This window comes from Geodermatophilus sp. SYSU D00766 (genome assembly GCF_054049915.1).
Genome location: NZ_JBJGYI010000016.1, coordinates 57672 through 98249 on the forward strand (window position 1 = coordinate 57672; position 40578 = coordinate 98249).

The following is a 40578-nucleotide window of genomic DNA, read 5'->3' on the forward strand; positions in this document are numbered from 1 at the left end:
GCGGTCGTGGCCGCTCACCCCGGCGTGTCCGCGCGCGTCAGCGACCGCGAGTGCGCTCCCGGCGCGGCGGTGCCGTCCGCGGCACCCGCCACTCCAGCGTCCAGGTCTCCCCCACCGGCAGCTCCCGCCAGCGCCGTCCGGCCTCGGCCAGCACGGCCGCGGCGCCGGCCAGCCGGTCGGCCGGGAGCCCCGTGCGCTCGGCCTCGCCGGGCAGCACCTCGGCGCCGCGGGACGCGCGGGCGACCAGGTCGGCCAGCCCCTCGGCCCGCTGGATCGCCGCCGCCCGCTCCCGCTTCAGGGCCGCCGACCGCTGCGCCGCGTGCGGGGGCTGCCGGCCGCTGACGTGCCGCATGCTGGTCCAGACGACGCCGTCGGCCACGCAGCCCCAGATCCCGTCGGGCACCCGGAGCTCCGCCTCCACCAGGGCGTGCACCAGGTCGTGCGGCAGCGCGGGACCGCCGCCGGCCCCGCGCATGGCGAACACCACGCCGTCGTCGCGCTCGACCGTCGTCTCCACCGGACGCCGGTCGGCCAGCCGGGGGAAGGTCAACCGCACCTCCCCAGACTGGCCGCCGGGTCAACCGGGTTCACCAGGTCGCGAGCTGCGGCTCCCGCCGGGTCGGCCGGACGGCGCCGTCGTACCGGTTGCGGCCGGGGTCGCCGGCCAGGCAGCCCACGACGACGAACAGCACGATCGGGCCGGCGATGGGCACCAGGCCCCAGAGCAGGAACCAGCCCGACCGGCCGGTGTCGTGCAGCCGGGTGACCGCGGCGCTGATCGAGGGCGCGAACAGCAGCAGCGACACCAGCAGCGTGATCGGGCCGCCGGAGAAGCTGGCCTCGGCGCTGTAGGAGTAGTAGCCGTCGTAGCCGTAGGACCCGCTGTACCAGGCGGTCCCGAGGGCGACGTCGGCCCAGATCGCCGCGACGCTCGCCGCCCACAGCGGCAGCGCGTAGTGCAGCCAGTAGGTGCGCCGGTCGATCCGCCCGCGGCGGACGTACCAGCTGCCGGCGTCCGGCGTCCGGGTGCCGCCGTGGCCGGGGTACGAGTACTCGCTCATGTCCGTTGCTCCCTGTCCGGCCCCGGTCGAGGGGCGCTGGATGTCGTCGGGAGCGACTCTGTCGGCGGGCACTTGCCCTGCCCTTGCGGGCGACTGCAGTCCGACCTGCGACGTCAGGCCGGCACGGACTCCCGGCAGCCGGAGGCCAGGGCGCGCGAGGCCGTCTCGAGGACGCGGACCACCTCACGGCCGAACCCGACGTCGCACGGGTGGGTGCCGCCGGTGAGGGCCGCGGCGCCCAGCTCGTCGACCGCCGCCGACAGCGACTCCACCGCGCTCTCGGTGTCGGGCAGCAGCACCAGCCGGCCGGCGTCGCCGTGCACCGAGAACTCGATGCCGGTCGCCAGCGGGGCCACGGTGTGCGACAGGGTGACCGTCGAGGCCACGCCCGGGGTGGCGTGCTGCAGGACCAGGTGCACGGTGTCCCCGGCGCCCGCCCCGGCCTGCACCGACACCACCGGCCCCAGCGCCGGCACCAGCAGCGACAGCGCGTGCGGCCCGATGTCCCACAGGGCGCCGTGCTGCCGGCGCCAGGCGGAGTCGAACGGGCTCCCGGCCAGCGCGGACAGCCACGACGCCGCGCCGCCGGCCAGCCGGGTGCGGGCGGCCTGCGCCAGCCACGTCGTCGTCGCGGCCTGGAAGCGGAAGGTGAAGAACACCACCGAGGCGACCCCGGCCGCCTGCACCGCCGTCACCACCCGGTCGGCGTCGGCGGTCGACAGGCCGATCGGCTTCTCCAGCAGCAGGTGCCGCCCGGCGGCCGCGGCCTGCTCGGCGAGGGACACCTGCACGTCCGGCGGCACGGCGACGGCGACCGCGTCGACCCGCGCCAGCAGCGCGGCGAGGTCGTCGGTGCCGGGGACGTCGAACTGCGCGCCGACCTCGGCGGCCTTCGCCGCGTCGCGCCCCCAGACGCCGACGAGCTCGGCGGTGGGGTGGGCGGCGATCGCCGCGGCGTGCACGGTGCGGGCCCAGTGACCGGTGCCCAGGACCCCGAAGCGCACGGTCAGACGGCGCCGAACTGGCGGTCGCCGGCGTCGCCGAGGCCGGGGACGATGTAGGCCTTGTCGTTGAGCCCCTCGTCGACGCTGGCGGTGAACACCCGCAGCGGCAGCCCGCTGTCCTCCAGCCGCTGCAGCCCGGCCGGGGCGGCCAGCGCGCACAGCACCGTGATCTCCGTGGCGCCGCGGTCGGTGAGCAGCGTGCAGCAGGCGACCAGCGACCCGCCGGTGGCCAGCATCGGGTCGAGGACGAACACGTGCCGGCCGACCAGCGACTCCGGCAGCGAGGCCATGTAGGCCTCGGGCCGGAAGGTCACCTCGTTGCGCGCCAGGCCGACGAAGCCCATCTGCGACTCCGGCAGCATCCCGTGCGCGGTGTCGGCCATGCCCAGGCCCGCCCGCAGCACCGGCACGATCAGCGGCGGCGCGGCCAGCCGGTAGCCCGTCGTCGTGGTGACCGGGGTGGTGATCTCCTCCTCGGCCAGCTGCAGGTCGCGGGTGGCCTCGTAGACCAGCATCTGCGTCAGCTCGCGCAGCGCCGCACGGAACGCGGCGTTGTCGGTCCGCTCGTCGCGCATCCGCGACAGTCGGGCGCGGGCGAGCGGGTGGTCGACGACGGTCAGCTGCACGGGCGCCACCGTATCGGTCGGCTCCGGGGCCCCGGCCGGGAAGCGGGCACCCCCTCGGAGCGACCGCGCTCCCGGACCGGGTGGCGGGACAGGGAGAATGGCGGCATGACCCACGTGCTCGACCCCGGGACGCTGGCGGCCGGGACCCGGCCCGGCCCGGGGCCCGCGGCGCCGTTCGACGACGTGACCCGCTCGGACGCCGCCCTCCGCGCCTTCCTGCACGGCCTGCCCGGTGTCGACCAGGTGGGGGCCGAGCAGCGCGCCGCCACCCTGGGCACCCGCTCGATCAAGACCACCGCCAAGGCGTGGGCGATCGACACCGCGATCGCGATGGTCGACCTGACCACGCTCGAGGGCGCCGACACCCCCGGCAAGGTGCGCTCGCTGGCCGCCAAGGCCCGCCGTCCCGACCCCGACGACCCCTCCTGCCCGGCGGTCGCCGCCGTCTGCGTCTACGGCGACCTCGCCGGCGTCGCGCGGGAGGCGCTGGCGGGCACCGGCATCCACGTCGCCGCCGTCGCCACCGCCTTCCCCAGCGGCCGGGCCAGCCGGGCGGTCAAGCTCGCCGACGTCCGCGACGCCGTGGGCAACGGCGCCGACGAGATCGACATGGTCATCGACCGGGGCGCGTTCCTGTCCGGCCGCTACCTCGAGGTGTTCGAGGAGATCGTCGCGGTGAAGGAGGCGTGCGGGGACGCCCACCTCAAGGTCATCCTCGAGACCGGCGAGCTGGTCACCTACGACAACGCCCGCCGTGCCTCGTGGCTGGCGATGCTCGCCGGGGCGGACTTCATCAAGACCTCCACGGGCAAGATCTCCCCGGCGGCCACGCTGCCGGTCTGCCTGGTGATGCTGGAGGCGGTCCGCGACTTCCGCGCCGCCACCGGCACGCAGGTCGGCGTCAAGCCCGCCGGCGGGATCCGCACCACCAAGGACGCCGTCAAGCACCTGGTGCTGGTCAACGAGACCGTCGGTGCCGACTGGCTGTCCCCCGACTGGTTCCGCCTCGGCGCCTCCAGCCTCCTCAACGACCTGCTCCAGCAGCGGCAGAAGCTGCGCACCGGCCACTACTCCGGCCCCGACCACGTATCGGTGGACTGATGACCAGCCTGTTCGAGTACGCCCCCGCCCCCGAGTCGCGGTCGATCGTCGACGTCGCGCCGTCCTACGGCCTGTTCATCGACGGCGAGTTCGTCGACGGCTCCGGCGAGCCGATGAAGACGGTCAACCCGGCCACCGAGGAGGTGCTCAGCGAGATCGCGGTGGGCACCGAGGCCGACGTCGACCGCGCCGTGCGGGCCGCCCGCCGCGCGTACACCCGGGTGTGGGGGCCGATGCGCCCGGCCGACCGCGGCAAGTACCTGTTCCGGATCGCCCGCATCCTGCAGGAGCGGGCCCGCGAGTTCGCGGTGCTGGAGTCGCTGGACAACGGCAAGCCGATCCGGGAGTCCCGCGACGTCGACGTCCCGCTGGCCGCGGCCCACTTCTTCTACCACGCGGGCTGGGCCGACAAGCTCGCCCACGCGGGGCTGGGCCCCGACCCGCGCCCGCACGGCGTGGCCGGCCAGGTCATCCCGTGGAACTTCCCGCTGCTGATGCTGGCGTGGAAGGTCGCCCCCGCCCTGGCCACCGGCAACACCGTCGTCCTCAAGCCGGCCGAGACCACCCCGCTGAGCGCGCTGCTGTTCGCCGAGGTGTGCCGCCAGGCCGACCTGCCGCCCGGGGTGGTCAACATCGTCACCGGCGCCGGCGAGACCGGCCGGGCCGTCGTCGAGCACGACGACGTCGACAAGGTCGCGTTCACCGGCTCCACCGAGGTGGGCCGCTCGATCGCCCGCGCCGTGGCCGGCACCCGCAAGACGCTGACCCTCGAGCTCGGCGGCAAGGCGGCCAACATCGTCTTCGACGACGCCCCCATCGACCAGGCCGTCGAGGGCATCGTGCGGGGCATCTTCTTCAACCAGGGGCACGTCTGCTGCGCCGGCTCCCGGCTGCTGGTGCAGGAGTCGGTCCACGACGAGGTCATCGCCTCGCTGCAGCGGCGGATCGGCACGCTGCGGGTGGGCGACCCGCTGGACAAGAACACCGACATCGGCGCGATCAACTCCGCCGAGCAGCTCGCGCGCATCCGGGAGCTGTCGGAGATCGGCGAGGCCGAGGGCGCGCACCGCTGGCAGCCGGCGTGCGACCTGCCCGACCGCGGCTTCTGGTTCCCGCCGACGGTGTTCACCGAGGTCTCCCCCGCCCACCGGATCGCCCGCGACGAGGTGTTCGGCCCCGTCCTGTCGGTGCTCACCTTCCGCACCCCGGACGAGGCGGTCGCCAAGGCCAACAACACCACCTACGGCCTCTCGGCCGGCATCTGGACCGAGAAGGGCTCGCGGATCCTCGCGATCGCCGACCGGCTGCGGGCCGGCGTGGTGTGGGCCAACACGTTCAACCAGTTCGACCCGACGTCGCCCTTCGGCGGCTACAAGCAGTCCGGCTACGGCCGCGAGGGCGGCCGCCACGGGCTGGCCGCGTACCTGAAGGAGAGCTCCCGGTGAGCGACCGTCTGGCGGTCCGCAAGACCTACAAGCTGTACGTGAACGGGGCCTTCCCCCGCTCGGAGTCCGGCCGCACCTACGAGGTCACCGACTCCCGGGGCGCGTTCCTCGCCAACGCCGCGTGGGCCTCCCGCAAGGACGCCCGCGACGCCGTCGTCGCCGCGCGGGCCGCGTTCGGCAGGTGGTCACGGGCCACCGCCTACAACCGCGGCCAGGTGCTCTACCGGGTGGCCGAGGTGATGGAGGGCCGGCACGCGCAGTTCTGCGAGGAGGTCGCCGCCGGGGAGGGGCTGTCCTCCGGGCGGGCGCGGGCCGTCGTCGACGCCGCCATCGACCGCTGGGTCTGGTACGCCGGGTGGACCGACAAGCTCGCCGCGGTCCTCGGCAGCGCCAACCCGGTCGCCGGGCCGTTCTTCGACTTCTCGCTGCCCGAGCCCACCGGCGTCGTCGCGGTGCTGGCCCCGCAGCGGTCCTCGTTGCTGGGCCTGGTCAGCGTGCTCGCGCCGGTCCTCGCCGGCGGCAACACCGCCGTCGTCGTGACCTCCCACCGGCGGCCGCTGCCGGCGGTGACGCTGGGCGAGGTGCTGGCCACCAGCGACCTCCCCGGCGGCGTGGTCAACCTGCTCACCGGCGACGCGGGCGAGATCGGCCCCTGGCTGGCCGAGCACGACGACGTCGACGCCGTCGACCTGACCGGCGCGCCGGCCGGCCGGGCGCTGGAGCTCGAGCGGCTGGCCGCGGGCAGCATCAAGCGGGTGCTGCGACCGCCGGCCGAGGAGCCGGACTGGACCGCCGACCCGGGCACGTCCCGGATGACGCGGTTCCTCGAGACCAAGACGGTGTGGCACCCGATCGGGCTCTGAGGCTCCCCGGCCCGAGAGTCAGGACGCCGCGTCGTCGGTCAGCCGGTGCGTCGCCTCGAGCTGACGGGCGGCCGCACCGCGCAGCCAGCGCAGCACGGTGGCCAGCTCGTCGTCCGTGAACTCGGCGTTGAGCTCCTCCAGCCGGTGGACGAGGTCGGCGAAGACCGCGTACTGACGCTGCAGGTGGCCCGGGTCGATCTCCACGAGGGCGCGCCGGCCGTCCGTCGGGTGCGGCACCCGGCGGGCGGCCCCCTTGCGCTCGAGCCGGTCGAGCAGCGCGGTGACCGAGGCCGGCGCGAGGCCGGTCTCCCGGGCTCGACGCCGCCGCGCCCCCGGACGGCGACGTCTGGTGGTTCACCAACCCGCCGAGCCGCGACGAGCCCACGCGGGACGACGTCGCCGCGGACGACCCGGAGGCGTGGCGGCAGCGCCTGCGCGACCTCTTCGCCGGCTGGCCCACCTACGACCTGCCGCGGGTGCCCACCTGGCACCGCGACGGGATGGTGCTCGTCGGGGACGCCGTGCACGCGGCCTCGCCGGCGTCCGGGCAGGGCGCGTCGATGGCCTTCGAGGACGCCGTCACGCTGGCCCGCTGCCTGCGCGACCTCCCCCGGGCCGAGGACGCGTGCGCCGCCTACGCGTAGCTGCGCCGTCGCCGGGTCGAGGCCGTGGTGCGCCGCGGCCGGCGCACGGGGAGCGCCAAGGCGCCCGGGCCGGTCGGCCGCTTCGTGCGCGACCGGGTCGCGATGCCGCTGTTCGCGCGCCACCTCGCCCGCCGCAGCACGCCGCCCGACGCCTGGCTCACCGGCCACCACGTCGATCGGGCCGAGCCCGTCGCTGCCTGAACCGGAGCCTGAACCCACGGGCGCGGGCGCGGCCGGCGCCGGGCAGGATGGGCTCCGTGGCCAGGCCCAGCATCGTCCCCATCGCGCTCATCCTCGACGACCGCACCGGCTACACCCTGTGGGCGCCTCCGTGGGAGGAGGACGGCGAGGAGTGGCAGGCCTTCCTCGGCACCTCCGAGGGGGACACCGCCACGGTGCACCTGTTCCCCACCCCGGCCGCGCTGGCCGCGTTCTGCCGCACGGCCACCGACCACGACCTCGCCGACCACCCGGTCTGGCCGGTGGTGGCGGGGCTGGGCGCGGCCGACCTGACGCCCGACGACGACCACCGCTACGACCTCGACGGCGTCTACGACATCGCCGCCGAGAACCCCGACCGGTGGGCTGTGGAGGAGCTGGCCGCCACGGTCGACATCGTCTCCCGGCTGGCCGAGTGCCTCGACACCGGCGGCGCCGACGAGGACACCCCGGCGGTGGGCTCCCGGGTCCTCGACGAGCGCACCGAGCCCGACACCCACACCGACGACGCGGACACCGACGACGCCGACCTCGACGACGACGAGACCGAGTTCCCCGCGCTGGCCGAGCTGGTCGCGCGACCGGAGATCGGCTCGCTGGGGCTGGGCGTGGAGGCGTTCGTCGGCCGCTCGGGCGAGGACGCGTGGGGCGGCGTCGGCGGGGCGCTCGACGACCTGTGGGAGGACGTCCTCGAGGAGCTGTCGGGCCACCTGGACTGGACCGGCGCCGGCACCACCACGCTCGACGCCTACCCCTCCGCCGCCGACGACGACGACCTGGACGACGAGGACCTCGACGACGAGGACGACACCGCGGAGGACACCGGGGACGTCGGGCCGGCGGGGGCCACCACGGTCGGCGCGGCCGGCTCGCGGAGGACCGTGGCGCCGGGCTCCGACGGCCCGGGCGACCGGCCCGCGGCCGGGTCGACGGCGGCCGCGCCGGCGGAGGCGGCGACCGCGGGGGTGAGCACCATCCGCGGCGGGAGCCGGATCACCGCGACGCCGGCGGCGGTGGCCGCGGCGGCGGAGTTCTGGGAGGCCGTCGGGATCCTGCCGGTGGAGCTGGTGGTCCCCGACGGCGCCGGGGTGACGCTGCGCTGCTACGTGGAGGACGTCGCCCGCTTCCTCGGCCGCGACGGCGAGATCTGGCTGTTCGACACCCCCGCCGACCTCGCCCGGTTCGTCGCCGGCGACGAGGAGCACGATCTCACCGAGATCGCGTCGTGGCCCGAGGTCGCCGACACCGACACGCTGCCCCTGCCCGCCGAGCAGGACCGCTACGACCTGACCGAGCTCGCCGAGGTCCTCGCCGAGGTGTCCGGCGGCGCGGCCGGACTGGTCGACCACGGCGTCCTCGCCCAGCCGGTGGAGGGGGTCCGCGACGTCGCCGAGTACGCCGGCCTGTCCCGCGTCGAGGAGCTGCTCGCGCCGTCCGCGCCGCTGGGCCGTGCCGTCGCGATCGGCGAGCGGGAGCCGGGCACGCCGCTGCGCGCGGAGGACGCCGGACCGCTGCGCACCGCGTGGGACGAGGTCGTCACCCAGGTCAGCAGCGCTCTCGTCTTCCGGGACTGACGGCCGGGTCCGGAGCCCGCGGGCGGCGGCACCTCGTCCTGCGCGCAGTCGTGCTCTGCCCCGCTCCTGGGGGCAGAGCACGAGCCTCCGCGGGACCACCCGGGGGCCCCTGCCTTCGTGCTCTGCCCCCGCACCGGGGGCAGAGCACGAGCGTCCGCCGGACCACCTCCACCGCGGGCTCGTGCTCTGCACACACCCGTGTGCAGGGCACGACCGTGCACCGGACAGCACAGCGGCCGGCCCCGGGAACCGGGACCGGCCGCTGGTGAGGTGCTGGAACGGCCTCCTGGCAGGGTCCCGACCCGAGCGGAGCGAGGGGTGGGGGGCCAGGAGGCCCTTGCTCAGTCGCGCGCGGCGGCCGGACGGTCGGCGCGGACACCGCGCTCGCCGGGGCCGCGGAAGCGGTCGCGGTCACCGGCGGGACGGCGCGGGCGGTCACCCTCGCGACGGCCACCCTCGCGCCGGCTCCCCTCGCCGTAGGACCGGCGCGGGCGGTCGCCGTCGCGGCGCGGACGCCGGCCACCGGGGCCGCCGTGCGGGCGCCGCGGCTCGCGGGCCGGCCGCTCCTTCGGCTCCACCGGCACGCCGCTGGCGACGAGCTCGGCGATCGGGGCGTCGCCCGGCCGGACACGGCTGACCTGCGGGTCGACCTTCGCCTGGCGGAAGCGCCGCTTGGCCTGGCCCACCTGGTCGGGCAGCAGCAGGGAGACCACCACACCGGCGGCACCGGCGCGGGCGGTGCGGCCCGAGCGGTGCAGGTAGGTCTTGTGGTCGGCCGGCGGGTCGTAGTGCAGCACCAGCGAGACGTCGTCGACGTGGATGCCGCGGGCGGCGACGTCGGTGGCCACCAGGACCGGGCTGCGGGCGTCGGTGAACTCCTCCAGCGCCCGGCGGCGGGCCGACTGCGGCAGGCCGCCGTGGATGGCCTCGGCCTTGACGCCGGCGGCCCGCAGGTTCTCGGTGAGCCGGTCGACGCCGAGCTGGGTGCGCGCGAAGACGATCGTGCGGCCCGGTCGCGCGGCCAGCTCCTGGGTCACCGGCACCTTGTCGCGGAAGGCGACGCTGTAGGCCAGGTGCTCGGCGGGCGGGGCGTCGTCGCCGGGGCGCTTGACCTCGTGCCGGGCCGGGTCGGTCAGGTAGCGGCGGACCAGCGCGTCGACCTCGCCGTCGAGCGTCGCGGAGAACAGCAGCCGCTGGGCGTCGGGTCGGGTCTGGTCGAGCAGCTCCTGCACGACCGGCAGGAAGCCGAGGTCGGACATGAAGTCGGCCTCGTCGATGACGCTGACCTCGACGTCGGCGAGGGTGGCCTCGCCCTGCGCGATGAGGTCCTGCAGCCGGCCGGGGGTGGCGACGACGACGTCGACGCCGCGGCGCAGCTGGGAGATCTGGCGGCCCATCGAGGCGCCGCCGTAGACGGTGGCGAACTGGACGCCGATGGCCTGGCCGAGCGGCGCCAGCGCGTCGGAGACCTGCTGGGCGAGCTCGCGGGTGGGCACCAGGACCAGCGCCCGCGGTGCGCGCGGGCCGCGGCGGGCGGTGAGGCCCAGGCGGGCGAGCAGCGGCAGGCCGAAGGCGAGGGTCTTGCCCGAGCCGGTGGCGGCCTTGCCGAGCACGTCGCGGCCGGCGAGGGCGTCGGGCAGGACGGTGGCCTGGATGGCGAACGGCGCGTGGATGCCGCGCCGCTCCAGCGCCGTCACCAGCGGCTGGGGCAGGCCGAGCCTGGCGAAGCCGGGGGTGGTCGGCTCGGGGGTGGTCTGGGGGTGGTTCGGGGAGTCGTTCTGGGTGTCGACGGCGTCGACGAGGTCGAACGAGGACATGCGGGTGTGGGACTCCGATACTGCTCGGGCGCGTCCCGTGGCGTGCGCGGGCGCCACCCCGGCAACGGGGCCTGGCGTCCTCACTGGCGATCGCGGGCGTCGTCGACGCGGCGGATCTGCACGGATGCGCTCATGCCCGGACGGACCGTCCGGGAGGATGTCCGGCGACTGCCGGCACACCCACGGTAACAGCGCCGGTCCCCCGCCCGTTCCGCGAGCAGGCGGTGGCGGTGCTCACCCGCGCAGCGCGGCGAACCCCGGACGGACGACGTCGTCGAGCAGCCGGGCGCGCTCGGCCTCGTCGAGGAAGGCCGCGGCCAGCGCCCGCTCGGTGACCGTCTGCACGTCGTCCCAGCCCCAGCCGTGCGCGGCGGCGACGTCGGCCAGCTCGCTGGTGACCGACACCCCGCTCATCAGCCGGTTGTCGGTGTTGACCGTGACGGCGAAGCCGAGCCGGTGCAGCCGGCCGACGGGGTGTGCGGCGATCGACGGGTAGGCGCCGGTCTGCACGTTCGACGACGGCGCGACCTCCAGCGGCACCTGCTCGTCGAGCACCCGCCGCGCCAGCGGACCCAGCGGCCCCTCCATCGGCACCTCGTCGGCGATGCGGACGCCGTGGCCGAGCCGTTCGGCGGAGGCGCCGTCGAGCGCGGCGCGGATGCTGTCGATCCCGGCCGCCTCCCCGGCGTGGATCGTCCGGTGGGCACCGGCGCGGTCCAGCAGCGCGATCGCCGCGGGGATCCGGTCGGGCGGGAAGCCGATCTCGGGGCCGGCCAGGTCGAAGCCGACGACGCCGGCATCGCGGTACCGGACCACCAGGCCCGCGACCTCCTCCCACCGGTCGGCCTGCCGCATGGCGCACAGCAGCGTGCCGACCGAGATCGGGGTGCCCGCCGCGGCGGCCTCGGCGCTGCCCGCCGCGAAGCCGTCGAGGATGGCCTCGACCGCCTCCTCGATCGGGGTGCCGCCCGCGGTGAGCAGCTCCGGCGCCATGCGGACCTCGGCGTGCACGACGCCGTCGGCGGCGAGGTCGAGGGCGCACTCGCGGGCCACCCGGCGCACCGCCTCGGGCCGCTGCATCACGCCCACGGTGTGCGTGAACGTCTCCAGGTAGCGCACCAGCGAGCCGGAGTCGGCGGCCTGCCGGAACCAGGTGCCCAGCGCCTCGGCGTCGCCGGCGGGCAGGTCGCGGTAGCCGCTCTCCTCGGCGAGCTCGAGCACCGTCCGGGGCCGCAGCCCGCCGTCGAGGTGGTCGTGGAGGAGGACCTTCGGGGCGCGGCGGACGGCGTCGGCGTCGAGCGGTGCGGGCACCGGGAGACGCTATCTCGTGCCGCGGTCCTGCCAGCGGAAGGTCAGGACGCACAGCACCAGCCCGGCCACGCACCAGGCGCCGAGGACCAGCGCCACGCGGCCGAGCTCCCAGGACCCCGACGGCTCGGAGGCGGCGAGGGCGTCGGGCAGGAACACCGAGCGCAGCCCCTGGGCCAGCCACTTCACCGGGAAGAGCGACGCGACGTCCTGCAGCCAGCCGGGGACCTGCTCGAAGGGCAGGAACACCCCGGACACGAACTCCAGGACCAGCGCGATCGGGGTGACCGTGGCCGACGCCGACCGGCCGTTGCGGGCGAGCGAGGACACCGCGATGCCGAGCAGCGTGCAGGCGGCCGCGCCGAGCACCGTCACCCACGCGAAGGTGACCCAGTCCGCGCCCGAGGGCAGGTCGATGCCGTACACGGCCACGCCCACCAGCAGCAGCAGGGCGACCGTCGCCGCGGTCACCGCGAGGACCTGGACGACCTTGCCCACGAAGTAGGCGCTCTTGGGCATCGGCGTGCCGGCGAGGCTCTTCAGCGTCCCGTCGGAGCGCTCGGCGGCGATGTGGATCGCCATGTTCTGCAGGCTCGAGCCCACCACCCCGGCGGTGATGACCCCGGCCATGAAGTACTGCGGGAAGTCCACGCCCGAGCCGAGGTCGTAGTCGAGCACCGCGCCCAGGGCGAGCAGCAGGACGACGGGGAAGACGAGGGTGAAGACCACCGACTCCCGCTGCCGGAAGAACTCCTTGAGCTCGACACCGGCGCGGGTGCGGTACACCCGGCCCGGCGAGGGCAGCGCGCTCCGTGGCGGTGCCGCCGTCACTCGCCCCTCCCGATCATCCTCAAGTACACGTCCTCCAGGGTCGGCCGGCCGACCGCGAGGTCGGGCACCTCGCCGGGGAAGCGGGCGGCGAGGTCCTGCACGAAGGCGGTCGGCGTGGTGGTCTCGGCGGTGCGCCGGACGCCGTCCTCGGTCCAGCTGACCACCGCCGGCGCGGTGCCGCGGCCGCCCAGGGCCGCGGGGACGGCGACCTCCGCCAGCCGGCCCTGGGCGAGCACCCCGACCCGGTCGGCGAGGGTCTCGGCCTCGTCGAGGTAGTGCGTGGTGAGCAGCATCGTGGTGCCCAGGTCGCGCAGCGAGCGCACCATCGCCCAGAACTGCCGCCGCGCCTCCGGGTCGAAGCCGGTGGTCGGCTCGTCGAGGAACAGCAGCCGCGGCCGGCCGACGATGCCCAGCGCGACGTCGAAGCGGCGCCGCTGGCCGCCGGAGAGGGTGCGGCCGCGGGCGTCGGCCTGCGCGGTGAGCCCGACGAGCTCGAGCACCTCGGCGGGGTCGCGCGGGTCGGCGTAGTAGGACGCGCGGGCCTGCAGCTGCTCGCGCACCGACAGCTGGCTGTCCCCGCCGCCGGACTGCAGCACGATGCCGAGGTCGGCCCGCCACCGTCGCCCGCCGCGCGCCGGGTCGACGCCGAGCACCCGCACCTCGCCGGCGTCGCGCGCGCGGTAGCCCTCGAGGATCTCGACGGTGGTGGTCTTGCCGGCGCCGTTGGGGCCCAGCAGCGCGAAGATCTCCCCGCGCCGGATGTCGAGGTCCAGGCCGTCGACGGCGGCCCGGTCGCCGTAGCGCTTCACCAGCCCGCGGACGGAGATCGCGGCGTCCGGGTCGAGCGGGTCACCGGGGTGCGGCCGGTCGTCGGCCACGACGTGCGCGGACGTGCTCGTCACGGGGGTCCAGTCTCCTCCTCCGTGGCGAGACGGCGCTGGCCGCCCCTGTGTGCACTTCCGCGGAAGTGCACACAGGGGCCGCTACGCCGAGATGCGGTCCAGCAGCAGCGGCAGCGGCTCGTCGCCGGTGTCGACGCCGACGGCGCCCTCGAGCGCCTCCAGCGCCCGCGGGATGCGGGCGGGGTCGTCGGTGTGCAGCTCCAGCAGGGGCTGCCCCTCGGTGACCTGCTCCCCCACGGCCGCCGTCCACGTGACGCCGGCCGCGGCCGACACCGCGTCCTCCTTGCGCGCCCGGCCGGCACCCAGCCGCCAGGCGGCGACGCCGAGGGCGTAGGCGTCGAGCCGGGTGAGCGTGCCGGTGGCCGGGGCGGTCACCACGTGCTTCTCGGCCGGCTGCGGCAGCGGGGCGTCGGGGTCGCCGCCCTGCGCGGTGATCATCCGCCGCCACACGTCCATCGCGCGGCCGTCGCGCAGCGCGTCGGCGGGGTCGACGTCGGGACGCCCGGCACCGGTGAGCATCTCCCGGGCCAGCGCGAGGGTCAGCTCGACGACGTCGACCGGGCCGCCGCCGGCGAGCACCTCCACCGACTCGGCCACCTCGACGGCGTTGCCGGCGGCGCGGCCCAGCGGCCGGTCCATCGCCGTCACCAGGGCCACCGTGGTGACCCCCGCCGCCTCCCCCAGCCCGACCATCGTGCGGGCCAGCTCGCGGGAGGACTCCGGGTCCTTCATGAACGCGCCCGACCCGGTCTTGACGTCGAGCACCAGCGCGTCGGCGCCCTCGGCGATCTTCTTGCTCATGATCGAGCTGGCGATCAGCGGGATCGACTCGACCGTCGCGGTGACGTCGCGCAGCGCGTAGAGCTTCTTGTCGGCCGGCGCGAGGTCGTGCCCGGCCGCGCAGATGACCGCGCCCACCTCCGCCAGCTGGCGCAGGTAGGCCTCCTCGTGCACGTCGGCACGCCAGCCGGGGATCGACTCGAGCTTGTCCAGCGTGCCGCCGGTGTGCCCCAGCCCGCGGCCGGACAGCTGCGGCACCGCCACGCCGCACGCGGCGACCAGCGGCGCCAGCGGGAGGGTGGTCTTGTCACCGACCCCGCCGGTCGAGTGCTTGTCGGCGGTGGGCCGGCCCAGCGACGACAGGTCCTTGCGCTCGCCGGAGTCGATCATCGCCTGTGTCCAGACGGCGAGCTCGTCGCCGTCCATGCCGCGGAAGAACACCGCCATGAGCAGCGCGCTCATCTGCTCGTCGGGGACGGTGCCGTCGGTGTAGGCGCCGATCACCCAGCGGATCTGCTCGGGCGTGAGCCGGTCGCCGTCGCGCTTGGCCCGCAGCACGTCGATCGCGTCGAAGGCGGCCATCAGCCCTGCCCCCGCCCGGCGGCGGCGACCAGGTCCTCGGGGCCGAACGCGTCGGGCAGCACCTCGCGCATGGGCACGATGCCCAGCGACACGGTCTCGATGAGCATGTCGGCTCCCCCGTGCTCCCAGAGCAGCTGCCGGCAGCGCCCGCAGGGCATCAGCGGCTGCCCGTCCCCGCCGACGCAGGCCACCGCGACCAGCCGGCCGCCGCCGGTGCGGGCGAGGTCGCTGACCATCCCGCACTCGGCGCACAGGCCCAGCCCGTAGCTGGCGTTCTCGACGTTGCAGCCGGTGACCACCCGGCCGTCGTCGACCAGCCCGGCCACGCCCACGGGGAACCGCGAGTAGGGCGCGTAGGCGTGCGTCATGGCCTCCCGGGCCGCGCCGCGCAGCGCGTCCCAGTCGACGTCCGCCATCTAGTTCTCTCCTCTTCGGTAGACCAGTCCGTCGGCCTTGGGCATCCGCAGCCGTTGGGACGCCAGCGACAGGACCAGCAGCGTGGTCAGGTGCGGCGTGAACGAGACGATGCCCGGCGGCAGGGCGTCGACGGTGAGGAAGCCGACCAGCGCGGCCGCGGCGACGACGCCGGCGATGCCGGCCACCAGCAGCCGGCCGCGCATCGCCTGCACCACGGCGAGGACCGCGAGCAGGATCGCGACCAGCAGGAACAGCGCCACGACGGCGGCACGGCTGCGCAGCTGCAGCGCGTCGGTGAAGCCGAACAGCCCGGCGCCCGCGGCCAGCCCGCCCGGCCGCCAGTTGCCGAAGATCAGCGCCGCGAGGCCGATGAACCCGCGGCCGTTGACCTGGCCCTCCCGGTAGATGCCGGCGATGAAGACGAGGAACACCCCGCCCAGGCCGGCCAGCGCGCCGGAGATGAGCACCGCGACGTACTTGAGCCGGTAGACCGGGACGCCGAGGGAGTCGGCGGCGGCCGGGTTCTCGCCGCAGGAGCGCAGCCGCAGCCCGAAGGCGGTGCGCCACAGCAGCAGGTAGCTCGCCGGGACCAGCAGCACCGCGATGAGCGTGAGCAGGCCGATGCCGTTGGTGAACCCGCGCAGAATGCCGGCGACGTCGCTGACGAGGAACCAGCCCTGCCGCTCCAGCGACCCGAGCAGGTCCGGGCCGGAGGAGAGCACCGGGACCGAGAACGTCGGCGGTGTGCCGTCGACCGGGGGCGACTGGGTGACCCCACCGCCGGCCGGGTTGTCGCTGTAGAGCAGCTCGGAGAGGAACCGCACCAGCCCCGCGGCGAGGATGTTGATCGCCACGCCGGAGACGACGTGGTCGACGCCGAAGGTCACCGTGGCCACCGCGTGCAGCAGCCCGCCGAGGGCGCCGAAGAGCAGCCCGCCGACGACGGCGGCGCCCCAGCCCCACTGGTAGCCGGCGAACCCGGCACCCCAGGTGCCGAGGGTCATCATCCCGTCGAGGCCGATGTTGACCACGCCGGCGCGCTCGGAGAACAGGCCGCCGAGCGCCGCCAGCCCGATCGGCACGGCCAGCAGCAGCGCCGCGGCCATCGTCGAGGAGCTGGTCAGCTGCTGCTCGCCGCTGATGACGCGCACGATCGAGACCAGCAGCACGACGCCGAGCAGCAGCCACAGCACGCGGCGGGACCGCCCGCCGCCGGTGAACAGGTCGGTCAGCGGGCCGCGGCTGGGCCGGGTCCCGGAGGGGGTCGTGACGGTGCTCATGCCGGGGTCCCCGCGGAAGCGTGGAGCGCCGGCGGAGCGCTCTCGTGGGGTGCGTTCATGCCCCGGTCTCCTGCCGCTCGTCGGAACGCTGCCCGGCTCCGGCCGTCCGGCTGACGCCGGCACCGGTGCCCTCCCCGCCGTCGGCGGCGCCGCCGGTGGAGGCCGCACCCGAGGCGGCCTGGCCCGGGCCCGTGCTGCCGTCGCCGGCGACGATCGCGGGGACGGCCGACCCGCGCTCGGCGGAGCGGAGGGCCACCCGCCGGGCGATCTCGTTGGCGATCACCACGGCGAGCACGATCGTGCCCTGGATGATCGTGACCACCGACGCCGGGAAGTCCTGGATCTGCAGCGGGACCAGGGACCGGTCGAGGAAGGCGAACAGCAGGGCGCCGAGCGCGATCCCGACCGGCTTGTTGCGGCCGAGCAGCGCCACGGCGATGCCGAGGAAGCCCAGCCCGGAGGTGAAGTCGGTGGTGTAGGCGTGGGTGGAGCCGAGCAGGTCGGGCATGCCGATGAGCCCGGCGACCGCACCCGACAGCAGCATGGTCTTCACGACCATGGCCCGGGAGTCGACGCCGCTGGCGCTGGCCGCCGACGGCGACAGGCCGGCCGCCCGCAGGTCGAAGCCGAAGCGGGTGCGGTTGAGCAGCACCGCGATCAGCACGCCGACGACGACGGCCACCAGCAGGAAGCCGTAGAGCTGCCGCGGCGGGGTGGCCAGTCCCAGGGCGCCGAAGACGCCGTTGAGGCTGGGCATCCACCCCGACTCGGGGATCTCCGCGGTGGAGATGATCGAGGCGCCCTCGGGGCTGCCCCGCAGCGGGCCGGTGAGCAGGTAGGACGCGATGCCCAGCGCGATGACGTTGAGCATGATCGAGCTGATGACCTCGCTGACGCCGCGGGTCACCTTGAGCACCGCGACGATCCCGGCCCACAGCGCGGCCACGGCCATCGCCACGAGCACGATGAGCAGCACGTGCAGCGGCCCCGGCAGCGCGACCGCGGCCCCTACGCCGGCGGCGAGCACGGTGGCCAGCCGGTACTGGCCCTCGACGCCGATGTTGAACAGCCCCATGCGGAAGGCGATGGAGACGGCGAGGCCGGCGAGGAACAGCGGCACCGCGCGGTTGAGGATCACCACGATCGCGGTGGTCTGCTGCGAGGGCGTCTCGCCGAAGTCGAACATCACCTCGAACACCCGGATCGGGTTGACCTGCAGCGCGGCCATGACGGCCGAGGAGATGACGACCGCGACGACGATGGCCAGGACGGGGGCGAACAGCGCCAGCCCGATCCTCCGGAGGACGTTCACGCCGCACCCGCCGTCGTCCGGGCCCCGGTCATGTACCCGCCGAGCTCCTCGGGGGTCACCGACCTCGGGTCCAGGGTGGCGACCAGCCGGCCGCGCAGCATCACGTGCAGCGTGTCCGACAGGCCGATGAGCTCGTCGAGGTCGGCCGAGATCAGCAGGATCCCCATCCCCTCCGCACGCGCCTCCTCGAGCAGGCGCCAGATCGCACCCTGGGCGCCGACGTCGACGCCGCGGGTCGGGTGGGCGGCCAGCAGCAGCCGCGGCCGGGCGCTCATCTCGCGGCCGACGATGAGCTTCTGCTGGTTGCCGCCGGACAGCGCGACGGCCAGCGTGTCGGGGCCGGGCGCGCGGACGTCGTACTCCTGCATGATCCGGGCGGTGTCGCTGCGCGCGCCGCGCCGGTCGATGAACGGGCCCTTCACCGCCGGCGGGCGGGTCTGGTGGCCCAGGATCCGGTTCTCCCACAGCGGCGCGTCGAGCAGCATGCCCTGACGGTGGCGGTCCTCGGGGATGAAGCCGAGGCCGGCCTCGCGGCGGGCCCGGGTGCTCCAGGCGGTGATGTCGTCGCCACCGAGCAGCACGGTGCCGGTGGCCAGGGAGCGCAGGCCCATGACGGCGTCGACGAGCTCGGCCTGGCCGTTGCCCTCGACGCCGGCGATGCCCACGACCTCGCCCTCGCGGACGGTCAGCGTGACGTCGTCGACCGGCGGGCGGCCGGTGGGTGAGGCGACGGTGACGTCGCGCAGCTGCAGCACCGGGGTCTCGCGGACCGTGGAAGTGCGGGTCTCCGGCGAGGGCAGCTCGGTGCCGACCATCATCTCGGCGAGCTGGCGGGCCGTCGTCGTCTTCGGGTCGGCGGTGCCGACGGTGGTGCCGCGGCGGATGACGGTGATCGAGTCGGCCACCTTCCGCACCTCGTCGAGCTTGTGCGAGATGAAGATGACCGTCAGGCCCTCGCGCTTGAGCTCGGCGAGGTTGCCGAACAGCTCGTCGACCTCCTGCGGCACCAGGACCGCGGTCGGCTCGTCGAGGATCAGCGTGGTGGCGCCGCGGTAGAGGACCTTGGCGATCTCCACGCGCTGCCGGTCGCCGACGCCGAGGTCCTCCACCAGGACGTCGGGGTCGAGGCCCAGGGCGTAGGCGTCGGAGATCTCGCGGATGCGGCGGCGGGCCTCGGCGCGGTCGAGCCGGCCACCCTTCGTCGGCTCGCTGCCCAGGACGACGTTCTCCAGGACGGTGAAGTAGTCGGCCAGCATGAAGTGCTGGTGGACCATGCCGATCCCGGCGGCGATCGCGTCCGCCGGGCTGCGGAGGTGCACCTCGCGCCCGTGCAGCAGGATCTGCCCCTCGTCGGGGCGGTGCATGCCGTAGAGGGTCTTCATCAGCGTCGACTTGCCGGCGCCGTTCTCGCCCACGATGGCGTGCACCTCGCCGCGCCGGACGCGCAGCTCGATGTCCTTGTTGGCGACCACGCCGGGGAAGCGCTTGGTGATGCCGCGCAGCTCGACGGCCAGCGGCGCCGCCGTCCCCTCGCCGCCGCCGGGGGCGCCCTTGCTCAGGCCGGCCGGCGTGCCCGCCGGGGTGCCTGCTGTGGCCATGGTGGGCCCTTCCTGCGTCGCTGCGTCCCGCGGGTGCGCGGGCTCGCGTCCACTCTGCTGCACCGGCGGCGCGGGATCGACCGCGTCCCCGGCGACTGCTGACGTCGGTCCGCCGGGGCGCGGGCCCCGGCGGACGTCCGCACAGCATCCTCCCCGGTGCCGGCGCCGGGCAGGGGTCCCCCTCGCGCCCGGCCCGGTGACCGGCGGGAGGGGGACGGGACGACGGCGGGCCCGGGGGTGCCTGCGCTCCCCCGGGCCCGCCGTCGTGCGTCCCGGTCAGCCGGCCCGCAGGCCGGCCGGCGTCACGGGGTCGTCGGGACCTCGATCTCGCCGTCGATGATCTGCTGCCGGTAGTCGTCGATCGTGTCCTGGATGTCGTCGATGAAGCCGCCCGAGGTGGACAGGCCCACACCCTCGGCCGCCAGGTCGTAGACGATGTCGCTGCCGCCCTCGACGCTGCCGTCGACGTAGGAGTCGATGAAGGCCGAGACGGCGTTGTCGACCCGCTTGAGCATCGAGGTCAGGATGACCGCCTGCAGGGCCGGGTCGTCGACGGTGTTGTACTGGTCGGAGTCGACGCCGATGGCGCGCTTGCCGGCTGCCGCGGCCGCCTGGAAGACGCCCAGACCCGAGCCGCCCGCCGCGTGGTAGACGATGTCGGCGCCGGCCTCGTACATGCCCTGGGCGACCAGCAGGCCGCGGTCGGGGGCGTTGAAGCCGGAGAAGTCACCGGCCGGCGAGATGTACTGCCGGTCGATGATGATCTGCGGGTTGACCGCCTGGGCACCGGCCACGTAGCCGGCCTCGAACTTCTGGATCAGCGGGGTCTCGACGCCGCCGACGAAGCCGATGTGGCCGGTCTCGGACTTGGTCGCCGCGGCGACGCCGGCCAGGAAGGAGCCCTGCTCCTCGCTGAACAGCAGGCCGGTGAGGTTGTCGGCGCCGACCTCCTCGGCGGAGGAGTCGACGATGGCGAACGTCGTGTCCGGGTACTGCTCGACGACGTCGCCGATGACCTCGCCGTAGGCGAAGCCGACGGCGATGATCGGGTTGTAGCCCTCGTCGGCCAGCTGGGTCAGCAGGTCGGCGCGGTTGGAGGCGTCGGCGTTCGGGCTGAGGTCCTGGAACTCGCCGCCGTGCTCCTCGATGGCGGCCTCGACACCGGCGACCGCCGCGTCGTTGAACGACCGGTCACCGCGGCCACCGGTGTCGAAGGCCAGGCCGATGCGCAGCTCGTCGCTGCCGCCACCGCCCCCGCCGTCGCCACTGCCGCCACTGCCGCTGCTGGGCTCGTCGCTGGCGCAGGCGGCCAGGGCCATGCTGCCGGCGAGCAGCAGCGCCGCCACCTTCGTCTTCCGCGCTCCGCGCAAGAGGCACTCCTTCCTGGGGGGAGCTCCACAGAGACGGAGGGGAGCTCCCGTGGATCCGGGTCGGTCACGCCCGGGAGCCCCGGCCCGGCCGGGGACGCCGGACGCGTCGACTGGGCACGCTAACCGCGCTCCCCGCCCGCACCGCCCTCCGGACGGCGGACCGAGATGGGATCGTTGCGAAGCGGCCGGTGGGCGGGCCGCGCCGGCCCGTCCGGCGCGACGGGTCTCGGCACGCGCCGCCGTCGCCGCTAGCGTCGTCCCGTGGCGCGGTTGGGGGGAGCGCGGCGCCCCGTGCGGGCGCTGCTGGGCGCGGCGGTGCTGGCCGTCGGGCTGGGCACCGGGACGGCGCCGGCGGCGGCCGCGCCGGCCTCCGACGCACCGGTGTCCGAGGCGCCGGTGTCCGAGGCACGGCCCACGGTCGACCCGGCCGCCCCGACCCCCACCGCACCGCTGCCCGGCGGCCCGCCCCAGGGCCACGGCCCCGGTGGGGTCACCGTGGGCGGCGAGGGCCTCGACACCCGCGGCACGGTCGTCGTCGACGGTGCTCCGCCGCTGCCCGACGGACTCGCCGCCGCGGGCTGGCTGGTGGCCGACGCCGGCACCGGCGACGTGCTGGCCGCCCGCGACCCGCACGGCCGCTACTACCCGGCGAGCACGCTCAAGGCGCTGACGGTGCTGACGCTGTTCCACCGGCTGGACCCGGCGCTGGTCGTCGAGGGGACCGTCGAGGACGAGGCGGTGGAGGGCAGCCGGGTCGGGATGGTGGCCGGTGGCCGCTACCCGGTGTGGCTGCTGTTCCAGGCGCTGGTGATGCAGTCGGGCAACGACGCGGCCAACGCGCTGGCCCGCGCGGCCGGCGGCGCCGGGACGACGGTGGCGGCGATGAACGCCCGCGCGCTGGAGATGGGGGCCTTCGACACGGTGGCGGGCACGCCGTCGGGGCTCGACGTCGCCGGGCAGTCCTCCTCGCCCTACGACCTCGCGCTGTTCTTCCGCGCGCTGGTCGCCGACCCGGCCACCGCGGCGCTCCTCACCACCCCGGTCGCGGAGATGCCCGGCGTCGAGGGCCGCTCGACCGGCTACCAGATCCAGAACGAGAACCCGCTGGCGGACTACCCGGGCGGGCTGGGCGGCAAGACCGGCTTCACCGACGCCGCCCGGCACACCTTCGTCACCGCCGCCGAGCGCGACGGCCGGCGGCTGGTGGTCAGCGTCATGGGCACCGAGAGCCGGCCGCTGCGGGCGGCCGACCAGGCCGCCCGGCTGCTCGACTGGGGCTTCGCCGTCCCGCCGTCGCTGGGCGGCGTCGGCCGGCTGGTGGACTCCGCGGCCGACGTCGCGGCCCCCGAGCCGACGGCGGACCCGACGCCGACCGCGCCGGCCGCGGTGGCCGCCGGGGCCCCCGCGCCTGCGCCGGTGGCCGACGACGGCCCGCCGGCCCTGGGCGCCCTGGCGCTGGGCGCGGCCGCCGTCGCGGTGGTCGCCGCCACGGTCATCGGCGTGCGGCGGGCGGTGCGCCCGACCCCGCCGGCACGGGTGCCGGACCGGCCGGGTCGGCGGGGGCCGCCGGGGCGAGGGACGGCAGGGTCGCGGTCCAGGCAGCGGTGAAGAACGCGAAGCGGACCACCAGGTTGATCCACACGAGGATGCCGACCGCGCCGCCGAACGCCGAGGCGGTGACGCTGCCGCCGATCAGCGACAGGTAGAGCGTGCCGGCGAGCTTGAGCACCTCGAGACCGGCGGCACCGAAGAGCGCGCCGGGCAGCAGCCGCCGCAGCGGCGAGGAGGTCGAGGGGACCACCCGGAGCAGCCAGAGGAAGACCAGCACGTCGGTGAGGAGGGCCAGCGCCAGGCCCAGCACGCTGGTGAGCACCCCGAGGCCGGGGACGCCCTCGAGGCCCAGCAGGTCCAGGAACCAGGCCGTGGCGCGGGTGCCGACGCCGGTGAGCGTGAGGCTGACCAGGCCCACCGCCCCGAGCAGCACCAGGGCCACCAGGTCCTGCAGGTTGTCGCGCCAGAACTCCGGCTCGTCGGCACGGCCCTTCCAGATCTGCTCCATGCCGATGCGCAGCTTGTCCATGGCGCGCAGCCCGGCGTAGACGACGCCCACGGCGCCGATCAGGCCGGTGATGCCCGCCGCGCCCACCGCCTGGCGCAGCTCCTCGACGATCTGCTCGCCGGTCGGGCCGGGGAACGCCTCGCGGATGGCGTCGTAGAGCTCCTGCTGCAGCAGGGCGTCGCCGGACAGGACCAGCGCGATGACCGAGGCGACCAGCAGCAGCACCGGGAACAGGCCGAGGAAGACGAAGTAGGTGACGCCGGCGGCCATGAGGTCGCCCTGGGTGCGGGTGTAGCGGCCGCCGGCGCGGGCCAGGTGGTCGAACCAGGGTGCCCGCCGGCGCAGCCGGTCCACCCGGGCGGTGGCGCCGGGACCGAGGCGGGTGACCTGGCCCCACACCCCGCGGGCGGTCTCGGCGACGCGCGCGGGTGCGCCCGGCCCCGACCGGTCGTCCCTGGCTGCACCCACCGGGCCCAGTCTGCGCCGCGGCCCCGCCGGCCGCAGGGTCAGGAGCGGTAGGGCCGGCCGGTGAGCGGGTACTCGCGGGCGACGGTCCAGGTGCCGGCCTCCGTCTGCTCGAACTCGGTGAACGAGCCGACGCGGAACTCGGCGTAGAGGTCGGCCAGGCCGGAGTAGGCGAGGTCGAGCATGTCCTGCGGGACGTCGTGGGCCACGGTGACGTGCGGGTGGTAGGGGAAGGACAGGGTCCGGGCCAGCGGCCCGCTGCGCACGTCGGAGGCCAGCAGCTCGCAGTTGCCGATGCCCTTGGCGACGGCGACGAAGACGACGTCGCTGACCGGGGTGAACGTGCCGGTGCCCGACAGGTGCATGTCGAACGGCGGGTGGGCGGCGGCCACCCGCGCCAGGTGCTCGCTGATCGCCGGGCGGTCGGTCCAGGACACCTCGGTGGGCGGCAGCAGCGTCACGTGCGGCGGCACCATCGTGGCCTGGGCGTCGCCGACCTTCGTCCGCCAGTCGACCAGCAGCTGCCCCCACGGCTCGGGGACGGGCACCAGCACGCCGACGACGGCCGACCGCGGCGGCACCGTCCGGCTGCGCGGGACGAAGGTGTCGTCGTTCACGACACCGCTCCCGCCGGTGGCAGGAAGCCGACCTTGCCGTAGACGGTGCGCACCGTCTGCGCGGCGACCTCCCGGGCGCGGGCCGCTCCGGCGGCGAGCAGCCGCTCGAGCTCGGCGCGGTCGTCGAGCAGCTCCTGGGTGCGGGCGCGCACCGGGACGACGAAGTCGGTGACGACCTCGGCGAGCTCCTTCTTCAGGTCGCCGTAGCCGCGGCCGGCGAAGTGCTCCTCCAGCTCGGCGACCGGGGTGCCCGACAGCGCACTGTGGATGGCCAGCAGGTTGGTGACCCCGGGCTTGGCCACCGGGTCGGCGACCACCTCGCGGCCGGTGTCGGTGACCGCCGAGCGGATCTTCTTCGCCGTCACCTTCGGGTCGTCCAGCAGGAAGACGCAGCCGGCCGGCGGCAGGCTCTTGCTCATCTTCTTCTCCGGCGACTGCAGGTCGAGGATCTTCGCCGCACCCTGCGGGATGCGCGCGGCGGGCACGGTGAACGTCTGGCCGAAGCGGCCGTTGAAGCGGGTGGCGAGGTCGCGGGTGAGCTCGAGGTGCTGGCGCTGGTCCTCGCCCACCGGGACCTCGTCGGCCTGGTAGACGAGGATGTCGGCGGCCTGCAGGACCGGGTAGGTGAACAGCCCGACCGAGGAGCCGGCCGTGCCCTCGCGCTGGCTCTTGTCCTTGAACTGCGTCATCCGGCTGGCCTCGCCGAAGCGGGCCACGCACTCGAGCACCCACGACAGCTGCACGTGCTCGGGGACGTGGCTCTGCACGAACAGCGTGCTGCGCTGCGGGTCGACGCCGAGGGCCAGCAGCTGGGCGGCCGAGACCAGGCTGTTGCGCCGCAGCTCCTCGGGGTCCCAGTCCATGGTGATCGCGTGCAGGTCGACGACGCAGTAGAACGCCTCGGCGGTGTCCTGCAGCGCGACCCACTGCCGCAGCGCGCCGAGGTAGTTGCCGAGGTGGAAGGAGCCCGCTGTCGGCTGGATGCCGGAGAGGACCCGGGGCGGGGACGTGAGGTGCTGCGGCACGACGGCCATCAAACCAGCCGCGGCTCAGCCGACCGGCGCGCCGCTGCGCACGTCGTCGCCGGCCGGGGCGGACACGCCGGGCAGGACCTCGTCGAGCGCGGCGAGGAACACGTCGTCCTCCTCGGGCGTGCCGACGGTGACCCGCAGGCCCTCGCCGGCGAAGGGCCGGGTGATGACCCCGCGGCCCTCCAGCGCGCGGGCCACCCCGGCGGTCGGCTCCCCCAGCGGCAGCCACACGAAGTTGGCCTGGCTGTCGGGGACCTCCAGCCCACGGTCGCGCAGCGCGGCGGTCAGCCGGTCGCGCTCGGCGACGACGGCGGCCACCCGGCGGGCGACCTCGTCGCGGCTCTGCAGCGCCGCGACGGCGGCCGCCTGCGCCATCGTGGAGACGCTGAAGGGCACGTGGGTGCGGCGGACGGCGTCGGCGACGGCGGGGTCCTCGGCGACGAGGTAGCCGACCCGCAGGCCGGCCAGGCCCCACGCCTTGGAGAAGGTCCGCAGCACGGCCACGTTCGGCCGGCCGCGCATCAGCTCCAGCCCGTCGGGGACGTCGGGGTCGGTGACGAACTCGCGGTAGGCCTCGTCGAGCACGACCAGCACCGACTCCGGCACCCGGTCGAGGAGGCGCTCGAGCGCCGCGCGGCGCACCGCCGTCCCGGTGGGGTTGTTCGGGTTGCACACGAACAGCAGCCGGGTGTCCTCGTCGACCGCGGCGGCCAGGCCGTCGAGGTCGTGGGTGTCGGCGGAGCCGCCGGGCCGCGAGGGCACCAGCGGCACCCGGGTGCTGCGCGCCCCGGCCACCTGGGCGAGCAGCGGGTACATCTCGAACGAGCGCCAGGCGAAGGCGATCGCCGTCCCGGGGTCGTTGAACGACTGGGCCAGCTGCTGGCAGAGCATCACCGCCCCGCAGCCGGGGACGACCTGGGCGGGGTCGACGCCGTAGTGCTCCGACAGCGCGGCGGTGAGCACCGCGGCGCCGTTGTCGGGGTAGCGGTGGGTCTCGGCCGCCGTCGTCGCGAGGGCCTGGACGACGGCGGGCAGCGGCGGGAACGGGACCTCGTTGCTGGCCAGCTTGACGGCACGGTCGACACCGAGCTCCCGCGCCAGGTCGGCGGGGTTGCGTCCCGGCTTGTAGGCCGGCAGTGCCTGGACGGCCGGACGTGCACTCACCACGGGTCAGTCCTCCGGCGCGCCCGGTGCTCCCGGGCGCGGGCTCCTAGGGTGGCCCCATGCGCGTTCTCGTCGCCGGTGGGGCCGGCTACATCGGCAGCGTAGTCACCGCCGCCCTCCTCGCGGGCGGCCACGAGGTCACGGTGCTCGACGACCTGTCCACCGGGCACGCCGACGCCGTCCCCGAGGGCGCCCGGTTCGTGCAGGCGACCCTGCAGGACTCCGCCCCGGTGCTGGCCGACGTGCGCCCCGAGGCGGTGCTGCACTTCGCGGCGAAGAGCCTGGTCGGCGAGTCGCAGGTGCGGCCGGAGATCTACTGGGAGCACAACGTCGGCGGGTCGCTGGCGCTGCTGGAGGCGATGCGGGCGGTCGACTGCCGGCGGATCGTGTTCTCCTCCACCGCGGCCACCTACGGCGAGCCCGACCGGGTGCCGATCCCCGAGGACGCGCCCACCCGGCCGACCAACACCTACGGCGCCACGAAGCTCGCCGTCGACGCGATGCTCACCTCCTACGCCACCGCGTACGACTTCGCCGCGGTCAGCCTGCGGTACTTCAACGTGGCCGGCGCCGCGTACGGCCTGGGTGAGCGGCACACCACCGAGACCCACCTCATCCCGATCGCGCTGCAGGTGGCGGCCGGCCGGCGCGAGTCGATGACGATCTACGGCGAGGACTACCCGACGCCCGACGGCACCTGCATCCGCGACTACATCCACGTCTCCGACCTCGCCGACGCGCACCTGCTGGCGCTGACCGCGCCGGAGCCGGGGGAGCACCGGGTCTACAACCTGGGCAACGGCACCGGCTTCTCGGTGCAGCAGGTGGTCGACGCCGTCCGCGAGGTCACCGGGCACCCCGTGCCGGTGGAGGTCGGGGCGCGGCGGGCCGGTGACCCGGCGCAGCTGGTGGCCTCCAGCGACCGCATCCGCGCCGACCTGGGCTGGACGCCGCGCCACCCCGACCTGACCGGCATCGTGCGCGACGCCTGGGAGGTCGCGCAGGCCCGCAACGAGGCATAGGAAGCGATCCCCCCGTTCGCGGGGCCGCGGACGGGGGGATCGCTTCCTATGCCTCGACGTCGCCGGCCGGGGCGGCGTCGGGGGCGCGGCTGACCGACAGGCGCGCGATCCGCCGTCCGTCGAGCTCGGTGACGGTCAGCGTGCGGCCCTCGGCCGCCACGGTCGCGCCGACCTCGGGGATCCGGCCGAGCTCGGCGAGCACGAACCCGGCGACCGTCTCGTAGGGCCCCTCGGGCAGCCGCAGCCCGGTGGCCTCGGCGAAGTCCTCGAGGTTGAGCAGTCCGTCGACCTCGTGCGGGCCGTCGGTCCGCTCCTCCCCCTCGGGTGCGACCTCGTCGTCGTACTCGTCGTAGATCTCGCCGATGACCTCCTCGATGAGGTCCTCGAGGCTGACGATGCCGTCGGTGCCGCCGTACTCGTCGACGACGATGGCGAGGTGCTGGTTCTCCCGGCGCATCTCCGACAGGGCGGTGAGCACGCCCGCGGTCCCCGGCAGCCGCTTGACCTCGCGGGCCAGGTCGCCCACGGTCGCCGCCCGGCCGGCGGGGTGGGAGGGCAGCAGCAGGTCGCGCACGTGCACGAACCCGACGACGTCGTCCTGGTCCCGGCCGGTGACCGGGTAGCGCGACCAGCCGGACTCGGCGACCTGCCGGGCGGCGCGGCTCACCGTGGTCGAGGCGTCGAGGAACTCGACCTCGGTGCGCGGGGTCATCACCTCGCGGACCTCCCGGTCGCCGGCGCGGAAGACCTCGTCGATGAGCTTGCGCTCGTCGCTGGTGAGCGACTCGTGGGCAGCGACGAGGTCGCGCAGCTCCTCCTGGCTGATCGCCTCGCCACTGGCCTTCGGGTCGCCGCCGAGCAGCCGCACGAGGACGTTGGTCGACGCCGACAGCAGCCAGATGACCGGGCGCGACAGCCGCGCGATGGTGTTCAGCGGCCGGGCCACCAGCAGCGCGAAGCCCTCGGCGCGCTGCAGCGCCAGCCGCTTGGGGGTCAGCTCCCCCACCACCAGCGACAGGTAGCTGATGAGGATCGTGACCACCACGAAGGCGAGCGGGTCGGCCAGCCCGGCGCGCACGCCCAGCCCCGTCAGCCACTCCGCCAGCGGCTGGGACAGCGTGCTGGCGCCGAACGCCGCGGAGAAGAAGCCCGCCAGCGTGACGCCGACCTGGACGGCGGAGAGGAACCGGTTGGGGTCGCTGAGCAGCCGCTGCACCGCCCGGCCGCGGCGGCCGGCCTCGGCCAGCGCGCGCACCTGCGACTCCCGCAGGGAGACCAGGGCGATCTCGGCGCCGGCGAAGAAGCCGCCGACCAGGACGAAGACGACGACCATCACGACGTTGAACCAGACGTCGCTCACCGCGGGGCTCCTCGCGTCTCGGGTGGGCGGGCGTGCCCATGCTCCCCGGCGACGCGCCCGGAGCCGTCGCCGGGTGACACGGGAGGGACGGGTGTGACCTCCGCCACGTCACCCTGTCGGGTGGCCCTGGGCTACGGCTACTCTCGCCGAAGTCACAGATAGCGACATGTCGACTTCGTGAGGTAACTCCCCCGTGCGCCATCGCCGGTCTTCCCCGCCGCCGTCCGCCCGTTCCGCCGCCCGGCGACGGGCGCTGCCACCCCTGCTGCGGGTCCTGCTCGGCCGCCGGGTGCTGCCGGTCCTGCTGGTCGCCGCGGTCGTCGGGGGCATCGTGCTCGCCGTCCCGCTGATGGCGGCCGGCCGGGGTGCGCTGTCGACCGCCGAGTCCGGGGTGACGTCGGCGGCCGGTGAGGCCGGTCCGCGCACCGGCGTGGTGACGATGGGCGTCGACGGTGAGCCGGTGGTGCCCGGTGCCCCGGAGACCACCGGGAGCGGGCCCTCGACCGGTGCGTCACCGCAGGCTCCGGCCGACGGGACGGCGCCGGGTGCGCCGTCGCCGGAGGGGTCCCCGGCCGCCGGCGCCACGACGGAGGACGCCGCGACGGAGGACGCCGCGACGGAGAGCTCGGCCACCGAGAGCTCGGCGACTGGCGGCTCGTCCGCGGCGGGCTCGTCCGCGGCGGGCTCGTCCGCGGCGGGCTCGTCCGCGGCGGGCTCGTCCACCGCGGGCTCGTCCACCGCGGGCTCGTCCACCGCGGGCGGCTCCTCCACGGCGGAGTCGTCCGCGGGCAGCCCGTCCTCCGCGGGGTCGTCGTCCGCGGGGTCGTCGTCCGGTGGGCCCTCGTCCGCCGCGGCGTCGTCGGCCGGGTCGTCGGCCGCGGGGTCGCCGTCGTCCGCGCAGACCACCACCCAGGCGCCGTCCGCCGCCCGCTCCGCTTCTGCCCCGGCCGCGTCGGGGACGGAGGCCGCGGTGCTGGAGCTGGTGAACCAGGCCCGTGCGGCGGCCGGATGTGGGGCCGTGACCGCCGACGGGGCGCTGGCTGGGGTGGCCCGGGCGCACAGCGCCGACATGCGCGACCGCGGCTACTTCTCGCACACCACGCCCGAGGGGCTCTCCCCCTTCGACCGGGCCGAGGCGGCCGGGATCACCTACGCGCGGGCGGAGAACATCGCCTACGGCCAGCCCGACCCCGCCGCCGTCATGGACGCCTGGATGAACAGCCCCGGGCACCGGGCGAACATCCTGAACTGCTCGCTGTCCACGCTCGGCGTGGGTGTCGCGGACGGTCCCGGCGGCCCGTGGTGGACCCAGCTCTTCGGCGCCTGACCGCTCACCGCCCGAGTGCCTCGACGACGCGGGCGACGACCGCGTCCGGATCGCGCAGGTCGGCAGCGGTCACGAACACCACCCGCCAGCCGGCGGCGGCGAGCCTGGTGAGCCGCCGCCGGTCCCGCGTGAGCTGACCGCGCTCCCCGTGCCAGGCGCCGTCGTACTCCACGGCCAGCCGGTGCTCGGGGAAGGCGAGGTCGACCCGTGCGAGGAAGGCGCCGCTCCTGTCCCGGACGGTGTACTGCGGCTCGGCGACCAGTCCGGCGAGTGCGAGCAGCACCCGCACCCGGGACTCCGGCTGGGACTCGGCGCGCGGGTCGGCCAGCTCCACAGCCCGCCGAGCCCGTCGCGTCCCTCGCGGTGACGGCGCCGCCTCCAGCGACCGGCGCAGCCCGGCACGGTCGACCACACCGCGGGCGAGCAGGACGTCGAGAGCCGCCACAGCGTCCCCGAGCGACTCCGTCCGGGCGATGTCGAGTGCCGTCCGCGTCCCGGTGGTGCACGGCCCGCGGCGCACCTGGACGACGTCGGCGGGCGGGAGCACCGTCCGGCGGACCCGCAGCCCGGCCACCGGTCCGAACCGCACCCCGGCGGGGACCGACACCTCCACCGGCATCGACACGTCCACGAGCTCGGGAGCGCCGTGCAGGTGGGCCGCCGTCCGGCCGCTGAACACCGCCGCCGGGGGGACGAGCAGACGGGCACCGCTGATGCGCAGGTCGGGACCGTCCGGCAGGTCGGCATCGGCGTAGACCCCGCGGTAGAGCCGGCGCCAGGCGCTGCTGCGGAGACCAGCGGGGGTCAGCAGGCCGGCGGCGACGACATCGCGGGAGCGGAACACCCGGCCGCGGAGGACGTCGGGGCGCGGGGGGCGAGGCACCGGGTGAGCCTGCCGCGAGCCGACGGTGAGGCGTCAGTGCTGTCCACAGGCCTCGCAACTGCGGGGAACACGTCGTTGGGACGCCGCCTTGGACGACGACTTCCCCGCAGTTGCGGCGCGACGTCGGCCACCCCCGGACGCGCGGCGGCCCCCTCACCGCGAGGGTGAGGGGGCCGCCGTGGGACGGAGCGTCAGGCCATGGCCTTCTGCAGGTTGGTGTCGATGGCCGCCAGGAAGTCCTGGGTGGTCAGCCACGGCTGGTCCTTGCTGATCAGCAGCGCGAGGTCCTTGGTCATCTGACCGCCCTCGACGGTGTCGATGCAGACCTTCTCGAGGGTCTCGGCGAACCGGGTGACCTCGGGGGTCTCGTCGAGCTTGCCGCGGTGGGCCAGGCCCCGGGTCCAGGCGAAGATCGACGCGATCGGGTTGGTCGAGGTCTCCTTGCCCTGCTGGTGCTGGCGGTAGTGCCGGGTCACCGTGCCGTGGGCGGCCTCGGCCTCGACGGTGCGGCCGTCGGGGGTCATGAGCACCGACGTCATGAGGCCGAGCGAGCCGAAGCCCTGGGCCACGGTGTCGGACTGGACGTCGCCGTCGTAGTTCTTGCACGCCCAGACGTAGCCGCCCTCCCACTTGAGGGACGCGGCGACCATGTCGTCGATGAGCCGGTGCTCGTAGGTGATCCCGGCCTGCTCGAACCGGTCCTTGAACTCGGCCTCGAAGACCTCGGCGAAGATGTCCTTGAAGCGGCCGTCGTAGGCCTTGAGGATCGTGTTCTTCGTCGACAGGTACACCGGGTAGCCGCGCTGCAGGCCGTAGTTCATCGAGGCCCGGGCGAAGTCGCGGATCGACTCGTCGAGGTTGTACATCGCCAGCGCGACGCCGGCACCCGGCGCCTGGAAGACCTCGTGCTCGATCGGCGCGGAGCCGTCCTTCGGCGTGAAGGTCACCGTCAGGGTGCCCTCGCCGGGGAAGCGGAAGTCGGTGGCGCGGTACTGGTCACCGAAGGCGTGACGGCCGACGATGATCGGCTTGGTCCAGCCCGGCACCAGTCGCGGCACGTTCTGCATGATGATCGGCTCGCGGAAGATGACGCCGCCGAGGATGTTGCGGATCGTCCCGTTCGGGGACCGCCACATCTTCTTGAGGCCGAACTCCTCGACCCGCGCCTCGTCCGGGGTGATGGTGGCGCACTTGACGCCCACGCCGTGCTTCTTGATCGCGTTGGCGGAGTCGACGGTGACCTGGTCGTCGGTGGCGTCGCGGTGCTCGATGCCCAGGTCGTAGTACTCCAGGTTGACGTCGAGGTACGGCAGGATCAGCTGGTCCTTGATGAACTGCCAGATGATCCGGGTCATCTCGTCGCCGTCGAGCTCGACGACGGTGCCCTCGACCTTGATCTTGCTCACGTCAGACATTCCCTCTCTTGCAGCTCCGGCCCGTCGGGCCGGAAGTCGGACGGCCGGCGCCGCTCACAGCTCGGCGACGTCGGCCTGCTTGGCGCGCACGGCCTCGGCCGCCTCGCGCAGGCCGGCCAGCTCGCTCTCGGTCAGGTCCCCCTCGACGACCCGGCGCACACCCTGGCGCCCGATCTCGGCCTCCACGCCGAGGTAGACGCCGGAGATGCCGTACTCGCCGTCGACCCAGGCGCACACCGGCATGACCGCGCCGGAGTCCTCCATGACGGCGCGGGCCATGCGCGCCGCGGCCGCCGACGGGGCGTAGTAGGCCGACCCGGTCTTGAGCAGGGCCACGACCTCGGCCCCGCCGTTGCGGGTGCGCTGCACCAGGTGCTCGATCCGGTCGGCGGCCAGCACGTCGGCCAGCGGCTTGCCGTCGACGGTGCAGCGCGAGGGCACCGGCACCATCGTGTCGCCGTGCGAGCCGAGGGTCAGCGTCCGCACCGAGGAGACGGGGACGCCGAGCTCCTCGGCGACGTTGTTGCTGAACCGGGCGGTGTCGAGCATCCCGGCCTGGCCCATGACCCGCTCCTTCGGGAAGCCGGTGGCGAGCTGCGCGAGGGCGGTCATCTCGTCGAGCGGGTTGGAGACCACGATGACGACGGCGTCCGGGGAGCTCTGCGCGACGTTCTCGGCCACCTGCCGGACGATCTTGGCGTTGGTCTCGATGAGGTCCATGCGGCTCATGCCGGGCTTGCGCGGCAGGCCGGCCGTGATCACCACGACGTCGGAGCCCTCGGTGCCCTCGTAGGAGCCCCCGCCGACGCCGACGAGCCGCGTCTCGAAGCCCTCGATGGGACGTGACTGGTTGATGTCGAGGGCGATGCCCTCGGGCTTGCCCTCCACGATGTCGGTGAGCACGACGGTCTCGAAGACGTCGTACTCCGCCAGTCGCAGGGCGGTGGTGGAGCCGTAGAAGCCGGCACCGACGACGGTGACCTTGCCGTTCCTGGGCTGCTCTGCCATGGCCGTCAACCTAGACCGGCGCCCCGGTCCCCGCGCCCGCGGGCCGGGTGCTCAGCTGTCCGGGACCACGATGCTCAGCACCGCCACCGCGGCCCCGGCACCGGCCATGAGGACGACGTCGACCGGCCGGCTGCGCACCGCGAGGAAGCCCACCCGGCGGACGGGCAGCACCAGCCGCAGCACGCCGCCCCCGACGAGGGCCAGCCCGACGACCAGCAGCCCCCGCCGCCAGTGCTCCAGCGCCACCATCCCGAGGCCCACCGCGACCACCACCAGCACCGCGAACAGCGGCAGCTGGCGCAGCAGGCCGGCGAGGAAGGGCCGGCGGGTGTAGAGCGGGGGGCGGGTCATCAGGCCGTGAGGGCCTCCGCCGCGGCGGCCCGCTCGGCGGCCAGCACCACGTTCTGCAGCAGCATCGCCCGGGTCATCGGCCCCACCCCGCCCGGGTTGGGGGCCACGTGCCCGGCCACGTCGACGACGTCCTTCGCGACGTCACCGGCGATCTTGCCGTCCACCCGGCTGACGCCGACGTCGAGCACCGCGGCGCCGGGCCTGACGACGTCGGCGGTGACCAGCCCCGGCACGCCGGCCGCGGCGACGACGACGTCGGCGCGGCGCAGGTGACCGGCGAGGTCGCGGGTGCCGGTGTGGCAGAGGGTCACCGTGGCGTTCTCGCTGCGGCGGGTCAGCAGCAGCCCCAGCGGGCGGCCGACGGTGATCCCCCGGCCGACGACGACGACCTCGGCGCCGGCGATCGGGACGTCGTAGCGGCGCAGCAGCTCGACGATGCCGACCGGCGTGCACGGCAGCGCGCCGGGCACGTTGAGGACCAGCCGGCCCAGGTTGACCGGGTGCAGGCCGTCGGCGTCCTTGGCGGGGTCCATCGCCTCGAGGACGGCGTACTCGTCGACCTGTCGCGGCAGCGGCAGCTGGACGATGTACCCGGTGCAGGCGGGGTCGGCGTTGAGCTCCTCGACGACGGCCAGCACGTCGGCGAGCGTGGCGGTCGCCGGCAGCTCCCGCTGGATGCTGGCGATGCCGACCTGGGCGCAGTCGGAGTGCTTGGCGTTGACGTACCAGCGGCTGCCCGGGTCGTCGCCGACCAGCAGCGTGCCCAGGCCCGGCGGGTGCCCGGCGGCCGTCAGGGCCGCGACCCGGGCGGTGAGCTCCTGGCGGATCGTGGCTGCCGTCGCCTTGCCGTCGAGGATCGTCGCGGGCACCCGGACAGTGTGCCGGAGGCATTGTCGACGGTGCATCGCCCGGGGGACCCCGCCGGCCCTACGCTGCGGCCGAGGAGCCCCCACGGCCGACCGTCTGGAGTGCAGATGACCGAGCGCGACCCGTCCACCCGCGCCGTGCCCGTCGGGCGGACGGACGACTGGCGCGAGCAGACGACGCCGGGGATCCCCGCGGTGGCGGGCGCCTCGGCGGCCGCGCCCGGTGGCTACGGCGCGCCGGGGTGGGGGCAGGCCCCGCCCACGCAGCCGGGTTACACCACCAAGCCGGTGGCGGTCCGCGGTCCCGCCTCGCTGGCCGGGCTGCTGCTCATCCTCGCCGGCATCGCCGCCGGCGTCAGCCTGGCGCTGCGCTGGCTGACCGCGGACAACGACATCGGCTGGGACCTCGTGCGCCGCGGCTTCGACGACCTCGGCACCGGGTTCGCGACGCTCGTCGACACCGGCTTCTGGCAGCCGCTGGCGGTGGTCCTCGGCGGCGGGGTGCTGTTCGTCCTGGGCATCCTGATGTGGCTGCCGGCCCGCACCCACCGCTTCCTCGGCGTGCTCGCCCTCGCCGTCAGCGCGCTCGCGATCGCCGCGGTGCTGGTGCCGCTGGCGTCGGAGGAGTGGGACCCGTCGGCGTTCCGGCTGGGGTTCTGGTTCGCCTGCGCCGTCGGCGTCCTCGGCCTGCTCGGTGCCCTCAAGGCGATGCTCACCGGGCCGCGGTACCGCTGATCCGGGCACTTCCGCGGAAGTGCACGGTCCACCCGGGTACTTCCGCGGAAGTGCCCGGGTTCAGCCGTCGACGAGGGCCCCGTGGGCGACGGCGACCTGCACCGCCTGCACCAGGTCCAGCCGCACGCCGGTCAGGTCGACCGCCCGCCACGGCCAGGCCTCGGTGGCCGCGCCGCGCAGGTCGGTGCCGCGCAGCCTCGTGCCCTGCACGCGGGCGCGGTCGAGATCGGCGCCGGTGAGGTCGCACTCGCGCAGGTCGGCGTCGGTGAGGTCGGCCTCGCGGAACCGCTGACCGGACAGGTCGCTGCCGGAGAGGTCCACCCCGCGCAGCGACGTCCAGCTCCAGTCGGAGTCGGTGCTGGTCAGCGGCCGCAGCGTGGCGCCGGGGAACTGCGAGCCGGTGAGCTTGCAGCCGTCCCAGACGACGTCGATGAGCCGGGCGCGGTCGAGCCGGCAGGACAGGAACGCGCTGCCGCGGTGGCGGGAACCGCTCATCCGCACGCCGGTCAGCACGCAGGAGTCGAACACGCAGCGGCGGGTGACCAGCTCGGTGAGGTCGGCGTCGTCGAACCGGCAGCGGGTGAAGGTGACGCCGTCGAGCTCGGCGCCCCACCAGTCGACGCGGGCGAGGTCGGCGTCGACGAGCTCCTCCCCCGCCTCCGGCGGGCGGACGTGGGGCCGGCCGCTCAATGCGCGAAGTGGCGGGTGCCGGTGAGGTACAGCGGGACGCCGGCCGCGCGCGCCGCCGCCACGACCTCCTCGTCGCGCACCGACCCGCCCGGCTGCACCACCGCCCGCACCCCGGCGTCGAGCAGCACCTGCAGGCCGTCGGCGAAGGGGAAGAACGCGTCGGAGGCGGCCACCGACCCGGCGGCCCGCTCCCCCGCCCGCGCGACGGCGAGCCGGGCGGAGTCCACCCGGTTCACCTGGCCCATGCCGACGCCCACGGTGGCCTTGTCGTGGGCCAGCAGGATCGCGTTGCTCTTCACCGCGCGGACGCTGCGCCAGGCGAACACCAGGTCGTCGAGGCCGGCGGGGTCCAGCGGCTCGCCGGTGGCCAGGGTCCACGTCGTGGGGTCGTCCCCGGCGCCGCCGATGCGGTCGGTGGTCTGCAGGAGCAGCCCGCCGGTGACCGGCCGCGTCTCCACCGGCGGCTGCGGCGCCTCGGGCAGTCGCAGCAGCCGGATGTTCTTCTTCGCCGTCAGCACCTCGACGGCGTCGGCGGTGAACGACGGCGCGACGACGACCTCGGTGAACACGCCGGCGACCTGCTCGGCCATGGCCAGGTCGACCTCGCGGTTGGCCGCGATCACGCCGCCGAACGCCGACACCGGGTCGCAGGCGTGCGCCTTGCGGTGGGCGGCGGCGACGTCGGTGCCGACGGCGATGCCGCACGGGTTGGCGTGCTTGACGATCGCCACGCACGGGTCGGTGTGGTCGTGCGCGGCCCGCCAGGCGGCGTCGGTGTCGACGTAGTTGTTGTAGGACATCTGCTTGCCGTGCAGCTGCTCGGCGTGCGCCAGCCCGGGCTGCCCGCCGCGGTAGAGCGCCGCCCGCTGGTGCGGGTTCTCGCCGTAGCGCAGCACGTCGGCCCGCTCCCACGACGCGGCCAGCCAGCCGGGGAAGCCGCTGCCGTCGTCGTCCGGGGCGAGCACGTTGCCCATCCACGAGGCGACGGCGATGTCGTAGCCCGCGGTGTGCCGGAACGCGGCGGCGGCCAGCCGCTGCCGCTGGGCGAGGGAGAAACCGCCGGTCGCCACCGCCTCGAGCACGTCGCCGTAGCGGGCCGGGTCGACGACGACGGCGACCGACGGGTGGTTCTTCGCCGCCGCGCGCACCATGGCCGGGCCGCCGATGTCGATCTGCTCGACGCACTCGTCGGGCGTCGCACCCGAGGCCACCGTCTCGGTGAACGGGTAGAGGTTGACCACCACGAGGTCGAACGGCGCGATGCCCAGCTCGTCGAGCTGCCGCACGTGCTCGGGCCGGCGCCGGTCGGCGAGGATGCCGGCGTGCACCGCCGGGTGCAGCGTCTTCACCCGCCCGTCGAGGCACTCGGGGAAGCCGGTGACCTCCTCGACCGGGGTCACCGGGACGCCGGCCGCGGCGATCCGCCGCGCGGTCGCGCCGGTGCTGACCAGCTCCACCCCGGCGTCGGCCAGGCCGCGGGCGAGCTCCTCGATGCCGGTCTTGTCGTAGACGCCGAGCAGCGCGCGCCGGACGGGGACGCGGTCGTCGGTCTCGCTCACTGGGGCTCCTCCGTCCCGGTGACGAGTCGCGCCACCGTCTCCACCAGGAGCGTGCGCTCCACGGTCTTGATCCGTTCGTGCAGGCGGTCCTCGTCGTCGCCGGGCAGCACCGCGACCTCCCGCTGGGCCAGCACCGGGCCGGTGTCCACGCCGGCGTCGACCAGGTGCACGGTGCTGCCGGTGACCGCGACGCCGGCCGACAGCGCGTCGCGGACGGCGTGCGCGCCGGGGAAGGCCGGCAGCAGCGCGGGGTGGGTGTTGAGCAGCCGCCCCTCGTACCGGGCCAGGACGGCGGGGCCGACGATCCTCATGAAGCCGGCGGAGACCACCCAGTCGGGGCGGTGGGCGGCCAGGGCGTCGGCGAGGGCGGCGTCCCACGCGGCCCGGTCGGCGAAGTCGCGCAGCCGCACGGTGAACGTCGGCAGGCCGCGGCGGCGGGCGTGCGCCAGACCGGCGGCGTCGCGGTCGCTGCCGACGGCGACCACCTGCGCCGGGTAGCCGGGGTCGTCGGCGGCGTCCAGCAGCGCCGCGCACAGCGAGCCGGTGCCCGACAGCAGCACCACGAGCCTCGCCCTCGCGGCAGGGACGGCGGCCGGCACGTCGCTGATCCTAGGAGGACCGTCCTGGCGGCCGTTCCCGGCCGGGACGTGTGCACTTCCGCGGAAGTGCACGGGGCCGTCCTCACTCGAAGGCGCGCCAGCGGGCGACGGCCGCGGCGACGGCGGCGGCGATGCCGGCCTGGACGGCGACGGCGAGCGCGGTGGCCACCGGCGGGGCGCCCACGTCGGCGAGCGCGCCGTCGCCCAGCGAGCCCCCGGCCACCGCGACGACGAGACCGGAGGCGACGCCGAGCAGCACCCCGGCGAGCACGCCCCACAGGCCGGCCGACACCGAGCCGCCGTCGTCGTCGGTCATCCGGCGGCCGAGCACGGTCCCGGTGACCAGCCCGGCCACGGCGGGGACGGCCTGGGAGGCGAAGGCCACCAGCGGCACCGCCTGGGTGTCGGGCAGCGCGGCCAGCAGCGGCAGCGCGGGCACCGGGCCGAGGCTGACGCCGTGCACCGAGACCACGGTCGCCGAGCCGATGGCGAAGCCGGGGCCGGCCGCCATCCCGAGCGCGGCGGCGGCCGCGTTGGGCAGCAGCAGCGCGCCGAGGGCGAGCAGGCCCAGGACGCCGGCCCCCGAGCCGCCGAGGGCCCCGGCGACGGCGGCGTACCCGGCGGTGTCGGCGGCCAGGGCGACGGCGACGACCGCGCAGCACAGCCCGACGGCGGTCAGCAGCCCGGCGAGGACCGCGGGCAGCGCCGGCCGCACCGGCCCGGGCAGCCGGTCGAGGACGACGTCGAGCAGGCCGCTCTCGCGCAGCACGCCCCAGCCGACGGCGAGGCCGGCGAGGACCGCGGCGCCGGCCGCGCAGCCCAGCAGGTCGGTGCGCGCCCCCGGCCCGTCGACGGCGAGCGCGACCAGGAGGGCCAGCAGCACGTGGACGGCGGCCGCGGCGGCCACGACCACCCCCGCGGCGCCCGCCCCCGGCGGCTCGACCGCCCGCGCCACACCCCGGCCGGCGCGGGCCAGCCCGAACGCGACGGCGAGGGTCAGCAGCAGCGGGGCGAGGACCAGCGGGCCGGAGGCCAGCTCCAGGCCGCCGCCGTTGGCCAGCAGCCACAGCTGACCGGCCACCCGGACCGAGCCGCCGACGGGCAGGCCCCCGGTGGGGTCGAGCGCCTGGACGACGACCAGCGCCAGGCCCAGCCCGGCCAGCCCGAGCAGTGTCACCCCGGCCGTGGCCGCGGCGGCGAGGGCCACCGGGTACCCGGCCGCGCGGGCACCGGGCCCCCGCTGCCCGGGCAGGGGCAGGCGTGTCAGCAGGGAGACCACGTCCCCACTGTCGCAAGCCCGGCCGCCGTCTGTCCGCCGCACGCGCCGGGACCGGCCCCGGACGACGCCGAGGGGCGGGGGGGGCGGCCCCCGGCCCGCGGGTGGCCGGGGGGGCCCGGGTGATCTGGCCGCCAGGCCCGAGGGGGTGGGAACCCCCCGCAGGGCGGGGGGGGTGGCCGGCGGCGGGGTCGGCGGCTGCCCGTGCTGGGGGGCGGGCTGCCCGTACGGGTCCGGCCGGCCGTAGGGACCGGACTGCCCCGGCTGCGGCTGACCCGGGTGCGGCTGGCCCCACGGCTGCGCCGGCTGGCCGTACTGCCCGTACGGGCCGGGGCCGGCCGGCCGGCCCGGGGAGCCCGCCGACCGGCCGGGGTCGGGCGCCTGCTGGTTGGCCCACTGCGCCGCGCCGGCCAGGCCGCCGGACAGTGCCGGCCGGTTCCGCAGCTCGGGCAGCAGCCGCAGGACGGCGAAGCCGGCCGTGGCCGCGGCCACGAGGAGGGCGAGCAGGCCGACGAGGCTGAACTCCCAGGACAGCGTCTGGATCCAGGCGATCAGCGTGAGCAGGAACGCGAGACCGGTGAGCCCGACGGTGATCCAGCTGCGCGGGAAGCCCAGCCGCAGGTCGGTGACCGCCGGCAGCAGCGCCCACGCGGCGGCGGCGAGGAGGAGGACGAAGGCGAGGGTGACCAGCCCGCTGAACGAGAAGCCGTTCACGTCGTACTCGTCGGAGAAGTAGTAGCCGCCGAGGTCGATCCACGGCAGGAGCGCGAGGACGAGGTAGGCCAGCGCCCCGGCCGCCACGGCGAGGTCGGCGATCTTGAGGCGCTTGGGGTCGAACCCGGCCCCGGCCGGACGGGGGCCCTGACCGGGCGCCTGACCGAACGGCGGCGGGCCGCCGGGCTGCTGCCCGTAGGGCGACGGGGAGCCGTGCGCCGGCCCCTGCCCGTAGGGCCCCGGCGCCGGCTGGCCGTGGGGCTGCTGACCGTAGGGCGCCTGCTGACCGTAGGGGTGCTGCTGGCCGTACGGGGACGGGGGGACGTACGAGGGCTGGCCGTACGGGGGCTGGCCGTACGGGGGCTGGCCGTACGGGGGCTGGCCGTACGCGGGCTGCCCGTACGAGGCCGGGTCGTACGGCGGCTGCTCCTGGGGCGCGCCGGGAGCCGGAGGCTGCTGCCCGTACCCCGGGGCACCGCCCGGGCCCGGCTGCCCGGGGCCCCCGGGCTGCTGGGGCGGCTGACTGGACGTCATCGGTGGACTCTCCTCGGCACTCGGTAGGGCGTCGCGGATGCTCTCCCCCGTCATCGTCCCCCGGCAACCTCGCCACGCCCCGCCCGGCCGCGGGGAGCCGGATCGTGACCCCGCCGCGACTCGCCCCTCGGCCCCCACGCGGCGGGGGCGCCCGCCCGGTCCGGCGTGC

The 40578-nt window shown here is 75.5% G+C and carries 38 protein-coding genes and 1 pseudogene; 10 read left to right on the plus strand and 29 right to left on the minus strand.

Annotated features, from left to right (window positions below):
* Positions 1-37: 37 nt before the first annotated feature.
* The 4 genes from ACI8AD_RS13550 to upp all read right to left on the minus strand — a co-directional run bounded on the left by ACI8AD_RS13550 (position 38) and on the right by upp (position 2691).
* A complete protein-coding gene (locus ACI8AD_RS13550) occupies positions 38-550 on the minus strand; it encodes a hypothetical protein (RefSeq protein ID WP_456871056.1) in 513 nt (170 codons plus the stop codon).
* 37 nt (positions 551-587) lie between these two features.
* The gene (locus ACI8AD_RS13555; RefSeq protein ID WP_456871057.1) at positions 588-1061 is read right to left on the minus strand and encodes a DUF805 domain-containing protein; all 474 of its coding nucleotides are present in this window, start codon (positions 1059-1061) and stop codon (positions 588-590) included.
* Between the two features lie 113 nt (positions 1062-1174).
* Complete coding sequence (locus ACI8AD_RS13560) at positions 1175-2065, minus strand: Gfo/Idh/MocA family protein (RefSeq protein ID WP_456871058.1); 891 nt, start codon at positions 2063-2065, stop codon at positions 1175-1177.
* Between the two features lie 2 nt (positions 2066-2067).
* Complete coding sequence (gene upp, locus ACI8AD_RS13565; RefSeq protein WP_456871059.1) at positions 2068-2691, minus strand: uracil phosphoribosyltransferase; 624 nt, start codon at positions 2689-2691, stop codon at positions 2068-2070.
* Between the two features lie 105 nt (positions 2692-2796).
* Here upp and deoC point away from each other — a divergent pair, with 105 nt between their 5' ends.
* The 3 genes from deoC to ACI8AD_RS13580 are packed head-to-tail and all read left to right on the plus strand — an operon-like array spanning position 2797 to position 6100.
* Positions 2797-3792 (plus strand): deoxyribose-phosphate aldolase, encoded by a 996-nt coding sequence (gene deoC, locus ACI8AD_RS13570; RefSeq protein ID WP_456871060.1) that lies wholly within the window; start codon positions 2797-2799, stop codon positions 3790-3792.
* Positions 3792-5237, plus strand: coding sequence for an aldehyde dehydrogenase family protein (locus ACI8AD_RS13575; RefSeq protein WP_456871061.1), 1446 nt, complete (start codon positions 3792-3794; stop codon positions 5235-5237). Before deoC ends, ACI8AD_RS13575 begins: the two co-directional genes overlap by 1 nt.
* Positions 5234-6100 carry an aldehyde dehydrogenase family protein gene (locus tag ACI8AD_RS13580; RefSeq protein ID WP_456871062.1) on the plus strand — a complete coding sequence of 289 codons (867 nt, stop codon included), beginning with the start codon at positions 5234-5236 and terminating at the stop codon, positions 6098-6100. The genes ACI8AD_RS13575 and ACI8AD_RS13580 overlap by 4 nt, the downstream gene beginning before the upstream one ends.
* Positions 6101-6118: 18 nt before the next feature.
* Here the strand turns inward: ACI8AD_RS13580 and ACI8AD_RS13585 are convergent.
* Positions 6119-6403 (minus strand): annotated as a pseudogene (locus tag ACI8AD_RS13585) (MarR family transcriptional regulator); the annotation flags it as partial.
* A 173-nt stretch (positions 6404-6576) separates the two neighbouring features.
* Between ACI8AD_RS13585 and ACI8AD_RS13590 the strand changes: the two are divergent.
* From ACI8AD_RS13590 to ACI8AD_RS13600, 3 genes are read left to right on the plus strand one after another with little or no spacing between them, the layout of a single operon-like run.
* Entirely contained in the window at positions 6577-6744 is a 168-nt protein-coding gene (locus tag ACI8AD_RS13590) for an FAD-dependent monooxygenase (protein ID WP_456871063.1), read from the plus strand.
* 27 nt (positions 6745-6771) lie between these two features.
* Positions 6772-6945 (plus strand): hypothetical protein, encoded by a 174-nt coding sequence (locus tag ACI8AD_RS13595; RefSeq protein WP_456871064.1) that lies wholly within the window; start codon positions 6772-6774, stop codon positions 6943-6945.
* A gap of 47 nt (positions 6946-6992) precedes the next feature.
* A complete protein-coding gene (locus ACI8AD_RS13600; RefSeq protein ID WP_456871065.1) occupies positions 6993-8537 on the plus strand; it encodes a hypothetical protein in 1545 nt (514 codons plus the stop codon).
* Positions 8538-8878: 341 nt separating this feature from the next.
* Here the strand turns inward: ACI8AD_RS13600 and ACI8AD_RS13605 are convergent, their stop codons facing one another.
* From ACI8AD_RS13605 to ACI8AD_RS13650, 10 genes are all read right to left on the minus strand, one after another.
* Positions 8879-10354: a DEAD/DEAH box helicase gene (locus ACI8AD_RS13605; protein ID WP_456871066.1), complete on the minus strand. Its 1476-nt coding sequence runs from the start codon at positions 10352-10354 to the stop codon at positions 8879-8881.
* Positions 10355-10588: 234 nt separating this feature from the next.
* The gene (locus ACI8AD_RS13610; RefSeq protein ID WP_456871067.1) at positions 10589-11665 is read right to left on the minus strand and encodes an adenosine deaminase; all 1077 of its coding nucleotides are present in this window, start codon (positions 11663-11665) and stop codon (positions 10589-10591) included.
* A gap of 9 nt (positions 11666-11674) precedes the next feature.
* Complete coding sequence (locus ACI8AD_RS13615; protein ID WP_456871068.1) at positions 11675-12493, minus strand: ABC transporter permease; 819 nt, start codon at positions 12491-12493, stop codon at positions 11675-11677.
* Positions 12490-13395 (minus strand): ABC transporter ATP-binding protein, encoded by a 906-nt coding sequence (locus tag ACI8AD_RS13620; protein ID WP_456871069.1) that lies wholly within the window; start codon positions 13393-13395, stop codon positions 12490-12492. Before ACI8AD_RS13620 ends, ACI8AD_RS13615 begins: the two co-directional genes overlap by 4 nt.
* A gap of 81 nt (positions 13396-13476) precedes the next feature.
* Positions 13477-14757 carry a thymidine phosphorylase gene (locus ACI8AD_RS13625; protein WP_456871070.1) on the minus strand — a complete coding sequence of 427 codons (1281 nt, stop codon included), beginning with the start codon at positions 14755-14757 and terminating at the stop codon, positions 13477-13479.
* Positions 14757-15173: a cytidine deaminase gene (locus tag ACI8AD_RS13630; protein WP_456871071.1), complete on the minus strand. Its 417-nt coding sequence runs from the start codon at positions 15171-15173 to the stop codon at positions 14757-14759. Before ACI8AD_RS13630 ends, ACI8AD_RS13625 begins: the two co-directional genes overlap by 1 nt.
* Positions 15174-16454, minus strand: coding sequence for an ABC transporter permease (locus tag ACI8AD_RS13635; protein ID WP_456871072.1), 1281 nt, complete (start codon positions 16452-16454; stop codon positions 15174-15176).
* A 55-nt stretch (positions 16455-16509) separates the two neighbouring features.
* Positions 16510-17766 (minus strand): ABC transporter permease, encoded by a 1257-nt coding sequence (locus tag ACI8AD_RS13640; RefSeq protein WP_456871073.1) that lies wholly within the window; start codon positions 17764-17766, stop codon positions 16510-16512.
* The gene (locus ACI8AD_RS13645) at positions 17763-19364 is read right to left on the minus strand and encodes an ABC transporter ATP-binding protein (RefSeq protein ID WP_456871074.1); all 1602 of its coding nucleotides are present in this window, start codon (positions 19362-19364) and stop codon (positions 17763-17765) included. The genes ACI8AD_RS13640 and ACI8AD_RS13645 overlap by 4 nt, the downstream gene beginning before the upstream one ends.
* Positions 19365-19666: 302 nt before the next feature.
* Entirely contained in the window at positions 19667-20734 is a 1068-nt protein-coding gene (locus ACI8AD_RS13650) for a BMP family lipoprotein (protein WP_456871075.1), read from the minus strand.
* Between the two features lie 261 nt (positions 20735-20995).
* Here ACI8AD_RS13650 and ACI8AD_RS13655 point away from each other — a divergent pair, with 261 nt between their 5' ends.
* Positions 20996-22342: a D-alanyl-D-alanine carboxypeptidase family protein gene (locus ACI8AD_RS13655; protein ID WP_456871076.1), complete on the plus strand. Its 1347-nt coding sequence runs from the start codon at positions 20996-20998 to the stop codon at positions 22340-22342.
* On the opposite strand, the gene ACI8AD_RS13660 is transcribed toward ACI8AD_RS13655, so the two are convergent.
* Genes ACI8AD_RS13660 through hisC form a run of 4 tightly spaced genes read right to left on the minus strand, consistent with a single transcriptional unit; the run spans position 22227 to position 26070 of the window.
* Positions 22227-23261 carry a YihY/virulence factor BrkB family protein gene (locus ACI8AD_RS13660; protein ID WP_456871077.1) on the minus strand — a complete coding sequence of 345 codons (1035 nt, stop codon included), beginning with the start codon at positions 23259-23261 and terminating at the stop codon, positions 22227-22229. The two genes, ACI8AD_RS13655 and ACI8AD_RS13660, sit on opposite strands and share 116 nt — an antisense overlap.
* Before the next feature lie 38 nt (positions 23262-23299).
* The gene (locus ACI8AD_RS13665) at positions 23300-23875 is read right to left on the minus strand and encodes a 2'-5' RNA ligase family protein (protein ID WP_456871078.1); all 576 of its coding nucleotides are present in this window, start codon (positions 23873-23875) and stop codon (positions 23300-23302) included.
* A complete protein-coding gene (gene trpS, locus ACI8AD_RS13670) occupies positions 23872-24900 on the minus strand; it encodes a tryptophan--tRNA ligase (RefSeq protein ID WP_456871079.1) in 1029 nt (342 codons plus the stop codon). The genes ACI8AD_RS13665 and trpS overlap by 4 nt, the downstream gene beginning before the upstream one ends.
* 24 nt (positions 24901-24924) lie before the next feature.
* Positions 24925-26070, minus strand: coding sequence for a histidinol-phosphate transaminase (hisC, locus tag ACI8AD_RS13675; protein ID WP_456871080.1), 1146 nt, complete (start codon positions 26068-26070; stop codon positions 24925-24927).
* Between the two features lie 59 nt (positions 26071-26129).
* Between hisC and galE the strand changes: the two genes are divergently transcribed.
* A complete protein-coding gene (gene galE / locus ACI8AD_RS13680) occupies positions 26130-27092 on the plus strand; it encodes a UDP-glucose 4-epimerase GalE (protein WP_456871081.1) in 963 nt (320 codons plus the stop codon).
* Between the two features lie 46 nt (positions 27093-27138).
* Here galE and ACI8AD_RS13685 read toward each other — a convergent pair whose 3' ends face one another.
* Positions 27139-28452: a hemolysin family protein gene (locus ACI8AD_RS13685; protein WP_456871082.1), complete on the minus strand. Its 1314-nt coding sequence runs from the start codon at positions 28450-28452 to the stop codon at positions 27139-27141.
* Positions 28453-28645: 193 nt separating this feature from the next.
* On the opposite strand from ACI8AD_RS13685, the gene ACI8AD_RS13690 reads away from it, so the two are divergent.
* Positions 28646-29779 carry a CAP domain-containing protein gene (locus ACI8AD_RS13690; RefSeq protein ID WP_456871083.1) on the plus strand — a complete coding sequence of 378 codons (1134 nt, stop codon included), beginning with the start codon at positions 28646-28648 and terminating at the stop codon, positions 29777-29779.
* Between the two features lie 4 nt (positions 29780-29783).
* Here the strand turns inward: ACI8AD_RS13690 and ACI8AD_RS13695 are convergent, their stop codons facing one another.
* The 5 genes from ACI8AD_RS13695 to ACI8AD_RS13715 form a co-directional block, all read right to left on the minus strand.
* Complete coding sequence (locus tag ACI8AD_RS13695; protein ID WP_456871084.1) at positions 29784-30662, minus strand: DUF559 domain-containing protein; 879 nt, start codon at positions 30660-30662, stop codon at positions 29784-29786.
* Positions 30663-30853: 191 nt separating this feature from the next.
* The gene (locus ACI8AD_RS13700) at positions 30854-32068 is read right to left on the minus strand and encodes an NADP-dependent isocitrate dehydrogenase (protein WP_089402170.1); all 1215 of its coding nucleotides are present in this window, start codon (positions 32066-32068) and stop codon (positions 30854-30856) included.
* Between the two features lie 63 nt (positions 32069-32131).
* On the minus strand, positions 32132-33085 hold the full coding sequence (mdh, locus tag ACI8AD_RS13705) for a malate dehydrogenase (RefSeq protein WP_456871085.1): 954 nt from the start codon (positions 33083-33085) through the stop codon (positions 32132-32134).
* 51 nt (positions 33086-33136) lie between these two features.
* Positions 33137-33436, minus strand: a complete 300-nt coding sequence (locus ACI8AD_RS13710; protein WP_456871086.1) for a DUF3017 domain-containing protein — start codon at positions 33434-33436, stop codon at positions 33137-33139.
* Positions 33436-34305: a bifunctional methylenetetrahydrofolate dehydrogenase/methenyltetrahydrofolate cyclohydrolase gene (locus ACI8AD_RS13715; RefSeq protein ID WP_456871087.1), complete on the minus strand. Its 870-nt coding sequence runs from the start codon at positions 34303-34305 to the stop codon at positions 33436-33438. The genes ACI8AD_RS13710 and ACI8AD_RS13715 overlap by 1 nt, the downstream gene beginning before the upstream one ends.
* 105 nt (positions 34306-34410) lie before the next feature.
* Between ACI8AD_RS13715 and ACI8AD_RS13720 the strand changes: the two genes are divergently transcribed.
* Complete coding sequence (locus ACI8AD_RS13720; protein ID WP_456871088.1) at positions 34411-35037, plus strand: hypothetical protein; 627 nt, start codon at positions 34411-34413, stop codon at positions 35035-35037.
* A gap of 60 nt (positions 35038-35097) precedes the next feature.
* On the opposite strand, the gene ACI8AD_RS13725 is transcribed toward ACI8AD_RS13720, so the two are convergent.
* From ACI8AD_RS13725 to ACI8AD_RS13740, 4 genes are all read right to left on the minus strand, one after another.
* A complete protein-coding gene (locus ACI8AD_RS13725; RefSeq protein ID WP_456871089.1) occupies positions 35098-35727 on the minus strand; it encodes a pentapeptide repeat-containing protein in 630 nt (209 codons plus the stop codon).
* Positions 35724-37286 (minus strand): bifunctional phosphoribosylaminoimidazolecarboxamide formyltransferase/IMP cyclohydrolase, encoded by a 1563-nt coding sequence (purH, locus tag ACI8AD_RS13730; RefSeq protein WP_456871090.1) that lies wholly within the window; start codon positions 37284-37286, stop codon positions 35724-35726. Before purH ends, ACI8AD_RS13725 begins: the two co-directional genes overlap by 4 nt.
* Positions 37283-37885, minus strand: a complete 603-nt coding sequence (gene purN, locus ACI8AD_RS13735; protein ID WP_456871091.1) for a phosphoribosylglycinamide formyltransferase — start codon at positions 37883-37885, stop codon at positions 37283-37285. Before purN ends, purH begins: the two co-directional genes overlap by 4 nt.
* A gap of 82 nt (positions 37886-37967) precedes the next feature.
* Entirely contained in the window at positions 37968-40409 is a 2442-nt protein-coding gene (locus tag ACI8AD_RS13740; RefSeq protein ID WP_456871092.1) for a cell division protein PerM, read from the minus strand.
* Between the last annotated feature and the right edge of the window lie 169 nt (positions 40410-40578).

Bases quoted from the DNA above. Each gene is read 5' to 3' on its own strand.
- ACI8AD_RS13555 (WP_456871057.1), bottom strand. From the start codon at position 1,061: ATGAGCGAGTACTCGTACCCCGGCCACGGCGGCACCCGGACGCCGGAC.
- deoC (WP_456871060.1), top strand. From the start codon at position 2,797: ATGACCCACGTGCTCGACCCCGGGACGCTGGCGGCCGGGACCCGGCCC.
- ACI8AD_RS13575 (WP_456871061.1), top strand. From the start codon at position 3,792: ATGACCAGCCTGTTCGAGTACGCCCCCGCCCCCGAGTCGCGGTCGATC.
- ACI8AD_RS13600 (WP_456871065.1), top strand. From the start codon at position 6,993: ATGGGCTCCGTGGCCAGGCCCAGCATCGTCCCCATCGCGCTCATCCTC.
- ACI8AD_RS13605 (WP_456871066.1), bottom strand. From the start codon at position 10,354: ATGTCCTCGTTCGACCTCGTCGACGCCGTCGACACCCAGAACGACTCC.
- ACI8AD_RS13625 (WP_456871070.1), bottom strand. From the start codon at position 14,757: ATGGCCGCCTTCGACGCGATCGACGTGCTGCGGGCCAAGCGCGACGGC.
- ACI8AD_RS13630 (WP_456871071.1), bottom strand. From the start codon at position 15,173: ATGGCGGACGTCGACTGGGACGCGCTGCGCGGCGCGGCCCGGGAGGCC.
- ACI8AD_RS13635 (WP_456871072.1), bottom strand. From the start codon at position 16,454: ATGAGCACCGTCACGACCCCCTCCGGGACCCGGCCCAGCCGCGGCCCG.
- ACI8AD_RS13645 (WP_456871074.1), bottom strand. From the start codon at position 19,364: ATGGCCACAGCAGGCACCCCGGCGGGCACGCCGGCCGGCCTGAGCAAG.
- galE (WP_456871081.1), top strand. From the start codon at position 26,130: ATGCGCGTTCTCGTCGCCGGTGGGGCCGGCTACATCGGCAGCGTAGTC.
- mdh (WP_456871085.1), bottom strand. From the start codon at position 33,085: ATGGCAGAGCAGCCCAGGAACGGCAAGGTCACCGTCGTCGGTGCCGGC.
- ACI8AD_RS13710 (WP_456871086.1), bottom strand. From the start codon at position 33,436: ATGACCCGCCCCCCGCTCTACACCCGCCGGCCCTTCCTCGCCGGCCTG.
- ACI8AD_RS13720 (WP_456871088.1), top strand. From the start codon at position 34,411: ATGACCGAGCGCGACCCGTCCACCCGCGCCGTGCCCGTCGGGCGGACG.
- ACI8AD_RS13740 (WP_456871092.1), bottom strand. From the start codon at position 40,409: ATGACGTCCAGTCAGCCGCCCCAGCAGCCCGGGGGCCCCGGGCAGCCG.